This window comes from Pseudomonas fluorescens (assembly GCF_000802965.1).
GTDB classification, from domain to species: Bacteria; Pseudomonadota; Gammaproteobacteria; order Pseudomonadales; family Pseudomonadaceae; genus Aquipseudomonas; species Aquipseudomonas fluorescens_A.
In genome coordinates this window covers 1-56,737 of the sequence record NZ_JSAK01000004.1, presented here as the reverse complement: position 1 = coordinate 56,737, position 56,737 = coordinate 1, and the positions used below count along the sequence as shown (strand labels likewise).

Sequence of the window (56,737 nt, the reverse complement as noted above, 5' to 3'; positions counted from 1 at the left end):
CCGCTGATCAGCGGGTCGATCTGGTCCAGGCGCAGGATCGCGACGTCGATGTTGGCATTGGAGAGCCAGTCGAGGTGGAGGGGTTCGAGGGGGGCTTGGGGTAGCCAGTTTGCGGGAGGAGAAAGCATTGATGCCGGCTCTGGGTGAAGAGCCGACATCTTAACAGTTGAACTGTGGCGAGGGAGCTTGCTCCGGCTCGGCTGCGGAGCAAGCTCCCTCGCCACAGGTACGCCAATTACAGTTCAGCAGCCAATCGCGATCCCTGATTGATCGCGCGCTTGGCATCCAGCTCTGCCGCAACGTCAGCGCCGCCGATCAAATGCACATTCTGCCCCGCCGCCACCAGGCCATCCTGCAATTCACGCAGCGGGTCCTGCCCGGCGCAGATCACGATGTTGTCCACTGGCAGCACTTGCGGCTCGCCGGTTTCGCCGATGCGGATGTGCAAGCCTTCGTCGTCGATCTTCAGGTATTCGACGCTGTTGAGCATCTGCACCTGCTTGTTCTTCAGACCGGTGCGGTGAATCCAGCCGGTGGTCTTGCCCAGGCCGTCGCCGACCTTGGATTTCTTTCGTTGCAGCAGGAACACATCACGGGCCGGGGCATGGGGCGCCGCCTTGATGCCGGCAACACCGCCGCGTGCTTCGAGGTGCGTGTCGATGCCCCACTCTTTCCAGAACTCATCGCGGTTCAGGCTGGTGGCCTGACCCTGATGAACCAGGAATTCCGACACGTCGAAACCGATACCACCCGCGCCGATCACCGCAACGCGCTTGCCCACTGGCTTGCGCTCAAGCAGCACGTCCAGGTAACTCAGCACCTTGGCGTTCTCGACGCCCGGAATTGCCGGAGTCCGTGGGGCAATGCCGGTAGCCAGAATGATTTCGTCGAACCCGCCCTCGACCAGTTTTGCCACATCCACGCGAGTGTTCAGGCACACCTCGACGTTGGTGGTTTGCAGTTTGCGGCCGAAGTAACGCAGGGTCTCAAAAAACTCTTCCTTGCCCGGCACACGCTTGGCCACGTTGAACTGGCCGCCGATTTCGCTGGCGGAATCGAACAGCGTCACCTGATGGCCGCGCTCGGCAGCCACAGTCGCGGCGGACAGCCCGGCAGGACCGGCACCGACCACCGCGATCTTCTTGATCTGCTTGACCGGCACATAGTTGAGTTCGGTTTCGTGGCAGGCACGCGGGTTCACCAGGCAACTGGTCAACTTGCCGCCGAAGGTGTGGTCGAGACACGCCTGGTTGCAGCCGATGCAGGTGTTGATTTCATCGGCGCGACCTTCGGCAGCCTTGTTGACGAAATCCGGGTCGGCAAGGAACGGTCGCGCCATCGAGACCATGTCGGCATCGCCTTCGGCCAGGATCTGCTCGGCGACTTCCGGGGTGTTGATGCGGTTGGTGGTGATCAGCGGAATGTTCACCGAACCGCGCAGCTTGGCCGTGACCTTGCTGAACGCCGCACGCGGCACCTTGGTGGCGATGGTCGGAATCCGCGCTTCGTGCCAGCCGATACCGGTGTTGATGATGGTCGCGCCAGCCTGCTCGATGGCCTTGGCCAACAACACGATTTCTTCCCAGGTGCTGCCGCCCTCGACCAGATCGAGCATCGACAGACGGAAAATGATGATGAAGTTCGGACCTACCGCTTCACGCACCCGACGGACGATTTCCACCGGCAGGCGCATGCGGTTTTCGTAGCTGCCGCCCCAACGGTCGGTACGGTGGTTGGTGTGGGCCGCGAGGAACTGGTTAATGAAATAACCTTCCGAGCCCATGATTTCGACGCCGTCGTATTCGGCCTGTTGCGCCAGGGTCGAACAGGTGACGAAGTCGCGGATTTGCTTTTCGATGCCTTCCTCGTCCAGCTCTTTAGGCTTGAACGGGTTGATCGGTGCCTGAATGGCGCTTGGCGCGACTTGTTTCGGGCTGTAGGCATAACGGCCGGCGTGGAGGATCTGCATGCAGATCTTGCCGCCCGCCTCGTGCACCGCACGGGTGACGATCTGGTGCTTGAGCGCCTCTTCTTCGGTGGTCAGCTTGGCCGCGCCGGAGTACACCCCGCCCTCGTCGTTCGGACCAATACCGCCGGTGACCATCAGGCCGACACCGCCACGGGCACGCTCGGCAAAGTACGCCGCCATGCGCTCGAAGCCACCGGGTTTTTCCTCAAGACCGGTGTGCATCGAGCCCATCAGGGTGCGGTTGCGCAACGTGGTAAAACCCAGGTCCAGCGGGGCCAACAGGTGCGGGTAATGAGCGGCGGTCATCGGTAACTCCACAACGAGCGATCACGGAAAAAGTGCGGAAGCTCTGCGGCCCCCGTCAGTCATGTTCGACAGACTAAGAGCCGAGCCGTTGACGCTCAATGACCGAAACTGACAACTTAATGATCCAAATGCGCAGCCGCATTCAAGCCGGTGTCCCCAACAGCTGACTCAGCACCGCACGCAACTTGCCGGGTTTCACCGGTTTGTTCAGCAGCGGTGCTTCGAGCCGTTGTAATGAGCGCCGGCACTGATCCGTACGATCCGCGGTGATGATCACCGCAGGAATGGGCTGGCTGAAATGCTCGCGCAAATGCCTGACCACGTCACATCCCACCACGCCGTGATCAAGGTGGTAGTCCGCCAGAATCAGTTCCGGTGCCTGCCCCGCCAAGGCCGCCAGCGCCGAGTGTTCATCGGTGGCCGTAACCACGTCGCAGCCCCACTGCTCGAGCAACGCGCTCATGCTCTCGAGGATGCTCACTTCATTGTCCAGCACCAACAAACGCCGGCCCGGCAACGGATTACCCGTGCCCGGTTGCGGCGCTGCGAGGCTGATGGGCAACGGGATCTCACGGGAAATCGGCACCTCGATGCTGAACATCGAACCCCGGCCCGGCAGCGAATGCACCTGGATTCGGTAGTCGAGGATTTTCGCGATGCGCTCGACGATCGCCAGCCCCAGGCCCACGCCTTTGCGGTCGGCAGCGCGGCCAACGTCCAGTTGATTGAATTCGAGGAAGATCGAGTCGAGACGATCGGCCGGGATCCCGCGCCCGGTGTCCCACACTTCCAGGCGCAACTTGTCGCCCCGGCGCCTTGCCCCTAGCAGGATGCTGCCTTCGTCGGTGTAGCGGCAGGCATTACTTAGGAAGTTACGCAGGATCCGCGTCATCAGGCGCAAGTCAGTGCGTATGGCGTAATCGCCCATGTGCACACGCAGACGCAACCCGGCGGCCTCGGCCACAGACTGGAACTCCGAAACCAGTGGCCCGAGCAATTCGTCGAGTCGATACAGCGCCACGTCCGGCTTGACCGCCGCTTGATCGAGCCGGGAGATATCGAGCAAATCGGTGAGCAAATCCTCGGCGCCTTCCAGCGCCTGATGGGTGCGCTCGACCAGCACCTGCTCGACCTCGGGCAGCTTGCGTTCACGCAAGGTCGAGATCAGCAACCGCGCGGCATTGAGCGGTTGCAACAAGTCGTGACTGGCGGCGGCGAGGTATTTGTCCTTGCTGTGATTGGCCGCTTCGGCGGCGTCACGGGCATCGCGCAAGGCTTCTGCGATCTGCTTGCGCTGGGTGATTTGCTGTTGCAGGTTGCGGTTGGCTTCCAGCAGTTCATCGGTGCGCGCGGTCACGCGCTGCTCCAGTTCATCATTGAGCTGCTGCAAACGTTCCTGAGCGAGTTTGCGTTCGGTGATGTCGGCGACAAAACCTTCCACCAGGCCTTCCTGATCGGGCTTGAGCAACAGGTTCATCAGCACGTCGAGGCTGCTGCCATCCTTGCGCCGCAACTGGGTTTCATAGCCGTGCAGGCTGCCCTGGTGGGTGAGGATTTCGCCGATGTTTTCCAGCTCCCGGGCACCGCCGACGAACAGATTGCTTGCCAGGTCCGCCAGGGAGAACAGCACTTCCTGCGGGTCTTGATAGCCGAGCATGCGCGCCAGTGCCGGGTTGGCGGCGCGCATGCCCTCATGCAGGCTGGCCTGGAAAATCCCGTGGACGGCGTTTTCGAACAACCACTTGTAGCGGTTGCGCTCGGCCTCCAGTTCATCGAGGCGCGCGGCCAGTTCCGGGTAATGGCTCTTGCGCGCCGAATGACTGCCTAATCCAAGTAGTCCGGCCAGCGCCCGTTGTTGCTCGTCAGAGGGCTTCGCCATAGACGACCTCGACATCACGCTGACTGGATTCACGCGGGTTGGTGAGAATGCACGGGTCATCCATGGCGTGTTGCGACAGGAAGGGAATGTCCGACGTCCTGACCCCATGCAGCCCGAGGGTTTCGTGGAAACCGATGGCATGTTTCAGGGCGATCAGGTGCTCAACCAGCCGCCCGCAGATCTGCCGATGACTGAGGCCCCGGCAGTCGATGCCGAACGTCTCGGCGATGACTTTGAAGCGGTCCGGCGCCGAGTCGTAGTTGAACGCCACCACGTGTTCCACCAGCACCGCGTTGCACAGGCCATGGGGCAAGTCGAGAAAGCCGCCGAGACTGTGAGACATGGCATGCACCGCGCCGAGGATCGCGTTGGAGAACGCCAGCCCGGCCTGCATGCTGCCGAGCATGATTTTCTCGCGCAGGGCGATGTCGGTCGGGTTGGCGATCATCTGCACCAGGTTGCCGTTGATCAGGCGCATCGCTTCCAGCGCATGGGGATCGGTCAGCGGCCCGTGACCGGTGGACACGAAGGCTTCGATGGCGTGTACCAAGGCGTCGATGCCGGTACAGGCGGACAGGAACGGGTCCATGCTCAGGGTGGTTTCCGGGTCGATCAGCGATACATCCGGCACCACTGCCTTGCTGACGATGGAGAACTTCATACGCTCCTGTTGATTGGAAATGATCACGAATTGCGAGACGTCGGCCGAGGTGCCGGCGGTGGTCGGAATCAGGATCAGTGGCGGGCTGGGCACGCGGATGGTGTCGACGCCTTCGAACTCGAGGATGCTGCGACCATGGGCGACCACAATGCCGATGCCTTTACCGCAATCCATCGGACTGCCGCCGCCGACGGCGACGATCACATCACAGTGATTTTCCCGGTACATCTCGGCACCGAGCATCACCTCTTCCACACGCGGGTTTGGAGAGACGGCGCTGTAAAGGCAATACTCGATACCCAAGGCTTGCAGGCTGGCTTCGACATCCGCTACCCAACCGGCGGCAATCACCCCCGGGTCGCTGACCACCAGCACCTTGCGCGCGCCAAAGGTCTTGGCGTAGTTACCGACGTTATGCCGGCAACCGGCACCGAAGATGATTTCAGGCGAAACGAACTTACGCAGCTGACTGAGACTCTGGCTCATTGGAAAGCCTGTTTTTATTGTTTTGGAAGGTAAGTTCCACACTAAAGCATCCGGCTGCGAATGCAATCAGACCAATGGCTGGATGTACTCGCCTTCAAATTCACCGCCGGACCCTGTGGGAGCGGGCTTGCCCGCGAAGGGGTCGGCAAATTCAACATATGTTTTACCTGAACCACCGTCTTCGCGGGCAAGCCCGCTCCCACAGGGACTGGTGTCGTTGGGATTATCCGCGGTAAATAAGTCGCGAAGCCTTCTCGTTGCGCAACGTCAGGTGTTCCATGCCCAACCCCGGCGCTTCCGCTTCCTCGCGGGCCTTGAGGATAACGCCATGGTGAGGCGACTTGCTGCACACCGGGTCGGCATTGGCGGCATCACCGGTGAGCATGAACGCCTGGCAGCGACAGCCACCCAGATCCTTGTGTTTTTCATCGCACGAGCGACAAGGCTCTTTCATCCAATCATTGCCACGAAAACGGTTGAAGCCAAATGAATCGTTCCAGATATGTTCGATGCTGTGCTCGCGCACGTTGGGAAACTGCACCGGCAACTGCCGGGCGCTGTGACAAGGCAACGCCGTGCCGTCCGGGGTGATGTCGAGAAACAGGTTGGCCCAGCCGTTCATGCAGGTCTTGGGGCGCTCTTCGTAATAGTCCGGGGTGACGAAGATCAATTTGCAGGGATGACCCTGAGCTTCGAGGCGCTCGCGGTACTCGTTGGTGATGCGCTCGGCGCGTTGCAGTTGTTCACGGGTTGGTAGCAGGCCGACGCGGTTGAGTTCTGCCCAGCCGTAGAACTGGCAGGTGGCCAATTCGACGAAATCAGCTTCCAGCTCCAGGCACAAATCAATGATCCTGGCGATGTCATCAATGTTGTACCGATGAGTGACGAAGTTCAGCACCATCGGATAGCCCTGGGCTTTCACCGCACGGGCCATCGCCAGTTTCTGCGCGAAGGCCTTGCGCGAGCCGGCGAGCATGTTGTTCACCGCTTCGTCGGCGGCCTGGAAACTGATCTGGATGTGATCGAGCCCGGCGACCTTGAAGTCGCGCACCTTCTGCTCGGTCAGGCCGATACCCGACGTAATGAGGTTGGTGTAATAACCCATGTCCCGCGCGGCCTTGATCAATTCGGCGAGGTCTTGCCGAACCAGTGGCTCGCCACCGGAAAAACCCAATTGCGCAGCGCCCATGTCCCGCGCCTCACGGAATACGCGAATCCATTCCTGCGTGCTCAGTTCCTCGCCGTGGCGGGCGAAATCCAAGGGATTGGAGCAATAGGGACACTGCAACGGACAGCGATAAGTCAGCTCCGCCAGCAACCACAACGGCGGCCCTGGCAGCGCGTCACTCGATCCAGAATTGCGCATGGGCGACCTCCAGAAAGGCCAGCACGTCCTCGTCGATGCCCGGCACACCGGGAAAACTCGTGGTCAGCCGATCAATGATCGCTGCCACGCTGCGCTGGCCATCCACCAGATCGAGAATCTGACCGGCACTGGCATTGAGTTTGATCATGCCTTCGGGGTACAGCAACACGTGGCAATCCTGGCGGGATTCCCATTGCAGACGAAAGCCCCGACGCAAAGACGGTGCCTGCTCGCGACTGATCAGACTCACAGGGCGATCCCCCGATGCCAGACATGTTCCCGGGTGACGGTGTGATACGGCGGGCGTTCCAGCTCATAGGCCATGCTCATGGCATCGAGCATGCTCCACAGCACGTCGAGCTTGAATTGCAGGATTTGCAGCATGCGTTGCTGGGCTTCGAGGGTGACGTAATACGCAAGCGTGATGCGCAAGCCGTGTTCGACATCGCGTCGAGCCTGACTCAGCCGCGTACGAAAGTAGTCATAACCGGCGACGTCGATCCACGGGTAATGGGTTGGCCAGGCATCGAGTCGCGACTGATGGATCTGCGGCGCGAACAGCTCGGTCAGTGAGCTGCTGGCCGCTTCCTGCCAGCAGGCTCGACGGGCGAAATTGACGTAGGCATCCACGGCGAATCGTACGCCGGGGAGCACAAGTTCCTGTGACAGGATTTGCTCGCGGTCGAGCCCCACTGCTTCGCCCAAGCGCAGCCAGGCTTCGATACCGCCCTCGCTACCCGGCGCACCGTCATGGTCGAGAATCCGTTGCAGCCATTCGCGGCGCACGTCGCGGTCCGGACAGTTGGCCAGAATCGCGGCGTCCTTGAGCGGGATGTTGACCTGGTAATAGAAGCGATTGGCGACCCAGCCCTGGATCTGTTCGCGGCTGGCGCGACCGGCGTACATGGCTTGGTGGAACGGATGGTGGATGTGGTAGTAGGCGCCCTTGGCGCGCAGGGCCTGCTCGAATTCGCTGGGGGTCATGGGGGTGTCGGTCATTGCAGGTCTCCATGGAATCTTCTGTGTCTGATCCGGCCACATCGCTGGCAAGCCAGCTCCCACAGGTTTTTGTGTACACCGCAGAACCCTGTGGGAGCTGGCTTGCCAGCGATGTGGCCAACGGCTACAACACAATGCTCATGCCGTCATAAGCCACTTCTATCCCCCGCCGCTCCAGCAGCGCCCGTTCGGCCGAGTCTTCATCGAGGATCGGATTGGTGTTGTTGATGTGGATCAGCACCTTGCGCTGGCGGGGGAAACCTTCCAGCACTTCCAGCATGCCGCCGGGCCCGCTTTGGGCCAGATGGCCCATCTCGCTGCCCAGGCTCTGCCCGACTTCGCAGAGACGCATCTCGTCGTCGCGCCACAAGGTGCCGTCCAGCAACAGACAATCGGCGCGTTGCATCCAGCCCAGCACTTCATCATCGATCTGGCCCAGCCCGGGTGCATAGAACAGCGAGGCGCCGGTGCGCTCGTCTTCAATGAACAAACCGATGGTGTCGCCCGGTTGCGGATGGCCGCGATTGGGCGAATACGGCGGTGCGTTGCTGACCAATGGAATCGCGCGAAAACGCAACTGCGGGCAGGCCTCGATCTGGAAGGGCTCGCGGTCCAGTTCGATTGGTTGCCACTGCAATCCGCCGTTCCAGTGACCGAGCATAGTGAACAAAGGGAAGCCGCTGCTGAGGTCCTCATGAACCCGCTCGGTGCACCACACGTCATGCGGGCAGCCTTCACGCAGGCTCAGCAAACCGGTGCAGTGATCGATCTGGCTGTCCAGCAACACCACGCCAGCAATGGCGGTGTCCCGCAAGCGTCGCGCCGGTTGCAGCGGCGCAAAACTGTCGAGTTGCGCGCGGATGTCCGGTGAAGCATTGCACAGCACCCAATCCACACCGTCGTCACTCAGGGCAATTGACGATTGGGTACGACGCTGGGCCCGCAGGCTGCCATTGCGCACACCAGCGCACTGGCGGCAATTGCAGTTCCACTGCGGGAAACCACCGCCAGCGGCGGAACCGAGAACGCGGATGTGCATGGGCAATGCTCCAGAAGGCAGGCCCGGCCAACGCGACGGCTGGCCGGGTGAACAATCAACGGTTGGCGAAATACATCGTCACTTCGAAGCCAATGCGCAGATCGGTAAACGCGGGTTTAGTCCACATGGGTCAATCCTCTTCTTGTGCCGGGCGATTCCGGTAGAGCCATTAATGCACGGGCCGCCGGGCACCCGAATGCTACTTTCGAAGGAGTTTGCGGGGTGCGTTGGTAGGGGGTGTTGCCCGATTTTCAGCAACACCATCAGACCTGTGGGAGCGGGCTTGCCCGCGATAGCGGTCGGACATTCAACATTAATGTTGAATGTGCTGGCCTCATCGCGGGCAAGCCCGCTCCCACAGGTTATGCGTCGTGTTTAAGGAATCAGAAGAAGCCCAGCGGATTGATGTCGTAGCTCACCAGCAGGTTTTTGGTCTGCTGGTAATGGTCGAGCATCATCTTGTGGTTCTCCCGGCCGACGCCAGACTTTTTGTAGCCACCGAACGCCGCATGCGCCGGGTACAGGTGGTAGCAGTTGGTCCATACGCGCCCGGCCTTGATCGCCCGGCCCATGCGGTAGGCGCGGTTGATATCGCGGGTCCAGAGGCCGGCCCCGAGGCCGAACTCGCTGTCGTTGGCGATGGCCAAGGCTTCGGCTTCGTCCTTGAACGTGGTGATGCCCACCACCGGCCCGAAGATTTCTTCCTGGAACACGCGCATTTTGTTGTGGCCCTTGAGCAGCGTCGGCTGGATGTAATAGCCGCTGGACAGGTCGCCTTCCAGACGCTCGGCCGCGCCGCCTGTGAGCAGTTCGGCGCCCTCCTCCTGGGCGATGGCCAGGTACGAGAGGATCTTGTCGTATTGCTGCTCGGACGCCTGGGCGCCGACCATGGTCTCGGTGTCCAGCGGGTTGCCGCGCTTGATCTTGACGATCTTCTTCATCACCTCGGCCATGAACGGCTCGTAGATTGATTCCTGCACCAGCGCCCGTGATGGACAGGTGCACACTTCGCCCTGGTTGAAGAACGCCAGCACCAGGCCTTCGGCGGCTTTTTCGATGAACTGCGGCTCAGCGTTCATGATGTCTTCGAAGAAGATGTTCGGCGACTTGCCGCCCAGTTCCACGGTGCTCGGAATGATGTTCTCAGCAGCGCAATGCATGATGTGCGCGCCGACCGGGGTCGAGCCGGTGAAGGCAATCTTGGCAATGCGTTTACTGGTGGCCAGGGCCTCGCCGGCTTCGCGACCGAACCCATGGACAATGTTCAACACGCCGGCAGGAAGCAAGTCGGCAATCAACTCAGCGAAGACCATGATTGACAGCGGCGTTTGTTCTGCCGGTTTGAGCACGATGCAGTTGCCGGCGGCCAGTGCTGGCGCGAGTTTCCAGGCGGCCATCAGCAGTGGGAAGTTCCACGGAATGATCTGCCCGACCACGCCCAATGGTTCGTGGAAGTGATAAGCGGTGGTCAGCTCGTTGATCTCGGCAGCGCCGCCTTCCTGCGCGCGGATGCAGCCGGCGAAGTAGCGGAAGTGATCGGCCGCCAGCGGCACGTCGGCGTTGAGGGTTTCGCGCACGGCTTTGCCGTTGTCCCAGGTTTCGGTGACGGCGAGGATTTCCAGGTTTTGCTCGATGCGATCGGCGATTTTCAACAACACCCGCGAGCGGTCCTGAGCCGAGGTCTTGCCCCAGGCATCGGCGGCGGCATGGGCAGCGTCCAGGGCCTTGTCGATATCGGCGGCGCTGGAACGCGGGAATTCGGCAATCACTTCACCGTTGACCGGCGAGGTGTTGGTGAAATACTCGCCATTGACCGGCGCGACGAATTCGCCGCCGATGAAGTTGCCGTAGCGTGGTTTGAAAGTCACGACGGCGCCGGGTGTTCCGGGTTGGGCATAGATCATGGTGGGCCTCTGTCTGGGTCGATGCCTGTCGAGCCGACAAGCGATGAACCGATACTAGAGAGCCCCGTGCGCCAGACGAATGCATCGTTGGCAGGAGGGACTCTCGTTATTTGGTCGTAGGTTTCACACGATTCACTGTGGGAGCAGGCTTGCCCGCTCCCACAGGGTTTGAGTTGGCCAAAGAATCAGTGCTTGGCAACGAGGTCTTTCGGCAGCTTGAACGTCCAGAGCATGCCGCCCTGGTTAAAGTCCTTCACGCGCTTGGCCACTTCGCCGCCCCACAGCGGTACGGCGCCACCCCAGCCGGAGAGCACCGAGACGTACTGCTCGCCGTCCATTTCCCAGGTCACAGGCGAACCGAGTACGCCGGAACCGGTCTGGAATTCCCAGACCTTCTCGCCGGTCTTGGCATTGAACGCCTGCAGGAAACCTTCCGGCGTGCCGGTGAACACCAGGTTGCCCTTGGTGGTCAGCACACCGCCCCACAGCGGCGCGAAGTTCTTGTGGCGCCAGACTTCCTTGCCGGTTTTCGGATCGATCGCCCGCAGCACGCCGATGTAGTCTTCGTTCAATGGTTTGATGGTGAATCCGGCGCCGAGGAACGCCGCGCCTTTCTTGTAGGCGATGCCTTCGTTCCAGATGTCCATGCCCCATTCGTTGGACGGTACATAGAACAACCCGGTATCGCGGTTGTAGGCCATCGGCATCCAGTTTTTCGCGCCGAGGAAGGCCGGCGCTACGAACACCGAACTGCCTTTGGCTTCGCTGCCCGGTGCGCCAGGACGGCTGGCTTCGTTGTAGATGGGTCGACCTTCTTTATCCAGTCCGGTGGCCCAAGTGATCTTGTCCACGAACGGAAAGCCACGGATGAATTTGCCGTTGGTGCGGTCCAGCACGTAGAAGAATCCATTACGGTCAGCGGTGGCCGCCGCTTTGATTTCCTTGCCGCCCTCGGTGTAGTTGAACGACACCAGTTCGTTCACGCCGTCGTAGTCCCAACCGTCGTGGGGCGTGCTCTGGAAATGCCATTTGATGGTGCCGTCGTCCGGGTTGAGCGCCAGGCGCGACGACGAGTAGAGGTTGTCACCAGGCCGCAGGTGCGAGTTCCATGGCGCCGGGTTACCCGTGCCGAACAACAGCAGATTGGTTTCCGGGTCGTAATAGCCGCCCAGCCATGGCGCGGCGCCGCCGGTTTTCCACAGATCGCCTGGCCAGGTCTTGCCTGCCTCGCCGCCGGAGATACCGTTTTCCACGGCTTTGCCGTCCTTGTAGACGTAACCCATGTGGCCCTCGACCGTTGGCCGGGTCCACAGCAGATCGCCGTTTTTCGGGTCGTAGGCTTCGATCTTGCCGACCACGCCGAATTCACCACCGGCCACGCCGGTAATCAGTTTGCCGTTGATCACCAGCGGCGCGGCGCTGATCGAGTAGCCTTCCTTGTGATCGGCGACTTTCTTGCTCCAGACCACCTTGCCGGTGTCCTTGTTCAGCGCCACGAGCTTGGCGTCGAGGGTGCCGAAAATCACCAGGTCGCCGTATAGCGCGACACCCCGATTGATCACGTCGCAGCACGGACGAATGTCATCCGGCAGGCGCGCATCGTACTGCCAGAGTTTCTTGCCGGTGCGCGCATCCACGGCGAACACCCGCGAGTAGGAACCGGTCATGTACATCACACCGTCCTTGACCATCGGCTGCGCCTGCTGACCGCGCTGCTTTTCCCCGCCGAAAGAAAATGCCCACGCCGGCCGCAGCTCCTTGACGTTGTCGACATTGAGAATGTCCAGCGGGCTGTAGCGCTGCCCCTGAACACCCAGGCCGTTGGTGACGACCTGCTCCGGGTTCTTCGGATCCTGGAGAATGTCCTGGTCGGAAACCCCGGCCAATGCCTGACCGGACAACAGCATGGCACTGAGCAACAGGCTCAAGACGAAGGACTGGCGACGTGCGGGTTGAGTCATGACGGCTTCCTCTGCAGTTTTTTGTTATGTCCGGAAAATTTTCCCGGTCTGGTGCAGATTCTTGGGCGCCGCCGCCGCGACAACAATTGCCCGCAATGTGGAGTTTTCTAGTTCCTTGGTACAGGGTCGGAGGGGATGGACAGCGGATTTTCATGATTGAACACAGGCCACTGTGGGAGCGGGCTTGCCCGCGACGGCGGCTTCACCTTCAACACATTCGTCGCCTGACAGTTCGCTATCGCGGGCAAGCCCGCTCCCACAGGAGATGTGTGGTGATCATTTGTCTGCCGCAGAATCGACTCGGCTCATCTGCGCCCGCTCGTACCGCGGATACAAATGACTGACGCTGCGGATCAACTCGTAGCGGCTGAGATTGATCCCGGCAAACCTTTCAGGAATCGGACTGCGGATCATCTCGCTCATGTCACTGCCGTTCGCAGCACCGTCGCGCAGCAATCGATCGAGCCAGCCCAGGTAATCGCGCATTTGCACGAAAGGTTGCGGGTCGCTGGCGATCGGGCCGTGGCCGGGCACGATCAGTTTCCAGGGCAGCCCCTGCAGGGTCGCAATATCGGCCAGCCACACCGCCAGCCCCGGACTGTTGGGCGTGGTCAGTGCCCGCTGATAAAACACCAGGTCCCCGGCGAATAGCACGCCGGTTCGCTGGTCGAGAATAGCCAGATCCGCACCCGTATGCCCACCCAGGCTCAGCAAGCGCAAATCATGATTCCCAAAACTTTTCACACCGGGCGCCAGCGTCTGCGTGGGCAGCACCACTTCAGTGCCACGCATCCAGTCGCCCACCAACCGATACATGTTCTCGGCCATGGCATCGCCCTGTTTTTGCAGGAGCTCCGTGGTACCGGCCAAGGCGCCAATCGGCACGTCCGCAAAGGCCTGATTGCCCAGCACATGGTCGGGGTGATGATGGGTCAGCAAGACCTCAATCACCGGTTTGTCGGTGGTGGCCTTTATAGCCCGGCGCATGGCTTCGCCATAACGCCTGGACGGTCCGCTATCGATCACCACCACGCCACGCTCGGTCACGATGAACCCCGTGTTGACGATGTTGCCACCGTTGTCTTTGGCGAAATTATCGGTGCTGCCTTCCAGCAACCAGGTGTCTTCGGCGATTTGCCTGGGCTTGAGCGAATATTCGAGATCAGCCATGGCTGGCAGGGTCAGGCCGACGAGCAACAGCAGCATCCAGCGCATGACAGGCTCCTTGAATTCAGGGGATCGACGCATCGAATTGATTGCCGCTGTTATCGCGCAACAACAGGCGCGTTGGCCCTGCCTCTTGGACATCAAAGGCCAGGTTGGGGTTTTCGCTGACGGCGGGGAACAGTTCGAGACGGGCGAGCAACTGATCGTGCTGATCGCGCAGCTCGGCATGGTTGAGGAAAAATTCCGGGATGCCACTGACCATGCCGTTGTCCATCGGATGTGCCACCTGCAAGCGCAGTCGACTGAATTGATCGCGCGGATAACGTCCACCCAACACTTCGCCGATGTGTTCTTCCCAACCCGGTTGGGTGCGCACGACGCTGGGCGCGGTGCAGCCGCCACCGGCAGCGTCGATCAGGGTCGAACCGACATGCCACACGCCGTCACGGGTCAGCACCGCCGCGCGCAAGGGCGTGGCTTGTTCGACACGGATGCGAATCGACAGCCACGGCAACACACCGGCCAGCGGTTCAAAATCAACGATTTTCGGCAAGGGGTTGAGCTCCGCCCAGGCGAGGATTTTCACCACATCGCCCTTGAAGGCACGGGCGTCGATTTCCAGCGGCACTTGCCGGGCATCTTCGGCGAACGGCGGCGCCAGCAGCTTGACCCGCTCATCGAACACGAACGGCGCATCGCCAAGCATTTGTTTGTGATAGAAGGCCCACATCACCGATGGCACCGGGTCCTTTCCCGGGTCGACATCCACCGCCTGTGCGACCGGGTTCCAGATCAACCAAGCGGCCAACAGACAACTCCTTCGCCAGATCATCACCTGCTCCTATTGGTACATTTCGGGCACGTCGTAACGCAGGCCGTAATGGCCATAGATGGTTTTCACCGCGCCCTCGCGGATCAACCCCTCCAACGCCTCTTCCACGGCATAGGCCAGTTGCCGATTGCTTTCGTGCACGGCCATGCCGATCTCCCAGAGCTGCTTGCCCATGTTCGGGTAGGCGTTTTCGGCGAGGGCCAATTGCGGGTCGGCCGCTTCGTGCACTTGCCAGTCGATCTCGCCGCGCATGGCCATGACGGCGTCGACTTCGCCAGCCTTCATCGCGGCAAACGCCTGCGACACGCCCGGATAGTGGCGGGTCTTGCCGGCGAGCATGCCGTTGAACACCGAGGTCAGGTAGAACGACGGAACGCTGTCGACTTCGACGCCGATCGGGTGTTGCTCGAACACCGCAACGCTGGCGACTTTGTCCAGTCTTCGACGGTCGTAGGCGACCTGCCATTGTTCGTTCTGGTACGGGCCGAACATCACCACGTGGCCGTTTTCCATCTCGCCGAATTCGTTGCGCTTCTGTGCGTAATCGCGGTCGTAAGGCACGCGCATCATCAGGTCGGCCAGTTGCTGATTGTGCAGCGGGCTCGCACGCCAGATGTAATCACGCAGGTCATCGTCGAGTTTTTCCCCGGCGGGCGCCCACATCAGTGTCAGCTGCACGCCCAGCGCCTTGGCCAGCGCCTGGGCCAGCTCGACATCGACCCCGCGGGGTTGACCGGCGTCTTCAAAGCTGTAGGGGGCGAAGTCCTTGTAGACCGCCACTTTCAGTTCCCCGGCGGCGATCATTTCATCGTAGTTGCGAACCTGCGCCTGCACCGACTGGCAGCACAGCCACACAGCGCTGATCAACACCGCGAGCAGGCGCATGGGTCACTCCTCGACGTGGACGCTGTCCAGATAACTGCGCACCGCCCACAGGGCTTCCTGACTCAGGTAGTCGGCCATCTTCGGCATGTACACCCGGCCGTCACGCACCGCGCCATGGCGTACCCGTTCGACGAACCATTCATCGCCCGCCTCGCCGACATCGAGCATGCGCAAGTCCGGGGCGATGCCGCCGGACTTGGCTTCAAGGCCATGGCAGGCTGCGCAGTTCTGGTTGTAGGCCGAAGCACCGATTTCCACCGCTTTATCGTGTTCCGGCGCAGTACGATAAGGATTTACCGCCGCCCAGCCATCGGCATCGACCGGTACGCCGGCATCCTTGATCGGGGTCAGGCCCTGGGTGGCGACGGCCTGCGGCACCACGTTGCCATGGGCCCAAACGGAACCTGCACTGATAAAGCCGGCCAGCAGTCCGGCGACGAGCAAGGCGTTGCGTTTTGTTGTCATTGTTATGCCCTCAGGATTGCACGCAAGACCTCTTGGCAGAGGCTATGGCGACCATCTTAGAAAGCCCGGTGCGCAGGCCCCATGCTGCTTTGGTGGCCGCCGTCTAATCCCTTGGTAGTAAGGCGTTCGTTGGACACGGGACGCTGGCCGTGTAGCCGGTCGACGCCGATCAGGGTCAGGATCAGCAGGAACGGCAGAAGCAGTGCTTTGACGATACGCATGGTCAATCCCCTCAAAGATCTGTAGCCATCGTTGCCCATGCTAGAACCGCGCCGCCCGGGGCGAGCTACTACCTTGGTACTGGCCTTTCGGTACTTTCTGCATATTTTCACTGCATCACAGGCTTCCTATGCTGGCGCTAACGGTCATGGAGAGCCCTATGCGCCAACTTGCCCCTTACGCCTTGATCTACCTGCTGGCGATTGCCTGCGCTGCCGGGCTGGTCAACCAGAGCCAGGCTGCGGATGCGCCATTGCAGGTGCGAATCGGCTATCTGGGCTATCGCCCGGACCCAGGCCCGCTGCTGTCGAACGTTATTCCCGAACCCACCGACGCCGGGCTGCGCGGTGCTGAATTGGCGATCACCGACAGCAACAGCACCGGGCGCTTCCTCAATCACAATTACAACCTGGTGAGTGCCAGCGTCGACACCGCGGATGCCTTGGTCGAGGCCGCCAAGGCTCAGCACGAGCAAGGACTTCGGCTGTTTGTGATCAACGCACCGGCAGAAACTCTGCGTCGGCTCAGCGCGGTACTCCCCGACAGCCTTTTATTCAACGCCGGCAGCCCCGATGACAGCCTGCGCACCACCGACTGCCTGCCAAACGTGCTGCACAGTCTGCCGAGCCGGGCGATGCTCGCCGACGCGCTGGCGCAATTTCTGGTGGTGCGTAAATGGCAACGGGCGCTATTGATCGTTGGCCCCACCGCAGACGATCAAGCCTATGCCGCGGCCCTGCGCCGCGCGGCCAAGCGCTTCGGTCTGCATCTGGCGGCAGAGAAACCCTGGAGCTTCGATAACGATCAACGCCGCAGCGCTCAGGCGGACATGCCGCTATTCACCCAGACCGCCGAATACGACGTGGTGCTGGTGGCGGATGAGCGCGGCGATTTCGGTGAGTACGTGCCTTACCAGACCTGGTACCCGCGTCCGGTCGCCGGCACTCAGGGCCTGACCCCGGTGGGCTGGCACAAGACCGTGGAAACCTACGGCGCCGCACAATTACAGAAGCGCTTCGAAGCCCTGACCGGGCGCTGGATGAACGACCGCGACTTCGCCGCGTGGATTGCCGTGCGCAGCATCGCCAGCGCCGTGAGCAAATTGCGGCAGACCGAGCCGATGGCGATCCGTGACCTGGAAATCAGCGATCAGTTGCCGCTGGACGGTTTCAAGGGCCGCAAACTCAGCTATCGCCCGTGGAACGGCCAACTGCGCCAACCGATTCCGATCGTGCAGCCAAGGGCGCTGGTCAGCACCTCACCGCAGGACGGCTTCCTGCACCCCTTCAACGAGATGGACAGCCTGGGTTACGACAAACCCGAGGTCAGCTGCCGCTTTCCCTGAAGACAACAACTACAACAAGGAAACTGCCATGCGCCGCACCCTGATTTCTTGCGCCCTGCTGCTCGCCGCCGGACACGCCGCAGCCAGCACCGCCTGGATCTCCAATGAAAAGGACAACAGCCTGAGCCTGATCGACATGCAGACCCTGCAAGTCACCGACACCCTCCCCGTCGGCCAGCGCCCCCGTGGCCTGCTGCTATCCCATGACAACAAGTTGCTGTACATCTGCGCCAGCGACTCGGACCGGGTCCAGGTGATGGACGTCGCCACCCGCAAGATCATCAAGGAACTGCCCTCGGGCAAGGACCCCGAGCAATTTGCCCTGCACCCCAACAATCGCTGGTTGTACGTCTCCAACGAAGACGATGCACTAGTCACGGTGATCGACACCGAGACCTCCAAGGTCCTCGGTCAGATCAGCGTCGGCGTCGAGCCTGAAGGCATGGCCGTCAGCCCCGACGGCAAGTGGGCGGTGAACACCAGCGAAACCACCAACATGCTGCACTGGATCGACACCAGCACTCAGACCCTGGCCGACAGTACGCTGGTGGATCAGCGGCCGCGCTTCGTCGAGTTCTCCCCGGATGGAGCGCAGCTCTGGGCCTCAGCGGAAATCGGCGGCACGGTGACCATCCTCGACGTCGCCAACCGCAAGATCCTCAAGACTCTGAACTTCCAGATCAAGGGCGTGCACCCAGACAAAGTCCAACCCGTGGGTGTCAAGCTCAGCGCCGACGGCAAGTATGGCTTTGTCGCGCTCGGCCCGGCCAATCATGTGGCGGTGATCGATGCCAAAACCTTCGAGATTCTCGACTATCTGTTGGTCGGTCGACGGGTGTGGCAGATGGCATTTACCCCGGATCAAAAGCAGTTGCTGGCCACCAACGGCGTCAGCGGTGACGTCTCGGTGATCGATGTCGACAGCCTCAAGGTCAGCAAATCGGTGAAGGTCGGGCGCTATCCGTGGGGCGTGGTGGTGACCCCATGAACGCCCTGGAGGTCAGCGACCTGAGTTTCGCCTACGGCCCTCGGCAGGCCTTGCGCCAAGTCAACTTCAGCCTGGAACCGGGACGTTTCGCGGCGCTGCTGGGCCCCAATGGCGCCGGTAAATCAACCCTGATCGCGCTGCTGACCCGGCTCTATGATTTGCAACACGGCGATATCCGGGTCGGCGGCTGTTCATTGCGCAGCGCGCCGCGCCCGGCGCTCAAACAACTGGGTGTGGTGTTCCAGCAAAGCACCCTGGACCTGGACCTCAGCGTCGAACAAAACCTGCGTTACCACGCCGCGCTGCATGGTTTGTCGCGTCGCCAGACTGGCCTCCGGGTTGATGCCGAACTGGCCCGTCAGACCCTGACCGAACGGCGTCGCGAACGGGTGCGCGAGCTCAACGGTGGCCACCGCCGCCGGGTGGAAATCGCCCGCGCCCTGCTGCATGAACCGCGCTTGTTATTGCTCGACGAGGCCAGTGCCGGCCTTGATCCGGCCAGTCGCCTTGCGCTCAACCAGCACATTCGCAAGCTGTGCCACGAACAGCACATCAGCGTGCTCTGGACCACTCACCTGCTCGACGAAATACAGGCCAGCGACGACCTGTTGATCCTTCATCAGGGCCGCTTGGTGGCCAGCGGACAGGCCGATGCATTGAGTCTGGAACACGGCGGCGACCTGGGCTCGGCCTTCTCTCGCCTGACCACATCAGGAGTCGGCCGATGAACGCTTACTGGCAATGTTTCAGCGGCATCGTCCTGCGCGAATGGCTGCGTTTTGTGCTGCAACGCACGCGGTTTCTCAGCGCCCTGGTGCGGCCGCTGTTGTGGCTGTTGGTGTTCGCCGCGGGTTTTCGCGCCGCATTGGGCATCGCCATCATCGAGCCCTACGACACCTACATTCCGTACGAGGTCTACATCATTCCGGGGCTGGCCTGCATGATCCTGCTGTTCAACGGCATGCAGGGATCACTGTCGATGGTCTACGACCGCGAGATGGGCAGCATGCGCGTGCTACTCACCAGCCCCCTGCCCCGAACCTTTTTACTGTGCAGCAAGCTGTTGGCCACCTCGCTGATTTCGCTGTTGCAGGTGTATGCCTTCCTGGCGATTGCCTGGATCTACGGCGTTCAGCCGCCAGCCATGGGTTTGCTGATTGCCTTGCCGGCGCTGTTGCTGGTGGCGTTGATGCTCAGTGCACTGGGCCTGTTGCTGTCGAACGCGATTCGCCAGTTGGAGAACTTCGCCGGGGTGATGAACTTCGTGATTTTCCCGCTGTTTTTCCTGTCATCGGCGCTCTATCCGCTGTGGAAAATGCGCGAGGCCAGCGAGTGGCTGTACTGGTTGTGCGCAGTGAACCCGTTCTCCCATGCGGTCGAGCTGGTGCGCTTTGCCTTGTATGAGCGGTTCAATCCACTGGCACTGGCGGTGTGCGTGGGCCTGACCCTGCTGTTCGCTTTGCTCGCCGTACTCACCTTCAACCCCCAACATGCCGCCCTGCGCAAATCCAGCTGACACCCCCCCTGTAGGAGCCGACTTGCTGGCTCCTACTTTAGTACTGGTTTTACCTGTCTATCGTCGCATTCCCAACGCAGCGCGACTGGCATGTAATGGGTTCATAACTATAAGGATCGAACCCCATGCCGCGTGCCCGACGTCACCTGTTGCGTCCCACTCTCGCTGCGCTATCGCTAAGCCTGTGGCTGGGCGGTGCACACGCACAAACCCCGCTGTTTTCCCCTGATGGCTATCGCATCGACCTGTACCGCAGCCCGACGCCCGAGCAACTGCAAGGCGCGACCATCGTTGACACACCAGCCCTGCAAGCGCTGCTTGAGCAGACACCGCGCCCGGTGTTGATCGACGTCTATCGTCGCCAATGGCTGCAAGGCCGATTCATTGAAGATCAGCCCCACGAAAACCTGCCCGGCAGCCATTGGCTGGCGAACAGCGGCGACGGTGAGCTGACGGCGCAATGGCAGGCGTATTTCGCCGACAACCTGAAAAAACTGACCGCCGGCAACCCGACGCAACCGCTGGTCTTTTACTGCCGGTCCGACTGCTGGTTGAGCTGGAACGCGGTCAAGCGCGCGGCCACGCTGGGCTATAAAACACTGTATTGGTACCGCGATGGCCTCGACGCCTGGCAAGCAGCCAACCTGCCGGTCACGCAGGCTTCGCCCGAACCCTTTCCCTGAGCTTTACGCGTGCGTGTTGTTGCCACACCATAATCAAAATAACGAGGTGAAAGGCTATGTACAAAATTCTGATTGCCGACGATCACCCGCTGTTTCGCGAAGCCATACACAACGTCATCAGCGATGGCTTTGCCGGTAGCGAAGTGATGGAAACCGCCGACCTGGACAGCGCCCTGGCACTGACCCAGGAACACGATGATCTGGACCTGATCCTGCTCGACTTGAACATGCCAGGCATGCATGGGCTCAATGGCCTGATCAACCTGCGCAACGAAGCGCCGACCATTCCGGTGGTGATTGTCTCTGCCGAGCAGGACAAGCAAATCGTCCTGCAAGCCATCACCTACGGCGCGGTGGGCTTCATCACCAAGTCTTCGCCACGCGCCCAAATGACCGAGGCGATCCAGCAGATTCTCAATGGCAATGTCTACCTGCCGCCGGACATTATCCGTACGGCGAAAAGCAGCACGCACCGGCGGATGAACGATGCCCCGAGCTTCCCGCCGGAACTGCTCCAGGCCCTGACCCGCAAACAATTGCAGGTCCTGGAGCGCATGACCAAGGGTGAATCGAACAAACAAATCGCCTACACCCTGGAAATCGCCGAGACCACAGTCAAGGCCCACGTCTCGGCGATCCTGCGCAAGCTCAATGTGCACAACCGGGTACAGGCCATCCTGAGTGCCGGGGATATCGATTTCGGGTCATATTTGCGGCGTTGAAACAGGCAGACCGCGTCGCTCCCATCGCTGGCAAGCCAGCTCCCACAGGGATTTGTGAACAGCACATCCATTGTCGGGCGAGCCAGCTCCTACAGGGTTTTGTGAACATCACATCCATTGTCGGGCGAGCCAGCTCCTACAGGGTTTTGTGGACATCACACATCCACTGTAGGAGCTGGCTTGCCAGCGATGAGGCCAGCACCGACACCCGAGAAATCAAGGCCTGGCGAGCAAATGACTCATCGCCGCCTTCAGCTTCATCGGCCGCACCGGTTTGTGCATCAGGGTATGGCCCAGTTCGCGGATCTGCTGTTTGAGCTCGTTGCTGTAGTTGGCGGTGATCATCATGGCCGGAATCGCGCAAGCACGGCGGGCATTGATCCGCGCGACGGCATCGACGCCGTTCTGATCGTTGTCCAGGTGATAGTCGGCAATCAACAAATCGACGCCGGCATGGAAGTTGTCCACTTGCCGCGCCAAGTCGTCCTCCGACAGCGCCGTCACCACGCGGCAGCCCCAGCCTTCCAGCAACGTGCGCATCCCGGCACAAATGGTCGCATCGTTATCCAGCACCCAGACCCTCGCGCCGCGCAGCCGTTCGAGCATCGGTTCACTCAGCAGCAGGTTCGGCAATGGTTTGGGGGCGGTGGCGCTGATCGGCACCTCCACCGAAAACATCGAGCCCCTGCCCGGCCACGAACGCACGTGAATGCGGTGCCCGAGGATGCCGGCAATTTTCTCGACAATCGCCAGGCCCAGGCCTAGCCCACGATCCTGATCCGGACGTTGCACGTCGCCACGTTTGAACTCCTGAAAAATTTCTTCAAGACGATTTTCTGCAATGCCCATTCCGCTGTCCCAAACCTCTATCGACAGGCTTTGCTGATGACGCCGACACCCCAGCACCACGCGGCCGCTGTAGGTGTAGCGAATGGCGTTGCTCAACAGATTGCGCAGGATGCGCGCCAGCAACTGGATGTCGCTGCGTACCAGTGCCGAACACGCAATGAAATGCAATTCCAGGCCTTCGCTGCGCGCCACCTGGGTGTATTCGACCGCAAGATTTTCCAGCAGCTCGCTCAAGGCGAACGGCGCTACATCGGCCTTGATCACACCGGCATCGAGCTTGGAAATATCCACCAGCGTGCCCAACAGACTTTCCACGTCCTCCAGTGAATTGCTGACATTGCGCACCAGATTTTCGTTGGCAATCGGCTCGCGCCGTTCCAACAAGGCACTGGTGAACAACCGGGCGGCGTTCAGGGGTTGCAGCAGGTCGTGACTGACCGCAGCGAGAAACTTGGTCTTCGACAGGTTGGCCTGTTCCGCTTCCAGCTTGGCCTCACGCAAGCGCGACTCGACCTGGCGACGCTCGTCGATTTCGCGCAGCAACTGGTCGTTGAGGTCAGTCAATTCGGCGGTGCGTTCGCGGACCCGCCGTTCGAGATTTTGATAAGCCTGGTGCAGCGCTTCGGCGGTACGCCGGCGCTCGGTGATGTCGCGGATCAACACGAAGATCCCCACCACTTCGCCATTGGCCAGACGGTTGGGTACGTAGGAACGCAGCATGTAGCGCTCCTGATTGTTGACGTTGGTCTCGGCGAATTCGAAGGTCACGCTCTCCCCGGCCAGCGCTCTGGCCACGTACGACTCCAGCCGCTGGTAATGCTGCTCGCTGTGCACTTCGCGCAGGCTCTGGCCAAGCATCACGCCGCGCGGCCAGCAGTACCATTCTTCGTAGACTTTGTTGGTGAACTCGTAGACCAGATCCGCATTGAGGTAAGCGATCAACGCCGGCACATGGTCGGTGATCAGACGAATCCAGCGCTCGCTCTCACTCAGGGCTTGTGCGTGCTGGTAGCGTTCAGTGATATCGGTGAAGGTGTTGACGAACCCCCCTGCCGGCAACGGGTGGGTACGGATTTCCAAAACCCGGCCATCGTGCAGACGCTGTTCGCATTCTTGCAGCGGACGCCCGTTCGGGCTGCGACTGGCCGGGGTCAGCAAGGTCAACTCGCTGTCGGCGATCACTTCGGAAAATGGACGATGGGCCGCCACAGGTGCCAGGCCACTGAGCTCCAGGAAGCGTCGGTTCCACAGTTCAAGAACGCCCTCAGCGTTGACCATCGCCACCCCTTGGGACAAGTTGTCGACCGCCCGTTGCAGCAAGTACGACTTCTGCGCCACCGCCTGCTCACGGCGTATGGTTTCGCTGAGTTTAAGGTCGGTGATGTCGGTAAAAAGAATCACTCGCCCACCCTCCTGGGTCGGCCGTTCGCTGACCTGAAGCCAACGTCCGTCCTGCAAGCGATACAGCAGGTTTTCGTCGGCGTGCCCGCGAGACTCCTCGGTAAACAGCCCGTTGCTCATCATCAAGCGCTTGACCTCGGACAAGCGCATGCCAGCGTTGATCCGCACCCGGCTGTTTATCCAGAACGCCTTGAAGCGGCTGTTGAACAAAACAATGCGTTGCTCGACATCGAACAGCACAAAGGCATCGGAAATACTCTCGATGGCATCGATCAGGTGTTGATGGGCGGTTTCGGCGCGCAGGCGTGCTTCGCTCAGCAAATGGTTGCCCGCCTTGAGTTCAGCCATGGCCTGGTTCAAGGCATCCGTGCGCTCACGCACCTGCTCGGCCAGCACCACTGAATGCTGGAAGGCGGCGTACGGATCGTTGCCGCGGGTGATGCCGGACTCGATGCGTTCGATCAGCGCCGCGTTGATGCGTTGCAACTTCTGATTATCGTGCTGCAGGACGGCAATTTGCGCCCGCAGTTCAGCGCTGTCCAAGGGAACGGCCACGGGCAATGGCAACGCCGGTGAAGGTCTGGTTGATGTGCATGCCATTGAACTGTTCTCCGTAGGTGTTGAACCCCATCACCCGCTGTTCGCGCAAAAAACTGCCGATCTGTTCCAGGCTGCCGGCGTCTTCCAGCTCCAGTCGCCTGAGGAAACAGTCACAACCAATGGTCAGCAACAGATCGCCGAGCCGTTCCTGCAAGCCGTCGAAAAGGCTTTGCAGATTCGGCAGGATCGGGCCCGGGGTCATGGCGGTGAGGACAATGCCGTTCTCCACGGCGCAGTAGAAACTCAGGCTCAGGTCCGGATGAACCTGCTGAATGGCGCGCACGTAATAGTGCTCGTTGATCCGCACCGCCAGGGGGTGCGCGGCGAAAATCCGATGGTCGAGTTCGGAGACTGGCACGCCAATGTGCCGGGCGTACTCGGCGGCGGCCGGTTCGGCGTTGAGTTCGTAGACTCGCCGCGAGGCGCTGTCGGCGCCGGTGACCACCAGTTTCTCCGCTCGCGGCAGAATGTGGTGGGTGGTAAACACTTCAAAGTCCAGCCAGGTATTGACCAGCACTACCACCGCCGCGCCGCTGTGAAACCCGCCGTCGAAGTAAACATGGGTGTGGGTCAGGTAGTTGTCGTCACCGGCCGAGCCGCCGAAATGCGGAATATCGCCCAGCGCCGCACTCAAGGCGGCGAGGACCATTTCTTCGCGGCTGGACAGACCATCGAGCAACGTCAGGGCAAAGCTGTTGCCCTTGATCGGTGCCAGGGTGTTGCTGCGACAGCCGTTGACCAGGCGCTCGACCATTTGCTGTGCGTCGATCAGGCTGAAGTGCTCCATTTCGTCGATCAATTCGAGGGCGATGGAAAAGTACCGATGGTCAAACCCCACCGCCGTCACGCAATTGCGCCCATAACCCTGCGCAGTGATTTCCCCGGCACTGGTGCAGCCCGCCAGGCGTATGCCGCCGAAACCTTGCTGCAAGGCGCCACCCAGCGCCTGCAAGTCGTATTCAGCGGAACAGAAAAACAGCACGAAGCCGAGATGCGGATGCAGTAACTGACACGCCAGTTCCTGCGCCACCTGCTGCGGATCGGTGGCCTGGGACATCGCGCTGACGATCCCTTCGTTCTGGACCTGCTGCATCGTCGCCCCCCGCAAGCGTGTGTATGAGGCACGAGTGTACGAAGCCTGTGGTCCGGGACGTATGCTACTTGGGTATCGGTCAGGGGCTTCGATGGGATGAGAGTGTTTGAGCGGGCTGGGAGCTGGAAACCGGCCGCCAGGCGCAGGCAAGCCCACGCTTTTGTGGCGAGGGAGCTTGCTCCCGCTGGCGTGCGCAGCAGGCCCAAAACCGGTCGATGCGCGACCAACAGCGGGACCGCTACGCGCTCCAGCGGGAGCAAACTCCCTCGCCACTGGGAATGGGTCAGCCGATCAGCCTTACTACCAGGTCAACACCGCCCCCACCGCGAAGGTATCGGTGTCTTCGTTCTGCGCACTGCTGTCATGCCCATTGATTTCAAACTGGTTGTACTCGGCCACCAGCTTGAGGTTGTCATTCACATCATGAAACAGCGCGATGCCGCGGGTCTCGTAGTCAGCGCCACTGCCGACCACACCGTTGCCATCGTCATTGGTCTTGCCATAGGACAGAGCCAGGCGGTTCTTGCCCAACTTGTAGGAGCCCTGCAACAGGTAGCCGTCACTGTCGACGTTGCGCAGGGTCGGTTCGCCGGCGTTGTTGGTGAAAAACGGATTGATCCCCCTGGCCTGGAAGCCGGAGCCGGTCAGGGACAAGCCGCCCATCTTCGCCTGCACGCCATAACCGACGCCTTTGGAAGTGACGGTGTCGACGGTGGAATCGGTGTTGTCCGAGGTCTGGTAGCTGCCGTTGACCCAGCTGTAGATCTTCGCCCCGGCGAGGTCGAACTGATAGGTGATCTCGCTCTCGGTGCGCGGGTTTTCCTGGTAGGCCTTGCCGGTCGGGCTGCTGTCGTTGGTGTCCACCGGATCCATGATTCCCACCGCCACACGCAAACCGTCCATCACTGGCGTGCGGTAGGTGATCTGCGAGGTCGGGAACGGGTACGGATAACCGGTGCCGATGTTGCCGAACGACACCCCGCCGCCATCCACCAGCCCCAGGGTATCGCTGACCTGACCGTAACCGGCAAGCATCTCATCGAGCAGGATATTGGAACGGGCGAACAGGCCGAAGTCCTTGCCGATCAGCACTTCTCCCCATTCCGGGTTGGCCACGGTGCCGAAGAACTGGCGCACATCGATGGCGGTGTCGGTGCCATTGGTTTCACTGTCGTTGATGGTGACCCAGAACGAGGCGCGGGCACCGAGTTTCAGATCATCGACCTGCTTGCCCATGTTGAAGCCGAGATAGTTGGGCAGAAAACCCATTTTCACCCTTGATTGACGGCGGTCGTATTGGTCGCCGGCCCGGTCGACATCGCTGTTCACATAGAAGGCGTTGATGTAGCCGTCGGTGGAGAACGTGGTCTGGTCCTTGTCGTACAGCATGATATCGGCCTCGGCCATGGAGCTCATGCCGAAGGAAGACAGACTGGCGATCAAGGCCGGTAAAAAACGATGCGTGAAATTCTTATTGTTGTGCATGGCGCGCTCCGCGACGGGGGACTGGATGTCGGAGGCGATTATCGAAAGCTCAAAGGCGGCGCCATACGCTGCCTTGGGGGTGGTTTTGAGGTGCTTTGGATTGGCCGCAAGCGCGCAACAATTGCGACGTAAGACCGCCTGTCGGCAAGGCTCACAACTTAGGATGTAGGCCTGTAGACCCTACGGGCAACAGCACAATTCGGCTTATGTTGTCGCTGGCTGGCCGTCAAATGACCGTAACTGACAACTTATTGATCCAAATGCGCAGCGGCCCTTGGCAAGCGTCGGCATGGGCCATACCCTAGTCGTCGAATCCAGCACACGGCCGTTGACTGTTTCCCCATGCGCAAACTTTTGTACCTGACGTTCTCCATGGCGCTGATCGCCGCCCTGACGACCTATGCCATGTGGGCCGCGGATCGCCCGATGGGCCATTACCTCTCGGACTTGCGGATCAGTCTCGCCGTTGATCAGGGCACACCCGCCAATCGCGGCAACCTGCTTGGTATCCAGCCCGAATTGTTTCCTACCGACTACCAAAGCCCCGAACGCCTGCACCGCAAGCTCGCGGCCTATCTACAGAAGGCCCGGGAACAGGGTTTGTTGAATGAGAAAACCATCGTGGTTCTGCCGGAACATGTTGGCACCTGGCTGATGGTCAGCGGCGAGAAGGATGAGTTGTATCAAGCCGCCACCCTCAAGGAAGCCATGAACTGGCTGGCTGTAAGCAACCCTTTGAAATTCGTTCGCGCGCTGATCAGCGCCGAGGGCGGCAACCGTCTGGACGACGCCCACCTGCGCATGAAAGCCAAAGCCATGGCCAGGGATTACCAGGCATTGTTTGGCGGCCTGGCAAAGGAATTCCACGTCACGCTGGTGGCAGGCTCCATCGTGTTACCGGAGCCCAGTGTCATCGACGGCACTCTGAAAATCGGTCGAGGCGCGCTGTACAACAGTAGCGTGGTGTTCAACCGCCACGGCCAGCCGATCGGACAGCCCCAGCGCCAGATGTATCCGGTCTTTGCTGAACAAAATGCGATCAGGGCCAACGGCGAGCATTCGCTCAATGTGGTCGATACACCGGCGGGACGCCTGGGCGTGTTGATCGGGCGCGACAGTTGGTATCCGGAAAACTATCGCAAGCTCGATGACCAGAATGTGCAACTGGTAGCGGTTCCGGCGTTTGTGGCGGGTCGCGGCAGCTGGGAACAACCGTGGCGCGGTTACCGAGGCTCGTCGACACCGGTTTCCGTCAACATCAAATCCGGTGAGCTCAGCGAAGGCCAGGCCTGGCATCGCCTGACCCTCACGACCCTGACGCCGGCCAGTCAAGCCACCGCCGGCATGAGCGTGTTCCTGCGCGGGCAATTCTGGGATCAGGGCAGCGCCGGTCAAAGCTTTCTCAACAGTAACGGTCAGCAGTTCGCCGACGGCAATGCCCGTGGTGCGCGCCTGTTGAACCTGTGGTTGTAAACAATGAAAGCCCTTGCGGTACGTCTTGGCGATCTGTCAGTGGGCTTTGTTCATAGTCTGGCCGACGCCGTACGCAGTCACGGTGTGGATCCGCAACCGCTGCTGGACCAATACGGCCTCGATGCGGCCCGTCTCGGCGAAGCGGGTGCACGACTCTCGATCCCGCGTTACATGCGCCTGGGTCACAGCGCGATTCAAGTGACCGGGAACCCGGCGCTCGGCTTGCGCATGGGGCTGTTCAGCCGCTTGAGTCAGGCCGGCCTCGCCGGGGTCACCGCCGCCCAGGCGCCGACCGTGCGCGAAGCCGCACGCTGCCTGATTCGTTTTGAAGCCTTGTATGGCTCCAACTATCGCGGGCAGTCGAGCTTTCACGAAGACGCTCAGGGCGCCTGGCTGCGCTTTTACTCCATCAGCCCTTACAACACCTATAACCGCTTCGTGGTCGACTCGATCATCGCCGGATGGTTGCAGCAACTGTCCAGTGTCAGCCCCGCTCCGCTGCGCGCCGAACGCATCGAAATCGAGTTCGAAGCACCCGATTACCGCGCAGACTATGAAACATTGGGCGACTGCCCGATTCAGTTTGGCTGCGAACACAACCAGCTGCGCCTGAGCCTGTCCAGCCTCGCTCAACGAAATCCCGAGCACTGCCCGAGTACCTGGCGCCATTTGCTGCAGCTGTGTGAACGGGAACTGGAACAACTGACACGCACCCGAAGCCTGCGTGAACGCATCACTCAGTTGCTGGGGCCATTGCTCAATGGTGGCCGGGAACCCGACCTGGAAGAAGTGGCGTCACGCCTGAAGCTGCCAACCTGGACCTTGCGGCGCAAACTCGCCGAGGAAGGCACGCAATTTCGCGCGATTCTCAACGACACACGACGCGACCTGGCCATGACCTACATTCGCGATACCGAACTGGCATTCGGTGAAATCGCCTACCTGCTGGGCTTTGCCTCAGCCGAAGCCTTCCAACGCGCCTTCAAACGCTGGAATGGCCAGACACCTGGCGAGTTTCGCCGTAGTCATCGCCAATCCGCCTGAAGCTTATAGCTCGGTAGCGTCTTCGGCCGGTTCCAGCGGGTCCAGTTCAAACGCCTGATATTCCAGCAGCTCTTCTTGATAATCGTCCATCGTCGAATCCCCCACCGCTCACTGAAAAATGTCTGAATGATTGACCAACGCCTCGAGCATAAAGTGCCCGTGTGAAAGAACCATGACGCGGACACGACATTACGTCGCTACTGAATAAAACGTAGCAGGCGGTAAGGAATTTATCACAGGAATTTTTCGATGCAGACCGCAGGGAAGCGGTCTGGGTTGACGCGGATCAATCTTTGCCGCTGCGGGATCGGTGCGGACTCACGCAATCCCGTCGCTACAACTAACCGTCATTGGCCGGTGACAGGCATCGATTGAATCGGCTCGCTTGGCGGAGCCAAATTGTCTGGATTGGACGGCGGCGTAATCGTTTCCGCAGACGACGCGGGCTCGGAGTTTTCCGCTGGCGTAATCGGTGCAACGTCTGGCGGCGGTGCAACGGGCTCGGAGGCGGCTGGAGTGGCCTCTGCGGGTGCCGGTTCCGGTGTCGCGGCAGGCGCTGGCTCTGCTGCAGGTGGCGGGGTTGCGACCAACGGCGCCGGTGCTGGTTTGGTTTCCGGCACGCCCAGATCGGTTTTCGGCTTTTCGGTGATGTGCGCAGCCTTCTTCGCTTCCGGGGGCAAAAACAGTTCGACCAGGGCGAAGAAACGCTCGTAGAACTTGGCCGACGAGACGGTTTCGCTGGCGACCTTGACCATCGAGTCGTCAGACGAGCCGATCGGCATCGATACCGAACCCAAAACACCGACGCCAAGGCTGGCGGAGTTATTGGTCTTCTTCAGCGCGTAGCGGTCCTGCAAGGCGTTGGCAAACATGGTTGCATGGTGCCCTTCGCTGCCGTCATCGGCACAGACCACACTGAAGCTGATCTCCATGTGGGTCTCGCCAGTCTGCTGGAAGCTCTTGTGGCCACTGACCAGTTTCGGATCGCTGCTGGTGATGATGTAACCCTGGCTGAGCAACGCTCGACGGGCGGCCTCACAGGATTGTGCATCAGTCACCGGGTAATTGCGGGAAAACGTACCGGAGTCATCGAAGTTCTCATGCTCATAGATAGCGGCTTTCTTCGACGAGCACCCGGCCGCGGTGACAAGCACCAGCGCCAGCCCGGCGACACGCATGGGAAATGATTTAAACATTGAACATCCTGAGGAAAACGGTCCGGGGCGTATTGTGCAACAGATCGATGCTTAGCGGAGCAACGATTGTGTCTTAAAACAGTTACAGGTGTGTGGATCCCAAATATGCAGGAAAATTCGCGTCCTCCTTTTACACAAGCAAAAGATCGCAGCCTTCGGCAACTCCTACATGGAATGCGTTCCCCTGTAGGAGCTGCCGAAGGCTGCGATCTTTTGATTTCGCAATAAAAAACCCCGACCAACGGGCCGGGGTTTTTGTGTAGCGCAAAACTCAGTCTGCCATCAGAAACGCTTGATGTCGGCCTGGCTTTCCAGCTGCTTGCGGTAAGCCGCAAAGTCTTGCTGACCGATACGCGACGCGAGGAAGCGACGGTATTGAGCCTTCTCTTCTTCAGTCGGCGCTGCAGCTTCATTCACGCCGTTCAAGCGCACGATCATCAGGCTGCCATCAGGCAACGTCACGCTGCTGAAAGTCGGCTTGTCCTTGCCCGCAGGCTTGGGCATGCGGAACAGCGCTTGCAGCACGGTTGGGTCAACCCCTTCCTGAGCGCGAGTCGCGGCTTCGATGACTTTCCAGTTCTGACCGTCGATTGGCTTGTCCAGCGGCGTCTTGCCGTCGCGCAGGCTGGCGATCAACTCCTCAGCCTTGGTTTTGGCAGCCGCACTGGCGTGCTCCTTGGCCAATTGCTCGCGAATGGCAACGTTCACGCTTTCCAGAGGCAGTTGCGCAGGCTTGAGGTGCTCCTTGGCGCGCACTACGACCACGGTTTCCGGATCGAGCTCGATGGCGGTGCTGTTGGCACCTTCATCCAGGACTTCCGGACTGAACGCTGCGGTGACCACGGCACGGTTGGCTGCAACGCCTTCGCCACCTTCACGACCAAACGGCCTGGAGGTGTGAACAGTGAGCTTCAGGTCTTGCGCCGGCTGGGCCAGGTCGGAAGCTTCGAACGAGGCGTCTTCCAGTTGCTTGGTTGCTTCGACAAAACGCTGCTCGACCTGCTGGGTCTTCAGTTCGCGGGTCAGCTTGTCTTTCAGGCTGGCGAATGTCGGCACTTCAGGCGCTTCCACACCCAAGAGCTTGATCAAGTGGAAACCGTAGTCGGTGCGAACCGGTTCGGAAACCTGATCCTTGGCCAATGAATACAGCGCTTTTTCGAAGGCTGGATCGTAGACGCCAGGACCTGCGAAACCGAGATCACCGCCGTTGTTCGCCGAACCCGGATCCTGGGAGAATTCCTTGGCCAGCGCCTCGAACTTCTCGCCTTTGGCCAGACGTGCCTGGACCTCGTCGATCTTGGCCTTGGCTTGCGCTTCGGTGGTCTTGTCGTTTACTTCGATCAGAATGTGCGCAGCCCGACGTTGTTCGGACAGGTTGGCGGTTTCTTTCTGATACGCCGCTTGCAAGTCTTCGTCCTTGACGCTGACCTGATCAAAGAAGGAAGCCTTCTTCAACTCCAGGTAATCGATGACCACCTGATCCGGCGTCATGAATTCCTTGGCGTGTTCGTCGTAATAGGCTTTGACTTCATCGTCGGTCAGTTTCACCGCCGCCGGGTCAGCCTTGATGTTCAGGGATGCGAAATCGCGGGTCTGTTTTTCCAGACGGGCGAAGGCCAGAACCTGTGCATCGGTGACGAAACCGCTACCCGCCAGACCGGCGCGCAGCTGGCCGATCAGCATTTCCTGAGCCAGCATCTGGCGGAATTGCATACGGCTGTAACCGAGTTGGCGAATGACCTGGTCGAAACGCTCGGGACTGAACTTGCCATCCACCTGGAATTCAGGCGTTTGCAGGATCACCTGATCCAGAGCCGCTTCGGAGAAAGCGAATTTCGAGTTTTCTGCGCCTTGCAGCAGCAGTTTGCGGTCGATCAGGCCTTTGAGGGCCGATTCGCGCAGCATTTTCTCGTCGAGCAAGGAAGCGTCGAAATCCTTGCCCAGCTGTTGCATGAGTTGACGGCGTTGCATATCGACCGCCTGGCTCAGCTCGTTCTGGCTGATGTCGTCGCCGTTGACCTTTGCCGCCTCATTCTTGTGCGTCGTGGCCTGAAAAATGGCGTCGAAACCAGTCAAAGCCATCAGTGCAACGATGACTCCGATAATGGTCTTGGCAATCCAGCCTTGTGAATTGTCCCTGATGTTCTGCAGCATGCGTCCCCCATAAACGGTTGAACTTCGAAATTAGGCAACCGTGGAGCGTGGGTAGAATCCGGATAGAAGAAAGGCGCATCCGAGGATGCGCCTTCTCGTAACTGACGGAGCGGACCGATGACTCGAACTTGCGAGCCTCGGTGTCTCGGACCGGCGACCTGCCGACTGGACTACCGCTCCGCTGCCAGGTCAGGCTTGACCCCGACCCGGATAGGCAAAAACCTGAATCGAAACTTAGTTGACAGCTTCTTTCAGTGCTTTACCGGCTTTGAAACCTGGTTTTTTGGCTGCTGCGATTTCCAGTGTCTTACCGGTCTGTGGGTTACGACCGATGCGAGCTGGACGATCAGTTACGGAGAAGGTACCGAAACCAACCAGAACAACAGAGTCGCCAGCCTTGAGAGCGCCAGTGACGGATTCGATTACAGCGTCCAGCGCACGGCCAGCAGCAGCTTTCGGGATATCAGCGGATGCAGCGATAGCATCAATCAGTTCCGACTTGTTCACTCTAAGTCCCCTTATATCTATTTGAGTATGATTCTAAGTTTTTTGGTGAAAGCAAAAACGAGTGCTGAATGGCCTACAGACACTTAAGAGCCGCTTTATAACAAGGGCTCTAAAAAACTGTCAAGGAAGCCCCCCAGGCAAATACGTACTAATGCGTGCTAATTCTTTCCTTAGAATCTGCGTCGCGTTTCTCATCCTTCGCGACTATCTCCGGAGCCACATCCGGCAAGGGCTCCGGCGCGTATTGCAGCGCAATTTGCAGGACCTCGTCAATCCATTTAACCGGTTTAATCTGTAGATCTTGCTTGATATTGTCAGGAATTTCTTTCAGATCGCGCACATTCTCTTCAGGAATGATCACAGTCTTGATTCCGCCACGGTGAGCAGCGAGCAGTTTTTCTTTCAAACCACCGATCGCCAGCACCTGACCACGCAAGGTGATTTCACCCGTCATGGCCACATCCGCACGTACCGGAATGCCGGTCAACGCCGAGACCAGCGCCGTACACATGCCTACACCGGCGCTAGGACCGTCTTTCGGGGTCGCCCCTTCCGGCATGTGGATGTGCGTATCACGCTTCTCGTGGAAGTCCAGGGGGATGCCCAGGCTCTTCGCGCGACTGCGAACAACGGTCAACGCTGCGGTGATCGATTCGACCATCACGTCACCCAGGGAACCGGTCTTGATCAATTGACCTTTACCCGGCACGACAGCGGCTTCGATGGTCAGCAATTCGCCGCCCACTTGAGTCCACGCCAACCCGGTAACCTGGCCGATCTGATCCTGCTGTTCCGCCAGGCCGTAGCGGAATTTCCGCACGCCCAGGAAGTGTTCCAGCATGTCTGCGGTAACCTTCACCGAGAAGCGTTTTTCCAGCGCATGCTCTTTGACGGCCTTGCGGCAAACCTTGGCAATCTGGCGCTCAAGCCCCCGCACACCGGCTTCCCGGGTGTAGTAGCGAATGATGTCGCGGATCGCTTCGGCTTCAAATTCCAGTTCGCCTTTCTTCAAGCCGTTGGCAGTGATTTGCTTCGGCGAGAGGTATTTGACGGCGATGTTGATCTTCTCGTCTTCGGTGTAACCCGGCAGACGAATCACTTCCATCCGGTCCAGTAGCGCCGGTGGAATGTTCATGGAGTTCGAGGTGCACAGGAACATCACATCAGACAGGTCGTAGTCGACTTCCAGATAGTGATCGTTGAAATTGTGGTTCTGCTCGGGATCGAGCACTTCCAGCAACGCCGACGCCGGATCGCCACGCATGTCACTGCCCATTTTGTCGATTTCATCGAGCAGGAACAGCGGGTTGCGGACGCCCACCTTTGTCATTTTTTGAATCAATCTTCCTGGCATCGAACCGATGTAAGTACGGCGATGACCACGAATTTCCGCCTCGTCACGCACGCCACCAAGGGCCATACGGACGAATTTGCGGTTGGTAGCGTGAGCAATCGACTCCGCCAGGGATGTTTTACCTACCCCGGGAGGACCGACCAGGCACAACACCGGACCACGAATCTTCTTCACGCGCTTTTGCACGGCGAGGTATTCGAGGATGCGCTCTTTGACTTCTTCGAGGCCGTAGTGGTCGGCATCCAGAATGTCCTCAGCACGCGCCAGGTCGAGGCGCACCTTGCTTTGAGCTTTCCAAGGCACCTGAACCAGCCAGTCGATGTACGAACGTACCACGGTCGCTTCTGCGGACATTGGCGACATTTGCTTGAGCTTGTTCAGTTCCGCGGTCGCCTTGGCGAGCGCGTCTTTTGGCAGGCCAGCGGCATCGATACGTTTTTTCAGGTCTTCGACTTCGTTGTGACCTTCATCGCTGTCACCGAGCTCTTTCTGAATGGCCTTCATCTGCTCATTCAGGTAGTACTCGCGCTGACTGCGCTCCATTTGCTTTTTAACGCGGCCACGAATGCGTTTTTCGACTTGCAGCAGGTCGATTTCGGCATCCAGCAACGCCAGCACGTGTTCGACACGAGCCGACAAATCGATGATTTCGAGAATTTCCTGCTTCTGCTCGATTTTCAGCGCCATGTGCGCGGCCATGGTATCGACCAGACGCCCTGGCTCGTCGATGCTGTTGAGCGACGACAGGACTTCAGCAGGGACTTTCTTGCCCAGCTGTACATATTGTTCAAACTGGGACAGCAGGCTGCGAACAAACACTTCCGACTCGCGTTCAGGCGCGTCGACTTCATCGATCAGCGACACTTCGGCACGGCAATGGCCGTCCACTTCGCTGAAGCGTTCGACGGTGCCTCGCTGCTCGCCTTCGACCAGAACCTTGACCGTGCCGTCAGGCAGCTTGAGCAGCTGCAGGACGGTAGCAATTGTACCTACGCGATAAAGCGCGTCTTCACCGGGATCGTCGTCAGCAGGGTTTCTCTGAGCCAGCAGAAGGATCTGCTTGTCGCCCGTCATCGCTGCCTCGAGGGCTTCGATGGATTTCTCGCGCCCCACGAACAGCGGGATAACCATGTGCGGATACACAACGACATCACGCAATGGCAGGAGAGGCAATTCGATGGTTGTCTTCATGATTTCGCCTCTACGGCGGCCATAAGGCCGGAAACAGATGGAAGTAAGCTTGAAACCAAGATGGGGGCTTGTTTAGAAAAAAACAAGCGGATAAAAAAACGACTTTGAAGAACCAAGCATGCAGGGGACTGGATACATCAGAAAACCCGGTACGAGCTGTCGCCGGCTGCGATCTTTTGATCTTGCTCTTTGAAAAGCAAAGTCAAAAGATCGCAGCCTGCGGCAGCTCCTACATGGGAATGGATTGCCCGGCAGGCCAGTTCCCACAAAAGCAAAGGGGCCCGAAGGCCCCTTCTTTGTACCAGCTGCGTGACGCTTAGGCGTCTGGCGCGGCCTTGGCAGCAGGCTCACTGTTTTCATAGATATACAGTGGCTTGGACTTGCCTTCTATAACGCTTTCATCGATCACTACTTTGCTCACCTCGGATTGCGAGGGGATTTCATACATAGTGTCGAGCAATACACCTTCGAGAATCGAACGCAGACCACGAGCACCGGTTTTACGTTCCAGCGCGCGTTTAGCGACCGATTTCAGCGCGTCGGCCCGGAATTCCAGGTCCACACCTTCCATCTCGAACAACTTGGCATACTGCTTGGTCAGAGCATTTTTCGGCTCGGTGAGAATCTGCATCAAAGCAGCTTCATCAAGCTCGTCCAGCGTGGCAAGAACCGGCAAACGACCGACGAATTCCGGGATCAGACCGAACTTGACCAGATCGTCAGGCTCGACTTCACGCAGGGACTCACCGACTTTCTTGCCTTCTTCCTTGCTGCGAACTTCTGCGTTGAAACCGATGCCGCCCTTGGTGGAACGGTTTTGAATAACCTTTTCCAGACCGGAGAACGCACCACCGCAGATGAACAGGATGTTACGGGTGTCGACCTGAAGGAATTCCTGCTGCGGATGCTTGCGACCACCTTGAGGCGGAACGGAAGCGACCGTGCCTTCGATCAACTTGAGCAGGGCCTGCTGCACGCCTTCACCGGAAACGTCCCGGGTGATCGACGGGTTGTCAGACTTACGCGAAATCTTGTCGATTTCATCGATGTAGACAATGCCCATCTGAGCCTTCTCTACGTCGTAATCGCACTTCTGCAGTAGCTTCTGAATGATGTTCTCGACATCTTCACCCACGTAGCCAGCCTCGGTGAGGGTGGTTGCGTCGGCGATGGTGAACGGAACGTTCAGCAAGCGGGCCAGTGTTTCGGCTAGCAGGGTTTTACCCGAGCCTGTCGGGCCGATCAGCAAGATGTTGCTCTTGCCAAGTTCGACGTCGTCATTCTTTTTGTCACGCTGGTTCAGGCGTTTGTAGTGGTTGTACACCGCTACGGCCAAAACCTTTTTCGCACGCTCCTGACCAATCACATATTGATCAAGGATGCCGCTGATTTCTTTAGGCGAAGGCAATTTATGCGCGCTGCTTTCGGCCTGGGCTTCCTGCACCTCCTCACGGATGATGTCATTGCACAGGTCGACGCACTCGTCGCAGATAAAGACCGAGGGGCCGGCAATCAACTTGCGTACTTCATGCTGGCTTTTGCCACAGAAGGAGCAATAGAGCAGCTTGCCGTTGTCCTCGCCGTTGCGGGTGTCAGTCATTCGTTCGATCCAAATCCGATAGGCTTGCAACACAAGATGAAGGCTATTGCGGGCTTTTTCAAGCCCGCTGGTGATCGGACCCGCCGACCAACCTTATTTTGAGCTGCTTGATTAAGCAGGACGCTGGCTGATCACTTCATCGATCAAGCCGTATTCACGCGCTGCTTCTGCACTCATGAAATTGTCGCGGTTGGTGTCACGCTCGATTTCTTCAAGAGTGCGACCGCTGTGTTTGGCCATCAACGTGTTGAGACGCTCACGAATGAAGAGGATTTCCTTGGCATGGATTTCGATATCCGAGGCCTGGCCCTGGAAACCGCCCAGTGGCTGGTGAATCATCACACGCGAGTTCGGCAGGCAGTAACGCTTGCCTTGGGCACCGGCCGTCAGCAGGAACGCACCCATGCTGCACGCCTGACCGATACAGGTAGTCGACACGTTTGGCTTGATGAACTGCATGGTGTCGTAGATCGACATGCCCGCCGTCACCGAACCGCCCGGGGAGTTGATATAGAGATGGATGTCCTTGTCCGGGTTTTCCGCTTCAAGGAACAGCAGTTGCGCACAGATCAGGTTGGCCATGTAGTCCTCTACAGGACCAACCAGAAAGATCACTCGTTCCTTGAGAAGGCGCGAGTAGATGTCATAGGCGCGCTCGCCACGAGCAGACTGCTCGACAACCATCGGGACCAGGCCGCCTGCGGCCTGGATATCAGAGTTCTGCTGAATATACGAATTACGGAACATGCTCTGCAGTCACTCCCAAATAGTTATGTCTTGAATACGCATAAGCCAGCTCGAGAGCTGGCTTATGGTGTGTGCTTCTTACCGCAAAAATGATCAGTCGGCTTGTGGAGCTTCTACCGGCTTGACCGCTTCTTCGTAAGAGACCGATTTGTCGGTCACGCTAGCTTTCTGCAGAACAGTATCCACAACTTGCTCTTCCAGCACAACCGAACGAACTTCGTTCAGTTGCTGGTCGTTCTTGTAGTACCAGGACACAACTTGCTCAGGCTCTTGGTAAGCGGAAGCCATTTCCTGAATCATCTCGCGAACGCGGGCTTCATCAGGTTTCAGGTCGAACTGCTTGACCACCTCAGCCACGATCAGACCCAGCACAACGCGACGCTTGGCTTGCTCTTCGAACAGCTCGGCCGGCAGTTGGTCAGGCTTGATGTTGCCACCGAACTGCTGAACAGCCTGCACGCGCAGACGGTCAACTTCGTTGGACAGCAGAGCCTTAGGCACTTCGATCGGGTTGGTGGCCAGCAGACCGTCCATTACCTGATTCTTGACCTTGGATTTGATCGCCTGACGCAGCTCGCGCTCCATGTTCTTGCGAACTTCGGTGCGGAAGCCTTCCAGGCCAGTTTCCTTGATACCGAATTGAGCGAAGAATTCTTCGGTCAGTTCTGGCAGCTTTGGCTCGGAAACAGTGTTCACGGTAACGGTGAACTCAGCGGTTTTGCCGGCCAGGTCGAGGTTCTGATAGTCCTCTGGGAAGGTCAGGTTCAGAACACGCTCTTCGCCGGCTTTAGCGCCAACCAGACCGTCTTCGAAGCCAGGGATCATGCGGCCGGAACCCAGAACCAGCTGAGTACCTTTGGCGGAACCGCCAGCGAACACTTCACCGTCAACCTTGCCAACGAAATCGATGTTCAGCTGGTCTTCGTTTTGAGCAGCGCGATCGGCCACTTCGAAACGGGTGTTCTGCTTGCGCAGGATGTCCAGCATCTTGTCCAGATCGGCATCAGCCACTTCAGCGCTCAGGCGCTCTACAGTGATACCTTCGAAACCGGCAACGGTGAACTCAGGGAACACTTCGAAAACAGCAACGTATTCCAGATCCTTGCCAGCTTCGAGCGACTTAGGCTCGATCGAAGGCGAACCTGCCGGGTTCAGCTTCTGCTCAACCACAGCTTCGTAGAAAGAGGACTGGATCACGTCGCCTACAGCTTCCTGGCGAGCTTCAGCACCGAAACGGCGCTTGATTTCGCTCATTGGCACTTTGCCTGGACGGAAGCCAGCAATCTTGGCCTTTTGGGCAGTCTGCTGCAGACGCTTGTTGACCTGAGTCTCGATGCGCTCAGCCGGCACGGTGATGCTCATGCGGCGCTCAAGAGCAGAAGTATTTTCAACAGAAACTTGCATGGATATTCCTCGTTGCACAGACGTTAGCCGGCCGTTTCCGACCCCAGAATCAAGGGCATGCATTCTAGTGGGTCAAACTCAAGAAGTCACCCTACTGAAAACGGGTAAAAACGCAGCAGGCAATTTATAGGTGCGAATGCACGGATGCACCTCGCCCCGGTGGCAAATACAGCCAATCACGCCAGGGCTCTGCGCCAACCCTTCTATATATAGAAGAGGCTGCCAATCATCTCCCTGACAACCGATCTTGCGAGCAAGGCCGGCGGGCAGCGCGGCATCATCGAGAAACATAAATACGACGAAACGCCCTGCCCCTGCGACCCAGTACCGGCAGCCGCTGGACACTCAAACCACTGAAACAAAAAAGGCGCCAGACTGTTAAATCTGGCGCCTTTCGAAATATGGGGTGGACGATGGGGATCGAACCCACGACAACGGGAGTCACAATCCCGTGCTCTACCAACTGAGCTACGCCCACCATATTACTTTGCAAAAAAGCCAAACAACTTCTTTGCTGACCCCAACCAGGCCAATCGACCTGAGTGAAGCTTTATTTGGTGCGGATGAAGAGACTCGAACTCTTACGCCTCGCGGCGCTGGAACCTAAATCCAGTGTGTCTACCAATTCCACCACATCCGCGAGTGAGGCTTTTAAAGCAAAGGCGCCAGACTGTTAATCTGGCGCCTTTCGAAATATGGGGTGGACGATGGGGATCGAACCCACGACAACGGGAGTCACAATCCCGTGCTCTACCAACTGAGCTACGCCCACCATATCGCGTTACTTGTGCCAATGCTGCCTAATGGCGCACCCGGCAGGACTCGAACCTGCGACCATCCGCTTAGAAGGCGGATGCTCTATCCAGCTGAGCTACGGGCGCCTTATTAATCTGTACCCTTGAAGGACTACAAACTAAATGCTTTCCAGTTTTGCAGAACCGTAATTCCGCTCGACCTTCTTAACCAGTGCTAGGCTGTGCCCGACAAGTGCGACGAATAGTATAGAGCGCCCCGAAGGTCGTCAAATCCTTTTTAAAAAAAATTCATTTAATTAAAGGGGTTAGGGGAATTTGCAGACCAAGCGCCTTTGCCCTCACCGCATGACATGCGAGAATGCGTTCTCTTTTTTTCCCCTCTCGATGGTTAATCACGCGCAATGACTGCACAACTAATCGACGGCAAATCGATCGCCGCCAGCCTGCGCCAGCAGATCGCCCAACGCGTCAACGAGCGTCGCCAGCAAGGCCTGCGCACGCCCGGCCTTGCGGTGATCCTGGTCGGCAGCGATCCTGCCTCTCAGGTTTATGTCTCGCACAAGCGTAAAGACTGTGAAGAGGTCGGCTTCCTTTCCCAAGCTTATGACCTGCCTTCCGAAACCACTCAAGAAGCGCTGACCGATCTGATCGATCGCCTCAACGACGATCCGGCAATTGACGGCGTTCTGCTTCAGCTGCCTCTTCCTGAACACCTGGACGCGTCCAAACTGCTGGAGCGCATTCGTCCGGATAAAGACGTCGACGGCTTCCATCCTTATAACGTCGGCCGTCTGGCTCAGCGCATTCCGCTGCTGCGTCCGTGCACCCCTAAAGGCATCATGACCTTGCTGGAAAGCACCGGCGCCGATCTGTACGGCATGAACGCCGTGGTGGTTGGCGCTTCCAACATCGTTGGGCGCCCGATGGCGATGGAATTGTTGCTGGCCGGTTGCACCGTGACCGTCACTCACCGTTTCACCAAGGATCTGGCCGGCCACGTCGGCCGTGCCGACCTGGTGGTGGTGGCCGCCGGCAAGCCGGGCCTGGTCAAGGGTGAATGGATCAAGGAAGGCGCGATCGTGATCGACGTCGGCATCAACCGTCAGGACGACGGCAAACTGGTCGGTGACGTGATTTACGAAACCGCCCTGCCCCGCGCCGGCTGGATCACTCCGGTACCGGGCGGCGTTGGCCCGATGACGCGTGCCTGCCTGCTGGAGAACACACTGTACGCGGCCGAAACCCTGCACAGCTGAGTTTCCCCGCAGCGGTAAACAGTGAGTCGAAGAACCCCGCCCATGGCGGGGTTCTTTTTGCCCGCAAAACAAGGACGACCATCCGCCGGAAAATTACATTTTTTTCATGTTTCAAAGGACTTTCACCTACGGCTCGAACAACCATCGACAGTTATTCAGCCATACTCCAGAATGTCGCGCTTTTTGAGTAATAGCCCGTTACAAAACGGCTTATCAACACTTTATGAGTCTGCCAGCGTGAAAATCCGTCTTTCCATCCTGAGCCTATTTTTCGCCGTTACAGGGACTTTCATCACGCCGATCGCCAGCGCTGGCGAAACCACCGCAGCGCCTCGCGACACCTCGCAACTCAAGCTCGCTTCCGGCAGTTCCTTGCTGCTGGATATGCAGACCCACACTGTCATCTATGCCAACAACCCGGACGTCGTTGTGCCCATCGCTTCCGTCAGCAAACTGATGACCGGCCTTGTGGTGGTTGAGGCCAAGCAGAACATGGACGAGTACATCAATATCGACATCAGCGACACACCGGAAATGAAAGGTGTGTACTCCCGGGTAAAACTCCGAAGTGAACTTCCGCGCCGGGAAATGCTGCTGATTGCCTTGATGTCCTCTGAAAACCGCGCCGCCGCGAGTCTGGCTCACCACTATCCGGGCGGCTATGCCGCGTTCATTGCGGCAATGAACGCCAAGGCCCGGGCGCTGGGCATGACCAACACCCATTTCGTCGAGCCGACCGGTCTCTCCCCGCGCAACGTTTCGACCGCTCGCGACCTGAGCAAACTGTTGATCGCCGCGCACAAATATCAGCTGCTGACCGACCTGAGTACGACCAAGGAAAAAACCGTCACATTCCGCAAACCCGTTTACAGCCTCGGTTTTCGTAACACTGACCACTTGGTCCGTAAGGACGACTGGGACATCCAACTGACCAAAACCGGTTTCACCAACGCAGCAGGTCATTGCCTGGTGCTGGTAACCCGTATGAGTAACCGCCCGGTTGCCCTGGTGCTGCTTGACGCTTATGGCAAATACACGCACTTTGCCGATGCCGCGCGCATCCGCAATTGGGTTGAAACCGGCAAGAGCGCCGCCGTGGCTTCTGCAGCCCTGCAGTACAAATCGGACAAGAACCTCAAGCAGCGCCAGACCGGCGTGGTTGAAGCGTCGAAGTAAGCCGAAAGCCACATCAAACAAAAGCCCCGATCATGCGGGGCTTTTTTTGTGTCCAGTTAGTCGTTGGGCAGCGGCATCTGGTCGTCATCCGGAATGCCATCACCTTTGCTTGGGTCTCGCCAGCCCTGCGGATGTTCGGTCGGGCACCACCGTCGGCCGTGCGAGCGGATCGCGCATCGGGCTGTCAGGGTCCATCACCGGATCCGTGTCCTGCTCGGGCGTAGTTGGCACGGTTTCCGGACGTTTGTCGTTGAAGCTCGAATCGGTAGACATACTCACCTCCATAGGACCTAGGGTTTCAGATCACCGAGTGGATCGTAGGGTTTGGCGGGAGCCTTGGGATTGTCACCCGGCTTTACATCCCTGGGCGCCTTGGCCGGGCCAATGGGATCGACCGCCGGATCAGCAAGGTCAGGGGAATCGGGATCAAAATCCAACTCATCGCCAGATGAATGCTCGGACGAGTGCGGGCCATCGGGGGTATTGGAATGTGCCATGGACACCTCCTGGTGGCCCGATGAAAACCGGGCCTTATCTATCAGAGGCTGACAACGTGCGGTGGTGCCGTGCGGGTGACGAACGGACTTACTGGGCGTTCAACGCTTTTTTCGCCCGGGCGGCGGCTTGCTCTTGACCCGCCTGCGCGAGATCGTTCGCTGCCTTGAGCCAGCGCTGCTGATCGACGTTAGCCGGGATTTGCGTGGGTGCCTGAATCAACACCGCCCATCCACCGGCATCTTTGAACGCCGATTCGAACGAACCGAAACTCATCAGCAGCCGCTGGTCCATTCCGGCGCGCAACAAGACGGTCTGCTTCTGACGGTTGTACCCGCTCAGAATCGCGTAGCGCGGCTCGGACCAGAGCGCCGAGCCTTCAGTGAAACGCACCATCACCGGATAACCGGCCGCGACCTGGGTCAACAAGGCCGGCAGATTACTGTCGAGGGGATACACCATCATCCCGTATTCACGGGCGAGGTTCTGCATGTTCTGTTGTAATTGCGCTTCGCCGCCCGGCAGGTGCAACGGCTTGTCGAGCAAGCCCGGGGTGATCACGATGCCCTGTTGCGACAGCATGCTCGCCAGCACTTGCGGCCCGCTTTGATTGGCTACGCCCTTGTAGAACCTGCCGCTGAGTTCGACACGCTCCGGCAAACGCTTGATCTGCGGAGAGACGCTCCCGGCGCACCCCGCCAGACTGGTTACGCACCCCACAATCAGCGTCGCCGCTAGAATTCGAGAAATTACCCGCACCATCATCACTCTCTTGTTCAGACGCCAGGCAATCGCATTCCCGGCTTAGCCGTCGATCATAGGATGCCGCGCGCCAGCGGTATAGCCTTAACCGGCAGTTGATGACCTTGGATAGAGCGAACTGATTGGTCAGAGTCGACCTTCGGTCAATAGCCTGAAACACGCCAGCGACTAGACTGTCACTTGCAAGGTGAGTGTGCCCGCTGCAGGGCAAAGAGGAGGCAACGATGAGCCTGACAATGACAATCGTGATGTTGATTTCCGGCTGGCTGGCCGTTGCCGCCGCCATGTTGTGGGGCGTTCTGCGCATTACCCGTCGGCATTATCACCCTCCGGTTCAACCAGTAAAACCCGCCAAGGCACCCGGCCGTCACGCCAGCGCCCACTGATAGCCATACCCGAATCGTCCCCTGCAGGAGTTGCCGCAGGCTGCGATCTTTTGACTTTGATTTCCTGAAGATCAAAAGATCGCAGCCTGCGGCAGCTCCTACAGGGTTCAGTGTGAACGCTTTTTGTAGGAGCCGGCTTGCTGGCGATAGCGTCATTGAGAACGCCATCGCCAGCAAGTCCAAGGTCAAGCTTCAGCGGCTACCCGCTTCTGCCGGGCCCGACGCGACATCATGTTCAGAATCTCGATCGCTGCCGAGAACGCCATGGCGGCATAGACGTAGCCTTTCGGTACGTGGGCGCCGAAACCTTCGGCGATCAGCGTCATGCCGATCATGATCAGGAAGCCCAGGGCCAGCATCACCACCGTCGGGTTGTCGTTGATGAACTTGGCCAGTGGATCAGCCGCGAGCAACATCACAAGTACCGACACCACCACCGCGATGATCATGATCGGCAAATGCTCGGTCATGCCGACAGCGGTGATGATGCTGTCGATGGAGAACACCATGTCCAGCATCAGGATCTGACCGATTGCAGCGGCAAAGCCCAAGGTCACAGTCGAAGTCGCTGACTTCGGATCTTCCGGAGCCGGGTCCATGCTGTGATGGATCTCGGTGGTAGCTTTCCACAACAGGAACAGGCCACCGGCAATCAGGATCATGTCTTTCCAGGAGAAAGCGTGGCCGAGAATCTCGATCACTGGCGCCGTCAACTGGACGATGAACGCGATGGTGCTCAACAAGCCCAGTCGCAGGATCAACGCCATGCCGATACCAATGCGCCGCGCTTTCTGCCGATGCTGCTCGGGCAGTTTGTTGGTCAGGATCGAGATGAAGATCAGGTTATCGATGCCGAGCACGATTTCCATCACCACCAGGGTGGCCAGGGCAACCCACGCGGTGGGGCTGGCAGCAAGTTGTAAAAGGTATTCCATGGGTCAGTCCTGACTCGTTGTAAGACGGTTTAGATTTCCTGGGAGGAAGATTCGGTTTTTTCCGACTCTTTTTCCGTTGATTCTTTTTTGCTGATCAACCCGCCAGTGGCATCGCTGAGTGCTTGTTCGGCGGCTTTGTGGGTGTCGTCGATGGCTTGTTTTGCGCTCTCGGCGGCTTTACCCATCAATTGTTGAGCACTTTTCTCAGCCTGATCGCAACCGGCCAATACCAGTAAAGATGTGATCACCAGAGCCGTGGCTTTAATTTTCATGATGCTTCCCTCGATAGAACGAACGGGACCGAAACATTGGCCCGTTGATAGCGACGCATTCTAGGGAGGCAGACACTTCAGTAAAATTCGTATTTTTAGCGCGTATACTTCGATTTTTACGAATCCAGAACACTAGCTTTTTTGTAGGGGGACCGTATAGATGCTGAATTACCGACAGCTGCATTATTTTTGGGTGGTGGCCAAGACTGGCAGCATCGTGCGCGCCTGCGAACAGCTGAACCTGACGCCGCAGACCATCAGCGGGCAGATCTCGCTGCTCGAACAAACCTATGGCATCGAGTTGTTTCGCCGGGTCGGCCGACAGCTTGAGCTGACTGAAGCCGGCCGACAGACCCTGCCCTACGCCGAGCAGATGTTTCAATTGGGTGGCGAATTGGAGTTGATGCTGCGGGCGCAGCCCAACGAGCAGCAGATTCTGTTCCGGGTCGGCGTGGCTGATGTGGTGCCCAAGTCCATCGTCTATCGCCTGATCGCGCCGACCATGGAACTGAGCGAACCGTTGCGCATCACCTGTCGCGAAGACAAGCTTGAACGGTTATTGGCCGACCTGGCGATCCAGCGCCTGGACCTGGTGATCTCCGACAGCCCCATGCCCTCGCACCTGGACATCAAGGGCTATAGCCAGAAACTCGGTGAATGCGGGATCAGTTTCTTCGCCACCGCTGAGCTGGCGGCGCGTTACGGCCAGGACTTTCCTGGCAGCCTGCACGGCGCACCGCTGCTCATTCCCGGCCCGGAAACCGTAGTGCGTAGCCGTTTGCAGCGCTGGTTCGCCGAACAGCAGATCCAGCCGAAGATTGTCGGCGAGTTCGATGACAGCGCCTTGATGCAGGCCTTCGGGCAATCCGGCAGCGGGATTTTTATCGGCCCGAGCGTGATTGCCGATGAAGTGAAACGCCAGTATGGCGTGGAGGTGATTGGCCAGACCGACGCGGTGAGCGAGTCGTTCTATGCCATTTCGGTGGAACGCAAGGTCAAGCACCCCGGCATTGTCGCTATTACCGAAGGTGCCCGACGCGAGCTGTTTACCGAACTGTGAAGCGTCAGGCGCAGACTTCGCGCGGCTTGAAGGTCATCAGCGCGATGGCCAACAGAATCGAGGCCAGGATAAACGCGGCTGCGGCGAAACCGAGGCCTTGCAGGCCAACACTGTCGATCACCCGGCCACCGATCATCGCACCCAGGCCAATTCCGAGGTTGGCCCCGGCGATGTTCAAGGATGCGGCGAACGCCGGTGCTTCCGGCGCCGCCTTCATCAAACGCACGTGGCTGACCAGGAACAACGCCGCCTGAGTCACGCCCCAGATGCCCATCGCTGCCGCCAGCCCCATGGGCGAATGAATGTTCGGCACCAATGCCACCAGGCCGGCGATCATGAACGCGCAGAACATCATCGAAGCCATCAACGGATGACGATCCACCGCACGGCCACCCAGAGAGTTGCCGATCAGCCCCACCGCACCGAAGCCCATCAAACACCAGCCAACCACCGTACCGTTGAAACCGGCCAGGCGTTCAAGGATGTCGGCCAGGTAGGTATAAGCGGTGAACATGCCGCTGAACACAATCACCGACAGCAATACGTGGCCGATCATCAACGGGCTGCGCAGGATCTTGAACTGTGAACGAAAGCTCACTTGATGCTGATGCAGACTGGTTTTCGGCAGATAGATAAACAGCAACAACGCCTTGGCAAAGGCGATCACCGCCAGAATGCCAAAGGCACTACGCCAGCCGAACGCATCGGAAATCAGCGTACCCACCGGAATGCCGAACACCGTGGCGCAGACAATGCCAAAGCCGATCTTGGCGATGGCGCGTCCGGCATAGTCCGGCCCGACGATGTCCACCGCCGTCTCGCTGGCCAGCGCCCAGAACACCGGCAGCCCCAGCGCCGGAATCAACCGGGCGAACGCCATCACCCAGATGTTCGGGGCGAAAGCCGCGAGGGTGTTGGCCAGGCCAAACATGATCAGCACCGAAATGAACAGCTTGCGCCGCTCGAAGCGGGCAAAAAACGCCGTGAGGAACGGCCCGAACGCGGCAACGGTGAAGGCGAACAGGGTCACCAGCAACCCCGCTTGCGGGATGCTGACGTCCAGATCACGGGCGATGGCCGGCAACAGGCCGACGATGATGAACTCCGTGGTCAGCACCGTGAAACCGGCAGCGGACAACAGAAGAATGGGCAACAACCGCATGCAAAACTCCAGAAAACGACGACACCAGCGATAGCCCGAAGGCTCACTGGCAAACTTGAAAATGAGGATGGCGAAGCTTAACAGAGTGTTTCCAGATGCGGTTGCACGAACCTGCAAATCCCGTTGAACACATGGGTGGCAGATCGTCACAGGTCTGAAGGATTATGCCGACGCTATGATAAAGTCGCGGCCTTCATGCCCAAACACTGAACCTGTGGCGAGGGAGCTTGCTCCCGCTGGGCAGCGGAGCGGCCCCAACAAATGGGCCTGCTGCGCAGTCCAGCGGGAGCAAGCTCCCTCGCCACAGGATAATCCGCGTTGGCATTACACCTGCGCCCCCCTTTCGGTTTCCTGCCAGCGGCCTGCCCCGTTTGTTGCCGCAAACCTGCGAAACCATGCATTTATAAAAAATCAGAGATGCCGTTTTATGACCACTTCACCCTCGCTATTGCAACGCCTCAAACGCCTGAGCCTGGTCACGCAGATCGTGATCGGCCTGATCGCCGGTATTGCCCTGGCCCTGTTCGCGCCTGAAACGGCGAAGTCCACCGCGTTTATTGGCAAAGTGTTCGTCAGCGCACTGAAAGCGGTCGCACCAATTCTGGTGTTTGTGCTGGTCATGGCGTCAATCGCCAACCACAAGCACGGTCAGGAAACCCATATCCGGCCGATTCTGTTTCTGTATTTGCTCGGCACCTTCGCTGCGGCGGTGGTCGCGGTAGTGGCCAGCATGATATTCCCGTCGAGTCTGGTGCTCTCGACCCAGGATGTCGCGGTGACGGCGCCGGGCGGTATTGGCGAAGTGCTGCAAAGCCTGTTGCTGAGCGTGGTCGATAATCCGGTGAGTGCGCTGATGAACGCCAACTTCATCGGCATTCTGGCCTGGGCCATCGGTATGGGCATCGCCATTCGTCATGCCGGTGACACCACCCGCGAAGTGCTGGGCGATTTGTCCAACGGCGTGACCTTGATCGTGCGCCTGGTGATTCGTTTCGCGCCGCTGGGGATCTTTGGCCTGGTGGCTTCGACCCTGGCCACATCCGGTTTTGGTGCCTTGATCGGTTACGCGCATCTGCTGGCCGTGCTGTTGGGCTGCATGCTGTTCGTGGCGCTGGTGATGAACCCGGCCATCGTCTTCTGGAAGCTGCGCCGCAATCCTTATCCGCTGGTGCTGATGTGCTTGCGCGAAAGTGGCATTACTGCGTTTTTCACCCGTAGCTCGGCGGCGAACATTCCGGTCAATCTGGAGTTGAGCAAGCGTCTGGGGCTGCATGAAGACACCTACTCGGTATCGATTCCGCTCGGTGCCACCATCAACATGGCCGGCGCGGCGATTACCATTACCGTGCTGTCCCTGGCGGCGGTGCATACGCTGGGGATTGCCGTGGACTTTCCGACGGCGATCCTGCTCAGCGTTGTTGCGGCGATCTGTGCGTGTGGCGCTTCGGGTGTGGCGGGTGGTTCGTTGTTGCTGATTCCGTTGGCGTGCAGCTTGTTTGGCATTCCGAGCGAAATCGCGATGCAGGTGGTGGCGGTGGGTTTCATTATCGGGGTGTTGCAGGATTCGGCGGAGACGGCTTTGAACTCTTCTACGGATGTGCTGTTCACGGCGGCGGCTTGTCTGGGTGAAGAAGAGAAAGCCGAACGATTGGCTTAACCCTTTTCTGTAGGAGCCCGGCTTGCCGGCGATGGCGATCTGAAGTGCGCAATCGCCAGCAAGCCGGCTCCTACAGAGGCAAAAAGAAGCCCGCCAAGGCGCAAACCTTGGCGGGCTTTTTTGTGGCCGGGCGGTTTAGAACGCGCCCATGTAATCGCGCTTGCCCACTTCCACACCGTTGTGACGCAGCAATGCGTAGGTGGTGGTGACGTGGAAGAAGAACTGCGGCAGGCCGTAGCTCAGCAGGTAAGCCTGGCCACTGAAGCGCTTCTCTTTCGGCGTGCCCGGACGGGTGACGATTTCGATGCCTTCCTTGCCGTTGATCTGCTCTGGCTTGATCTCGCCGATGTAGGCCAGAACCTTGGCGATCAGTGCTTGCAGCTCGGCGAAGGTGGTTTCGGTGTCTTCGTACTTCGGCACTTCGACTTCGGCCAGACGCGAGGAGACGCCTTTGGCGAAATCAACGGCGATCTGCACCTGACGCACCAGCGGGAACATGTCCGGGAACAGACGAGCTTGCAGGAATGCGTTCGGGTCGATGTTTTTCGCGGTGGCGTGGGCTTCGGCCTTGTTCAGCACATCGCTCAAGGCGTTGAGCATTTGTTTGAAAACAGGGACGGAAGCGTCGTACAGGGAAATGGTCATGGCAGTCTCATGTGGTGACAGGAGGGAAACGTGGGCCGATTATAGCCATGCCGGCCCCTCCTGCGGCTTGTCTTTTATCTTGCAAGGATTACGCTAGGCGGCTTCAACGGCATGCTTCGACTGCATAGGGAAAAGCGCGATGAGCACTGAACAAGAACAGACTTTCGACGAACCGCGCCTCAACAGCACGGAAATCCGCATTCTGGGTTCGTTGATCGAGAAACAAGCCACCAGCCCGGAAACCTATCCGCTGACCCTGAATGCCTTGGTGATTGCCTGCAACCAGAAAACCAGCCGCGAGCCGGTGATGAACCTGACCCAGGGCCAGGTCGGCCAGAGCCTGCGCGCCCTTGAAGGCCGCGGCTTCACCAAACTGGTAATGGGCAGCCGCGCGGATCGCTGGGAGCACAAGGTCGACAAGGCGCTGGAATTGGTACCGGCCCAGGTGGTTCTGGCGGGGCTGCTGTTCCTGCGCGGCCCGCAGACGGTCAATGAACTGTTGACCCGCAGCGGCCGCATGCATGATTTCGAAGATGCCGAACAGGTGGTGCATCAACTTGAGCGCTTGATTGCCCGAGGTCTGGCGCTGCTGATTCCGCGTCAGGCCGGTCAGCGTGAAGACCGGTATATGCATGCGCTGGGTGATCCGGCGGATATCGACGCAATTCTTGCTGCACGGCAAAACCCGGTCGAGCGTGGTGGCGCAAGTGGTGTTTCGCTTGAGCGGATCGAAGAACTCGAGGCGCGGATTGCGGCGCTGGAAGAGCGATTGGCGCGGCTGGAATAACCGTTTTCAACTCATTTCAAATAAACCCTGTGGCGAGGGAGCTTGCTCCCGCTCGGCTGCGAAGCAGTCGCAAACCCGGCGAATCGATTTTTTCAGAATGACCGCACCGCCTGGTTTCAAGGCTGCTCCGCAGCCCAGCGGGAGCAAGCTCCCTCGCCACACGTTCGCGCGCTTTCGGGTCAGTTACTCCCCATCCCAGTAATCGACACCATCCCCCGGCCGAGCCACCGCAACAAACCCCGACGCATTGCCTTCGGCATCGACCTTGAAGTCATCCATCACCGCATACTTTCCGGAATCCGGGTACTCGCAAATGTCCGGCGATTGCTGGGTGCTGACCGCCAGGTATCGCAGTTCGCCGTTGCTGGTATTGATGATCTGGTGTGCCTTTTCAGGGCCGCCCGCCGGGCAGGCAATCACGTCCCCGGCTCGGATCGCAAAGCGTTCGTCACCTAGGCGCAGTTCCCCTTCCCCGGCCACCACGTAAAACATTTCTTCGTTGACCCGATGACTATGAAACGGACTACCGCGCATGCCCGGCTCCAGCGCATACAAGCGATACCCGAGCTTCTGCGCACCCAGTTGCTGGCCAATGCGCGCCTGGCGCTGTTGATAGCGACCGGCGGTTTCACCGGTTGGGGCAAAGGCTTCGGGCAGCGGTTCGAGTTCGACTTGATTCAGGTTGAGAATGGGGGGATGCATGGAAACCTCCTTGATCTTGTTGTAAGGCAACCAGCAAAAGATCACAGCCTGCGGCAACTCCTACTGGGTGCACATAAATCCCATGCAGGAGCTGCCGCAGGCTGCGATCTTTTGATCTTCAACTGCGCGCAAACGCCACCGCTTTCTGGAACTGCTCATCCGTCGGCCGAACACCGGTATAAAGCACAAACTGCTCCAGCGCCTGGATTGCGATCACTTCCAGGCCGGTGATTACTTGCTTGCCTTCAGCACGACCGCGCATGATCAGCGGTGTTTCCGAGGGAATCGCCACCACATCAAAGACAATGTCCGCTGCCACAATGACTTCAGCATCAAACGCCAATTGACCGGCCTCCGGTCCCCCATCCATGCCAACCGGCGTGACGTTGATCAGCATTTGCGGGCGTCGGGCACCCAGCTCTGCTTGCCATTCATAATTCAGCGATTCAGCGAGCGACCGGCCAGCAGTCTCGTTGCGGGCCACGATCAGGCCGTTTTTGTAACCGCCATCACGCAGGGCACTGGCCACGGCTTTGGCCATGCCACCGCTGCCACGCAGGGCAAACGTGGTGTCCTTGGGGACTTCGTGGGTTTCCAGCAGTTGCGCAATGGCAATGTAATCGGTGTTGTAGGCCTTGAGATAGCCCTTGGTGTTGACGATGGTATTGATCGATTGAATGGCGGCCGCGGAGGCGTCCAGCTCGTCAACCAGAGCAATACAGGCTTCTTTGAACGGCATCGACACGCCGCAGCCACGAATGCCCAGGGCACGAATGCCGCCAACAGCGCCCGCAAGGTCCTGGCTACTGAAAGCCTTGTAGTAGAAATTCAGCCCCAATTGCTCATACAGATGATTGTGAAAGCGCAGGCCAAAATTGCCCGGTCGTCCGGAGAGAGACATGCACAATTGCGTGTCTTTGTTGGGGTTCATCTGCATGTGAAGCTCCTTCCAATGCACTTTCGGATGGACGGGATTAGCCAGTCCACCGTGTTCTGATCGATAGTATTGCGGTGCCTGTTCGCACCCTCAAATGACCGTAAGCAAGCGGGTACAGACCTTACACAAAATTTACCCTGTGGCTGTGCTGATTTTGCAAAAAACGCTGTCTTAGATGTATCCCCGCGACAATCCTTGAGTCTATTGCAGACACAAGCGCCGGGTCGAAGAACCGAGGAATTATCATGATCCGTAAAATCCCCACAGTAGCCTTGCTGATCGGCGCTCTCGCTGTCGCAGGACAGGCGCAAGCCCATGGCGGTGGTGGTAATGACGCGGCGGTATTTGGAGCGATCGTCGGTACGGCCATCGTCGGCTCGGCCCTGATCAACGCCAACCGACCGGTGTATGTCGCGCCACAACCGGTGTATGCGCAGCCGGTCTACGCGCAGCCGGTCTACGCCCAACCGGCTCCGGTTTATGTTGCCCCGCCACCGGTTTACTACCAGCCGGCGCCCGTCTATGTGCAGCAGCCGATCTACTACCGTCCGGCACCGGTTTACTACGGACCACCCCGTGGCTATTACGGCCCGCCACGCGGTTACTATGGTCGCGGCTACGGCCACTACTGACGCAATCATCAAGCCCTGCTGCAATAGCGGGGCTTTTTTTGCGACCGCTCTACGCTCCAGCGTGGTAACACATCCGTTGCCGCCCAGCTAAATCTACCGGTCAAAACACAGCGCATTTCAAGCTACGCCCGTTGCTGTGCGTAGGACGGTTCTTAGGACCTTTCTGATTTACATTTTGAACATTAAATCCGTTTCCGGACTATCCCCCAGCATCTACGCCCCCCTTGCGTCTTTCATCCGGCAAAACCCCGACAAAGCCACCACATCGCCATCATTGTGCCCATGAATTTGCGCCCGCTAACGTCCAGCCATCACGGCTCACTCAGTGGACAGGACGTCTTACCTGATCCTGCGGCTGATACTTTCAGGAGTGCTCCAGGCTTAAGTCGGAGCAAAAATGTTAAATGGACCTAGCAGCTATCTTTGCGCCCCGGAATCGGCGCTTGTTCAACCTAACCACCGCGACCAGCGATGAGCAGGCGCTGCTCCTTGAGCACTTCAGCGGCACAGAAAAAGTGTCGACGCTGTTCAGTTTCGAGCTGTCGCTGATCAGTCGCGATGCCGGACTGGAGCTGAAATCATTAATCGGCAAACCCACGCTGCTCGAGATTGAATTGGGGAATGGCGAGTCCCGCTTCATTCACGGATACATCACCCGCTTCAGCCTTTTGAAAAGCGACGGTGGCCTGGCGTACTACTCAGCGACACTCAGCCCGTGGATGTGGATGTTGTCGCGACGTTTCGACTGCCGGATATTTGAGGAGCAAACGGTTGAAGACATCATTCGCACGGTGTTTGCGAACTATGGAGCACTGTCCCGGTTTGAGTTCCGCATTAACCAGCCTTTGAAAAACCATAGCTACACCACCCAATACCACGAGAGCGATCTGAGTTTTGTCTTGCGTTTGATGGAGCAGGACGGCCTGTTCTTCTACTTCGACCACACCAAGCAAGGGCATGACCTGATCATCACCGATCAATCAAGATCCCTGGCTCCACTGCCGCAGCAACCGCAGATTCGTTACCACAGTGCATCTGTCACCGAGAAAGCCGACTCGATCACCCAATGGAGCAGTCATCGAGAACTGCAATCGGGAAAAATGGCCATCCAGACATTCGACTACAAACAACCCAGACATCGGCTGCCCATTCACATGCGCGGCATAAACGATCAGGGCGACGTCGAGCCCTACGAGGTTTACGACTTCCTGGGGCATTACAGCCATGGTCTACCCGAGGGCGGCGAAACCCTGGTACGCCATCGCATGGAGGCCATGGAAGTTCAGGGCAAGCGGTTTACCGGTAGCAGTACCTGCCGGGCCATGCAGCCGGGGTACACCTTTGAATTGACCCAGCACTTTGATCACGAAGGGGATGTAGCGGCTGATCGACAGTTCCTGCTGCTATCGGTCGAGCATCAGGGTCGCAACAACTACCTCACGGATGAACCGGCGCAGTACAGCAATCAGTTCACCTGTATCCGCCAGAAAATCCCTTACCGGCACCCGATTACAGTGCCGCGCCCGAGAATTGCAGGGCCGCTCAGTGCCATTGTGGTCGGCCCCGCAGAAGAGGAAATCTTTACCGATGAAATGGCTCGCATCCAGGTCAGGTTCCACTGGCAACGCGCGGACAGCCTACCGCTCGGCACCACTTGGGTAAGGGTGGCCATGCCCAGTGCAGGCAGCGGTTTTGGCCATCAATTTTTGCCACGAATTGGCCAGGAAGTGCTGGTGACGTTCCTCGGAGGCGACATTGACCGCCCTCTTGTCACTGCGGTGCTGTACAACGGCGACCACTATCCTCCGCACTTCAGCAATGCAACAGGTTTGCCGGGCAATCGGGCGTTGTCGGGAATCCAGACCCAGGAACACAAGGGCCGTGGCTTCAACGAACTGCTGTTCGATGACACGCCAGGAGCGTTACGCGCGCGCATGGCAACCACCCATCAGGCCACGGCGCTGAATCTGGGCAAACTGACTGATCCTCGAACTGACGGCAAGGCCCGGGCGCGGGGTAACGGCGTTGAGCTGCGCACCGATGCCGCCATTGCATTGCGGGCAGCCCAGGGCATGTTGCTGACGACCTATGCGCGCCAGAATGCGCAGGGCTCGCAGCTTGATCGGGAAGAACTGCTCAAGTTGCTGGCCGAATGCGGCGAACTGTTTCAAACCCTCGGCCAGACTGCCGCTGCACGGGGTGGCCAATCGGTGGACCGCCAAGGCATCGAAGCGCTCCGTGAGTCCTTGAGCCAATGGCCAGCCCCGGACAGCAACAATCCCGGCGCCCCGCTCATGGCCGTTGCGGCTGAAGCGGGAATCACCAGCGCCACGCCTCGCTCGCAAATTCATTACGCCGGTGAAAACCACGACACCACTGCTCAGGATCATTTGCAGTTGACCAGCGGCGCGGCCATGCGCCTTCAGGCCGGCAAAGGTATCAGCGCCTTTGCCCAGGATGATGGCATCAGCGCCATTGCCAATCGCGGCAAGGTGCTGATCCAGGCTCAGGAAGACGACATCACCGCCAATGCCCAAAAGAACCTGCACCTGTCTGCGGCCGAAGGCGAGGTCGTGATCACGGCGCCCACCATTCGACTGGTAGCGGACGACGGCAGCTTTATCAGGATTGGTGGCGGCGTGGAGATTGGTACGCAAGGCAAGGTCTTGGTGCATGCCAGCGATCACGATTGGACAGGACCCAAGACTGACAGTGCTTCACCGCCCTTGTTCGGCCGTGACTCTGCTGCCCGACGCGTGGCTCTTCACTATCCCGGCCATGACGATACCGGCGCCCGATTGGCCGCCGAGCACGCTTACCAAATCGAAATGGAGGATGGCAGCGCGGTGCAAGGACTGACGGATTCAAGCGGACTGACCGAACAGGTGGAGAGAGAGGAGATGCATCAGGCGCAAGTGGCCGCGTTGCGTGGCAAAGACCCGAAAGGTGGCAGCCAATGAGCCGCGGAGATATGCATTGTGTAGCGCAAATCACAACCCGCCTGCTGCCCAACTTCCACGCCCCACTTAAAATGGAGGTTCCCGCCGACCTGCCGGGGGTGGTGATTTTCCTCCACGGCGTGAACGATCCCGGGGCGTCGTATGAATCAGTGGAAACCGGGTTGTGTCAGGGGGTGAACGAGCGGCTGGATCGGCCGGATCTTAAGGCGGGGCGGTATGGGGCTAAATACCAAAAGGCCAAAGAATCGCCTCGGGACACTTGGAAAGACAAAGAAGAGCAAATACTTGACGACCCTGATACTTATCTCTATCAGCGTGACACAGACGCCCCCAAAACCCGCAGCCTGATGATCCCGTTCTACTGGGGCTATCGGGCCGCTCCGGAACACGTCAAGCGTGATGACGCCGGCGATCCGTTTCGGATGCGCAATCAGTTTCAGGACATCCAGGGCAATCGCCTGGATCGCCACTTTGCCAAGGCCGGTGGTTTTTTCGTGAATGCCACCAACAATCTGGCGGAGATGTATGGCGAGGGTTTCAAGTCCAACTTGAAAACCGCCACCGTCGAACACCTCAAACCGAACAATTACCTGCTGTTCGCCAACGCGCCGCTGCGGCATTACTTTGTGTTTGCCGCACACCGACTCGCGATGCTGGTCAGTGAAATT

The 56,737-nt window shown here is 59.0% G+C and carries 51 protein-coding genes, 5 tRNA genes and 1 pseudogene (1 of these 57 cut by a window edge); 17 read left to right on the top strand and 40 right to left on the bottom strand.

Annotated elements, in window-relative coordinates:
• From NL64_RS03885 to NL64_RS30335, 16 genes are all read right to left on the bottom strand, one after another.
• Window positions 1-128: the start of a 1-aminocyclopropane-1-carboxylate deaminase/D-cysteine desulfhydrase gene (locus NL64_RS03885; RefSeq protein WP_034146843.1), read on the bottom strand. The gene continues 799 nt to the left of window position 1, outside the view; the window shows 128 of its 927 coding nt (coding positions 1-128); its start codon is at window positions 126-128; its stop codon lies off the left edge, out of view.
• 107 nt (window positions 129-235) lie between these two features.
• Window positions 236-2,275, bottom strand: a complete 2,040-nt coding sequence (locus NL64_RS03880; RefSeq protein ID WP_034146842.1) for an NADPH-dependent 2,4-dienoyl-CoA reductase — start codon at window positions 2,273-2,275, stop codon at window positions 236-238.
• A gap of 142 nt (window positions 2,276-2,417) precedes the next feature.
• Window positions 2,418-4,154 carry a PAS domain-containing hybrid sensor histidine kinase/response regulator gene (locus NL64_RS03875; RefSeq protein ID WP_034146841.1) on the bottom strand — a complete coding sequence of 579 codons (1,737 nt, stop codon included), beginning with the start codon at window positions 4,152-4,154 and terminating at the stop codon, window positions 2,418-2,420.
• On the bottom strand, window positions 4,138-5,301 hold the full coding sequence (ercA, locus tag NL64_RS03870) for an alcohol dehydrogenase-like regulatory protein ErcA (RefSeq protein ID WP_034146840.1): 1,164 nt from the start codon (window positions 5,299-5,301) through the stop codon (window positions 4,138-4,140). The genes NL64_RS03875 and ercA overlap by 17 nt, the downstream gene beginning before the upstream one ends.
• A 223-nt stretch (window positions 5,302-5,524) precedes the next feature.
• Window positions 5,525-6,667: a pyrroloquinoline quinone biosynthesis protein PqqE gene (gene pqqE / locus NL64_RS03865; RefSeq protein ID WP_034146839.1), complete on the bottom strand. Its 1,143-nt coding sequence runs from the start codon at window positions 6,665-6,667 to the stop codon at window positions 5,525-5,527.
• Window positions 6,645-6,917, bottom strand: coding sequence for a pyrroloquinoline quinone biosynthesis peptide chaperone PqqD (pqqD, locus tag NL64_RS03860; RefSeq protein ID WP_034146838.1), 273 nt, complete (start codon window positions 6,915-6,917; stop codon window positions 6,645-6,647). The genes pqqE and pqqD overlap by 23 nt, the downstream gene beginning before the upstream one ends.
• Complete coding sequence (gene pqqC, locus NL64_RS03855) at window positions 6,914-7,666, bottom strand: pyrroloquinoline-quinone synthase PqqC (RefSeq protein WP_034146837.1); 753 nt, start codon at window positions 7,664-7,666, stop codon at window positions 6,914-6,916. Before pqqC ends, pqqD begins: the two co-directional genes overlap by 4 nt.
• Window positions 7,667-7,790: 124 nt before the next feature.
• Entirely contained in the window at window positions 7,791-8,705 is a 915-nt protein-coding gene (gene pqqB, locus NL64_RS03850; RefSeq protein ID WP_034146836.1) for a pyrroloquinoline quinone biosynthesis protein PqqB, read from the bottom strand.
• A gap of 55 nt (window positions 8,706-8,760) precedes the next feature.
• On the bottom strand, window positions 8,761-8,832 hold the full coding sequence (gene pqqA, locus NL64_RS29315) for a pyrroloquinoline quinone precursor peptide PqqA (RefSeq protein ID WP_003253598.1): 72 nt from the start codon (window positions 8,830-8,832) through the stop codon (window positions 8,761-8,763).
• A 256-nt stretch (window positions 8,833-9,088) separates the two neighbouring features.
• Window positions 9,089-10,609, bottom strand: coding sequence for an acetaldehyde dehydrogenase ExaC (gene exaC / locus NL64_RS03845; RefSeq protein ID WP_034146835.1), 1,521 nt, complete (start codon window positions 10,607-10,609; stop codon window positions 9,089-9,091).
• Between the two features lie 185 nt (window positions 10,610-10,794).
• Complete coding sequence (locus NL64_RS03840; protein WP_034146834.1) at window positions 10,795-12,570, bottom strand: PQQ-dependent methanol/ethanol family dehydrogenase; 1,776 nt, start codon at window positions 12,568-12,570, stop codon at window positions 10,795-10,797.
• Between the two features lie 276 nt (window positions 12,571-12,846).
• Window positions 12,847-13,785: a quinoprotein relay system zinc metallohydrolase 1 gene (locus NL64_RS03835; protein ID WP_034146833.1), complete on the bottom strand. Its 939-nt coding sequence runs from the start codon at window positions 13,783-13,785 to the stop codon at window positions 12,847-12,849.
• A gap of 16 nt (window positions 13,786-13,801) precedes the next feature.
• The gene (locus tag NL64_RS03830; RefSeq protein WP_034146832.1) at window positions 13,802-14,569 is read right to left on the bottom strand and encodes a quinoprotein dehydrogenase-associated SoxYZ-like carrier; all 768 of its coding nucleotides are present in this window, start codon (window positions 14,567-14,569) and stop codon (window positions 13,802-13,804) included.
• A gap of 9 nt (window positions 14,570-14,578) precedes the next feature.
• Complete coding sequence (locus NL64_RS03825) at window positions 14,579-15,454, bottom strand: substrate-binding periplasmic protein (protein WP_034146831.1); 876 nt, start codon at window positions 15,452-15,454, stop codon at window positions 14,579-14,581.
• Window positions 15,455-15,457: 3 nt separating this feature from the next.
• Complete coding sequence (pedF, locus tag NL64_RS03820; RefSeq protein WP_034146830.1) at window positions 15,458-15,919, bottom strand: cytochrome c-550 PedF; 462 nt, start codon at window positions 15,917-15,919, stop codon at window positions 15,458-15,460.
• A gap of 56 nt (window positions 15,920-15,975) precedes the next feature.
• Entirely contained in the window at window positions 15,976-16,140 is a 165-nt protein-coding gene (locus NL64_RS30335) for a hypothetical protein (protein WP_172668640.1), read from the bottom strand.
• 158 nt (window positions 16,141-16,298) lie between these two features.
• On the opposite strand from NL64_RS30335, the gene NL64_RS03815 reads away from it, so the two are divergent.
• The 6 genes from NL64_RS03815 (at window position 16,299) to NL64_RS03790 (ending at window position 21,392) form a co-directional block, all read left to right on the top strand.
• Window positions 16,299-17,483, top strand: coding sequence for an ABC transporter substrate-binding protein (locus NL64_RS03815; RefSeq protein ID WP_034146829.1), 1,185 nt, complete (start codon window positions 16,299-16,301; stop codon window positions 17,481-17,483).
• Window positions 17,484-17,511: 28 nt separating this feature from the next.
• On the top strand, window positions 17,512-18,471 hold the full coding sequence (locus tag NL64_RS03810; RefSeq protein ID WP_034146828.1) for a YVTN family beta-propeller repeat protein: 960 nt from the start codon (window positions 17,512-17,514) through the stop codon (window positions 18,469-18,471).
• On the top strand, window positions 18,468-19,199 hold the full coding sequence (locus NL64_RS03805) for an ABC transporter ATP-binding protein (RefSeq protein ID WP_034146827.1): 732 nt from the start codon (window positions 18,468-18,470) through the stop codon (window positions 19,197-19,199). Before NL64_RS03810 ends, NL64_RS03805 begins: the two co-directional genes overlap by 4 nt.
• Window positions 19,196-19,987, top strand: coding sequence for an ABC transporter permease (locus tag NL64_RS03800; protein WP_034146826.1), 792 nt, complete (start codon window positions 19,196-19,198; stop codon window positions 19,985-19,987). Before NL64_RS03805 ends, NL64_RS03800 begins: the two co-directional genes overlap by 4 nt.
• Before the next feature lie 125 nt (window positions 19,988-20,112).
• A complete protein-coding gene (locus NL64_RS03795; protein ID WP_034146825.1) occupies window positions 20,113-20,670 on the top strand; it encodes a PQQ-dependent catabolism-associated CXXCW motif protein in 558 nt (185 codons plus the stop codon).
• Between the two features lie 56 nt (window positions 20,671-20,726).
• Window positions 20,727-21,392: a response regulator transcription factor gene (locus tag NL64_RS03790; protein WP_008056546.1), complete on the top strand. Its 666-nt coding sequence runs from the start codon at window positions 20,727-20,729 to the stop codon at window positions 21,390-21,392.
• A 216-nt stretch (window positions 21,393-21,608) separates the two neighbouring features.
• Here the strand turns inward: NL64_RS03790 and nahK are convergent, their stop codons facing one another.
• From nahK to NL64_RS03775, 3 genes are all read right to left on the bottom strand, one after another.
• Entirely contained in the window at window positions 21,609-24,203 is a 2,595-nt protein-coding gene (gene nahK / locus NL64_RS03785) for a hybrid sensor histidine kinase/response regulator NahK/ErcS' (RefSeq protein WP_034146824.1), read from the bottom strand.
• The gene (gene nosP / locus NL64_RS03780; protein WP_034146823.1) at window positions 24,172-25,335 is read right to left on the bottom strand and encodes a nitric oxide-sensing protein NosP; all 1,164 of its coding nucleotides are present in this window, start codon (window positions 25,333-25,335) and stop codon (window positions 24,172-24,174) included. The genes nahK and nosP overlap by 32 nt, the downstream gene beginning before the upstream one ends.
• Window positions 25,336-25,635: 300 nt before the next feature.
• Window positions 25,636-26,820, bottom strand: a complete 1,185-nt coding sequence (locus tag NL64_RS03775) for a porin (RefSeq protein WP_034146822.1) — start codon at window positions 26,818-26,820, stop codon at window positions 25,636-25,638.
• A 342-nt stretch (window positions 26,821-27,162) separates the two neighbouring features.
• On the opposite strand from NL64_RS03775, the gene NL64_RS03770 reads away from it, so the two are divergent.
• Both NL64_RS03770 and NL64_RS03765 read left to right on the top strand, forming a co-directional pair.
• Window positions 27,163-28,293: a nitrilase-related carbon-nitrogen hydrolase gene (locus NL64_RS03770; protein WP_034146821.1), complete on the top strand. Its 1,131-nt coding sequence runs from the start codon at window positions 27,163-27,165 to the stop codon at window positions 28,291-28,293.
• Between the two features lie 3 nt (window positions 28,294-28,296).
• A complete protein-coding gene (locus NL64_RS03765) occupies window positions 28,297-29,337 on the top strand; it encodes an AraC family transcriptional regulator (RefSeq protein ID WP_034146820.1) in 1,041 nt (346 codons plus the stop codon).
• Between the two features lie 347 nt (window positions 29,338-29,684).
• Here the strand turns inward: NL64_RS03765 and NL64_RS03760 are convergent, their stop codons facing one another.
• The 12 genes from NL64_RS03760 to NL64_RS03705 all read right to left on the bottom strand — a co-directional run bounded on the left by NL64_RS03760 (window position 29,685) and on the right by NL64_RS03705 (window position 40,371).
• On the bottom strand, window positions 29,685-30,533 hold the full coding sequence (locus NL64_RS03760; protein ID WP_034146819.1) for a DUF2242 domain-containing protein: 849 nt from the start codon (window positions 30,531-30,533) through the stop codon (window positions 29,685-29,687).
• A gap of 282 nt (window positions 30,534-30,815) precedes the next feature.
• Complete coding sequence (locus tag NL64_RS03755; RefSeq protein ID WP_034146818.1) at window positions 30,816-32,687, bottom strand: SurA N-terminal domain-containing protein; 1,872 nt, start codon at window positions 32,685-32,687, stop codon at window positions 30,816-30,818.
• Window positions 32,688-32,792: 105 nt separating this feature from the next.
• Window positions 32,793-32,867, bottom strand: a tRNA-Leu gene (locus NL64_RS03750).
• 54 nt (window positions 32,868-32,921) lie between these two features.
• Window positions 32,922-33,194, bottom strand: a complete 273-nt coding sequence (locus NL64_RS03745) for an HU family DNA-binding protein (RefSeq protein ID WP_002552737.1) — start codon at window positions 33,192-33,194, stop codon at window positions 32,922-32,924.
• A gap of 148 nt (window positions 33,195-33,342) precedes the next feature.
• Window positions 33,343-35,739: an endopeptidase La gene (gene lon / locus NL64_RS03740; protein ID WP_034146817.1), complete on the bottom strand. Its 2,397-nt coding sequence runs from the start codon at window positions 35,737-35,739 to the stop codon at window positions 33,343-33,345.
• A gap of 316 nt (window positions 35,740-36,055) precedes the next feature.
• On the bottom strand, window positions 36,056-37,339 hold the full coding sequence (gene clpX, locus NL64_RS03735) for an ATP-dependent Clp protease ATP-binding subunit ClpX (protein ID WP_007946893.1): 1,284 nt from the start codon (window positions 37,337-37,339) through the stop codon (window positions 36,056-36,058).
• A 111-nt stretch (window positions 37,340-37,450) separates the two neighbouring features.
• A complete protein-coding gene (gene clpP / locus NL64_RS03730; RefSeq protein WP_007970761.1) occupies window positions 37,451-38,086 on the bottom strand; it encodes an ATP-dependent Clp endopeptidase proteolytic subunit ClpP in 636 nt (211 codons plus the stop codon).
• Window positions 38,087-38,179: 93 nt separating this feature from the next.
• The gene (gene tig, locus NL64_RS03725) at window positions 38,180-39,490 is read right to left on the bottom strand and encodes a trigger factor (RefSeq protein ID WP_034146816.1); all 1,311 of its coding nucleotides are present in this window, start codon (window positions 39,488-39,490) and stop codon (window positions 38,180-38,182) included.
• Between the two features lie 402 nt (window positions 39,491-39,892).
• Window positions 39,893-39,968, bottom strand: a tRNA-His gene (locus tag NL64_RS03720).
• A gap of 77 nt (window positions 39,969-40,045) precedes the next feature.
• Window positions 40,046-40,130, bottom strand: a tRNA-Leu gene (locus NL64_RS03715).
• Window positions 40,131-40,186: 56 nt separating this feature from the next.
• Window positions 40,187-40,262: transfer RNA gene (locus NL64_RS03710), tRNA-His, on the bottom strand.
• 32 nt (window positions 40,263-40,294) lie between these two features.
• A tRNA-Arg gene (locus tag NL64_RS03705) sits at window positions 40,295-40,371 on the bottom strand.
• A gap of 275 nt (window positions 40,372-40,646) precedes the next feature.
• Here NL64_RS03705 and folD point away from each other — a divergent pair.
• Both folD and pbpG read left to right on the top strand, forming a co-directional pair.
• Window positions 40,647-41,501 (top strand): bifunctional methylenetetrahydrofolate dehydrogenase/methenyltetrahydrofolate cyclohydrolase FolD, encoded by an 855-nt coding sequence (folD, locus tag NL64_RS03700; protein ID WP_034146815.1) that lies wholly within the window; start codon window positions 40,647-40,649, stop codon window positions 41,499-41,501.
• Window positions 41,502-41,738: 237 nt separating this feature from the next.
• Window positions 41,739-42,677 carry a D-alanyl-D-alanine endopeptidase gene (gene pbpG, locus NL64_RS03695; protein WP_034146814.1) on the top strand — a complete coding sequence of 313 codons (939 nt, stop codon included), beginning with the start codon at window positions 41,739-41,741 and terminating at the stop codon, window positions 42,675-42,677.
• A 56-nt stretch (window positions 42,678-42,733) separates the two neighbouring features.
• Here pbpG and NL64_RS03690 read toward each other — a convergent pair.
• The 3 genes and pseudogenes from NL64_RS03690 to NL64_RS03680 form a co-directional block, all read right to left on the bottom strand.
• A pseudogene (locus tag NL64_RS03690) lies at window positions 42,734-42,950 on the bottom strand (hypothetical protein).
• Between the two features lie 17 nt (window positions 42,951-42,967).
• Window positions 42,968-43,174, bottom strand: a complete 207-nt coding sequence (locus tag NL64_RS03685) for a DUF6021 family protein (RefSeq protein ID WP_034146813.1) — start codon at window positions 43,172-43,174, stop codon at window positions 42,968-42,970.
• Between the two features lie 88 nt (window positions 43,175-43,262).
• The gene (locus NL64_RS03680) at window positions 43,263-43,934 is read right to left on the bottom strand and encodes a peptidase C39 family protein (RefSeq protein ID WP_034146812.1); all 672 of its coding nucleotides are present in this window, start codon (window positions 43,932-43,934) and stop codon (window positions 43,263-43,265) included.
• Between the two features lie 224 nt (window positions 43,935-44,158).
• On the opposite strand from NL64_RS03680, the gene NL64_RS30330 reads away from it, so the two are divergent.
• On the top strand, window positions 44,159-44,320 hold the full coding sequence (locus NL64_RS30330; protein WP_172668639.1) for a hypothetical protein: 162 nt from the start codon (window positions 44,159-44,161) through the stop codon (window positions 44,318-44,320).
• Window positions 44,321-44,505: 185 nt separating this feature from the next.
• Here the strand turns inward: NL64_RS30330 and NL64_RS03675 are convergent, their stop codons facing one another.
• Together NL64_RS03675 and NL64_RS03670 are read right to left on the bottom strand one after the other, a co-directional pair.
• The gene (locus NL64_RS03675; protein ID WP_034146811.1) at window positions 44,506-45,255 is read right to left on the bottom strand and encodes a TerC family protein; all 750 of its coding nucleotides are present in this window, start codon (window positions 45,253-45,255) and stop codon (window positions 44,506-44,508) included.
• Window positions 45,256-45,284: 29 nt separating this feature from the next.
• Window positions 45,285-45,527 carry a hypothetical protein gene (locus NL64_RS03670; RefSeq protein ID WP_034146810.1) on the bottom strand — a complete coding sequence of 81 codons (243 nt, stop codon included), beginning with the start codon at window positions 45,525-45,527 and terminating at the stop codon, window positions 45,285-45,287.
• Window positions 45,528-45,687: 160 nt separating this feature from the next.
• On the opposite strand from NL64_RS03670, the gene nhaR reads away from it, so the two are divergent.
• Window positions 45,688-46,587 (top strand): transcriptional activator NhaR, encoded by a 900-nt coding sequence (gene nhaR / locus NL64_RS03665; protein ID WP_034146809.1) that lies wholly within the window; start codon window positions 45,688-45,690, stop codon window positions 46,585-46,587.
• 4 nt (window positions 46,588-46,591) lie between these two features.
• On the opposite strand, the gene NL64_RS03660 is transcribed toward nhaR, so the two are convergent.
• The gene (locus NL64_RS03660) at window positions 46,592-47,749 is read right to left on the bottom strand and encodes an MFS transporter (protein WP_034146808.1); all 1,158 of its coding nucleotides are present in this window, start codon (window positions 47,747-47,749) and stop codon (window positions 46,592-46,594) included.
• A gap of 427 nt (window positions 47,750-48,176) precedes the next feature.
• On the opposite strand from NL64_RS03660, the gene sstT reads away from it, so the two are divergent.
• Window positions 48,177-49,406 (top strand): serine/threonine transporter SstT, encoded by a 1,230-nt coding sequence (gene sstT / locus NL64_RS03655; protein ID WP_034146807.1) that lies wholly within the window; start codon window positions 48,177-48,179, stop codon window positions 49,404-49,406.
• A 135-nt stretch (window positions 49,407-49,541) separates the two neighbouring features.
• On the opposite strand, the gene NL64_RS03650 is transcribed toward sstT, so the two are convergent.
• Window positions 49,542-50,051, bottom strand: a complete 510-nt coding sequence (locus NL64_RS03650) for a DUF1993 domain-containing protein (protein ID WP_034146806.1) — start codon at window positions 50,049-50,051, stop codon at window positions 49,542-49,544.
• Window positions 50,052-50,190: 139 nt separating this feature from the next.
• On the opposite strand from NL64_RS03650, the gene NL64_RS03645 reads away from it, so the two are divergent.
• The gene (locus NL64_RS03645; protein WP_034146805.1) at window positions 50,191-50,838 is read left to right on the top strand and encodes a YceH family protein; all 648 of its coding nucleotides are present in this window, start codon (window positions 50,191-50,193) and stop codon (window positions 50,836-50,838) included.
• 183 nt (window positions 50,839-51,021) lie between these two features.
• Here NL64_RS03645 and NL64_RS03640 read toward each other — a convergent pair whose 3' ends face one another.
• Together NL64_RS03640 and NL64_RS03635 are read right to left on the bottom strand one after the other, a co-directional pair.
• On the bottom strand, window positions 51,022-51,540 hold the full coding sequence (locus NL64_RS03640) for a cupin domain-containing protein (protein WP_034146981.1): 519 nt from the start codon (window positions 51,538-51,540) through the stop codon (window positions 51,022-51,024).
• A 118-nt stretch (window positions 51,541-51,658) separates the two neighbouring features.
• Window positions 51,659-52,477 carry a shikimate 5-dehydrogenase gene (locus tag NL64_RS03635; RefSeq protein WP_034146804.1) on the bottom strand — a complete coding sequence of 273 codons (819 nt, stop codon included), beginning with the start codon at window positions 52,475-52,477 and terminating at the stop codon, window positions 51,659-51,661.
• Between the two features lie 245 nt (window positions 52,478-52,722).
• Here NL64_RS03635 and NL64_RS03630 point away from each other — a divergent pair, with 245 nt between their 5' ends.
• The 3 genes from NL64_RS03630 to NL64_RS03620 all read left to right on the top strand — a co-directional run.
• The gene (locus tag NL64_RS03630) at window positions 52,723-53,109 is read left to right on the top strand and encodes a hypothetical protein (protein WP_034146803.1); all 387 of its coding nucleotides are present in this window, start codon (window positions 52,723-52,725) and stop codon (window positions 53,107-53,109) included.
• 404 nt (window positions 53,110-53,513) lie between these two features.
• Window positions 53,514-56,069, top strand: a complete 2,556-nt coding sequence (locus tag NL64_RS03625; RefSeq protein WP_034146802.1) for a type VI secretion system Vgr family protein — start codon at window positions 53,514-53,516, stop codon at window positions 56,067-56,069.
• Window positions 56,066-56,737 (top strand): T6SS effector phospholipase Tle3 domain-containing protein (locus tag NL64_RS03620; RefSeq protein ID WP_034146980.1); only part of this gene is annotated, 672 nt, incomplete at its 3' end. The genes NL64_RS03625 and NL64_RS03620, both read left to right, overlap by 4 nt.

What these genes read in the sequence shown, in the direction of transcription:
- NL64_RS03880 (WP_034146842.1), bottom strand. Translation starts at nt 2,275, where the DNA reads ATGACCGCCGCTCATTACCCGCACCTGTTGGCCCCGCTGGACCTGGGT.
- NL64_RS03875 (WP_034146841.1), bottom strand. Translation starts at nt 4,154, where the DNA reads ATGGCGAAGCCCTCTGACGAGCAACAACGGGCGCTGGCCGGACTACTT.
- ercA (WP_034146840.1), bottom strand. Translation starts at nt 5,301, where the DNA reads ATGAGCCAGAGTCTCAGTCAGCTGCGTAAGTTCGTTTCGCCTGAAATC.
- pqqE (WP_034146839.1), bottom strand. Translation starts at nt 6,667, where the DNA reads ATGCGCAATTCTGGATCGAGTGACGCGCTGCCAGGGCCGCCGTTGTGG.
- pqqC (WP_034146837.1), bottom strand. Translation starts at nt 7,666, where the DNA reads ATGACCGACACCCCCATGACCCCCAGCGAATTCGAGCAGGCCCTGCGC.
- pqqB (WP_034146836.1), bottom strand. Translation starts at nt 8,705, where the DNA reads ATGCACATCCGCGTTCTCGGTTCCGCCGCTGGCGGTGGTTTCCCGCAG.
- exaC (WP_034146835.1), bottom strand. Translation starts at nt 10,609, where the DNA reads ATGATCTATGCCCAACCCGGAACACCCGGCGCCGTCGTGACTTTCAAA.
- NL64_RS03840 (WP_034146834.1), bottom strand. Translation starts at nt 12,570, where the DNA reads ATGACTCAACCCGCACGTCGCCAGTCCTTCGTCTTGAGCCTGTTGCTC.
- NL64_RS03835 (WP_034146833.1), bottom strand. Translation starts at nt 13,785, where the DNA reads ATGCGCTGGATGCTGCTGTTGCTCGTCGGCCTGACCCTGCCAGCCATG.
- NL64_RS03830 (WP_034146832.1), bottom strand. Translation starts at nt 14,569, where the DNA reads ATGATCTGGCGAAGGAGTTGTCTGTTGGCCGCTTGGTTGATCTGGAAC.
- NL64_RS03825 (WP_034146831.1), bottom strand. Translation starts at nt 15,454, where the DNA reads ATGCGCCTGCTCGCGGTGTTGATCAGCGCTGTGTGGCTGTGCTGCCAG.
- pedF (WP_034146830.1), bottom strand. Translation starts at nt 15,919, where the DNA reads ATGACAACAAAACGCAACGCCTTGCTCGTCGCCGGACTGCTGGCCGGC.
- NL64_RS30335 (WP_172668640.1), bottom strand. Translation starts at nt 16,140, where the DNA reads ATGCGTATCGTCAAAGCACTGCTTCTGCCGTTCCTGCTGATCCTGACC.
- NL64_RS03815 (WP_034146829.1), top strand. Translation starts at nt 16,299, where the DNA reads ATGCGCCAACTTGCCCCTTACGCCTTGATCTACCTGCTGGCGATTGCC.
- NL64_RS03810 (WP_034146828.1), top strand. Translation starts at nt 17,512, where the DNA reads ATGCGCCGCACCCTGATTTCTTGCGCCCTGCTGCTCGCCGCCGGACAC.
- NL64_RS03805 (WP_034146827.1), top strand. Translation starts at nt 18,468, where the DNA reads ATGAACGCCCTGGAGGTCAGCGACCTGAGTTTCGCCTACGGCCCTCGG.
- NL64_RS03800 (WP_034146826.1), top strand. Translation starts at nt 19,196, where the DNA reads ATGAACGCTTACTGGCAATGTTTCAGCGGCATCGTCCTGCGCGAATGG.
- NL64_RS03795 (WP_034146825.1), top strand. Translation starts at nt 20,113, where the DNA reads ATGCCGCGTGCCCGACGTCACCTGTTGCGTCCCACTCTCGCTGCGCTA.
- NL64_RS03790 (WP_008056546.1), top strand. Translation starts at nt 20,727, where the DNA reads ATGTACAAAATTCTGATTGCCGACGATCACCCGCTGTTTCGCGAAGCC.
- nosP (WP_034146823.1), bottom strand. Translation starts at nt 25,335, where the DNA reads ATGCAGCAGGTCCAGAACGAAGGGATCGTCAGCGCGATGTCCCAGGCC.
- NL64_RS03775 (WP_034146822.1), bottom strand. Translation starts at nt 26,820, where the DNA reads ATGCACAACAATAAGAATTTCACGCATCGTTTTTTACCGGCCTTGATC.
- NL64_RS03770 (WP_034146821.1), top strand. Translation starts at nt 27,163, where the DNA reads ATGCGCAAACTTTTGTACCTGACGTTCTCCATGGCGCTGATCGCCGCC.
- NL64_RS03765 (WP_034146820.1), top strand. Translation starts at nt 28,297, where the DNA reads ATGAAAGCCCTTGCGGTACGTCTTGGCGATCTGTCAGTGGGCTTTGTT.
- NL64_RS03760 (WP_034146819.1), bottom strand. Translation starts at nt 30,533, where the DNA reads ATGTTTAAATCATTTCCCATGCGTGTCGCCGGGCTGGCGCTGGTGCTT.
- NL64_RS03755 (WP_034146818.1), bottom strand. Translation starts at nt 32,687, where the DNA reads ATGCTGCAGAACATCAGGGACAATTCACAAGGCTGGATTGCCAAGACC.
- lon (WP_034146817.1), bottom strand. Translation starts at nt 35,739, where the DNA reads ATGAAGACAACCATCGAATTGCCTCTCCTGCCATTGCGTGATGTCGTT.
- clpX (WP_007946893.1), bottom strand. Translation starts at nt 37,339, where the DNA reads ATGACTGACACCCGCAACGGCGAGGACAACGGCAAGCTGCTCTATTGC.
- clpP (WP_007970761.1), bottom strand. Translation starts at nt 38,086, where the DNA reads ATGTTCCGTAATTCGTATATTCAGCAGAACTCTGATATCCAGGCCGCA.
- tig (WP_034146816.1), bottom strand. Translation starts at nt 39,490, where the DNA reads ATGCAAGTTTCTGTTGAAAATACTTCTGCTCTTGAGCGCCGCATGAGC.
- folD (WP_034146815.1), top strand. Translation starts at nt 40,647, where the DNA reads ATGACTGCACAACTAATCGACGGCAAATCGATCGCCGCCAGCCTGCGC.
- NL64_RS03685 (WP_034146813.1), bottom strand. Translation starts at nt 43,174, where the DNA reads ATGGCACATTCCAATACCCCCGATGGCCCGCACTCGTCCGAGCATTCA.
- NL64_RS03680 (WP_034146812.1), bottom strand. Translation starts at nt 43,934, where the DNA reads ATGGTGCGGGTAATTTCTCGAATTCTAGCGGCGACGCTGATTGTGGGG.
- NL64_RS30330 (WP_172668639.1), top strand. Translation starts at nt 44,159, where the DNA reads ATGAGCCTGACAATGACAATCGTGATGTTGATTTCCGGCTGGCTGGCC.
- NL64_RS03675 (WP_034146811.1), bottom strand. Translation starts at nt 45,255, where the DNA reads ATGGAATACCTTTTACAACTTGCTGCCAGCCCCACCGCGTGGGTTGCC.
- NL64_RS03670 (WP_034146810.1), bottom strand. Translation starts at nt 45,527, where the DNA reads ATGAAAATTAAAGCCACGGCTCTGGTGATCACATCTTTACTGGTATTG.
- nhaR (WP_034146809.1), top strand. Translation starts at nt 45,688, where the DNA reads ATGCTGAATTACCGACAGCTGCATTATTTTTGGGTGGTGGCCAAGACT.
- NL64_RS03660 (WP_034146808.1), bottom strand. Translation starts at nt 47,749, where the DNA reads ATGCGGTTGTTGCCCATTCTTCTGTTGTCCGCTGCCGGTTTCACGGTG.
- sstT (WP_034146807.1), top strand. Translation starts at nt 48,177, where the DNA reads ATGACCACTTCACCCTCGCTATTGCAACGCCTCAAACGCCTGAGCCTG.
- NL64_RS03650 (WP_034146806.1), bottom strand. Translation starts at nt 50,051, where the DNA reads ATGACCATTTCCCTGTACGACGCTTCCGTCCCTGTTTTCAAACAAATG.
- NL64_RS03645 (WP_034146805.1), top strand. Translation starts at nt 50,191, where the DNA reads ATGAGCACTGAACAAGAACAGACTTTCGACGAACCGCGCCTCAACAGC.
- NL64_RS03640 (WP_034146981.1), bottom strand. Translation starts at nt 51,540, where the DNA reads ATGCATCCCCCCATTCTCAACCTGAATCAAGTCGAACTCGAACCGCTG.
- NL64_RS03635 (WP_034146804.1), bottom strand. Translation starts at nt 52,477, where the DNA reads ATGCAGATGAACCCCAACAAAGACACGCAATTGTGCATGTCTCTCTCC.
- NL64_RS03630 (WP_034146803.1), top strand. Translation starts at nt 52,723, where the DNA reads ATGATCCGTAAAATCCCCACAGTAGCCTTGCTGATCGGCGCTCTCGCT.
- NL64_RS03625 (WP_034146802.1), top strand. Translation starts at nt 53,514, where the DNA reads ATGGACCTAGCAGCTATCTTTGCGCCCCGGAATCGGCGCTTGTTCAAC.